We start from the raw sequence: 56,829 nt of genomic DNA on the forward strand, positions 1-56,829 counted from the left end.
GAACGGCGTGACCCTCACCCCGTTCGTCCCGGACGACCGTGATCAAGAGATCGGAAACCGGCAAACCCGCCTCCATAAGCCGCTTGCGCTTCTCCAGTGCAAGATCCTCGCAGTCTCCAGCACGATTATAAGGGTATTCCCAGTAGTCCTCGTAACCCCACACTTCCATGTCGGTACGCTGGTCGATTTCGACATTGACGGCACTGTTGACCGAAACGAGGGTCGCCCAGAGATCGGGAGTAAGATTGAGCGGCGGTGTGGCCTTCACCGGCTGGCATTCAGCCGAATGCCGCTGGCAGAAGTCGTAGTGCCCGATGGGCTGCGACGTGATCTTGCCCGTCTGCATCGAAGGAGATGCCTGCACCGGTGCAGCCAAACCTGCGACGGCCAGAATGAAACATGCGTGCAGCAATTTGATGAGATGGGTCATGTTCGTCTCCTGACGACATGACCTATCGGCGGCGGTTTGAGGTCACATGAAACAAAACGCTCGACTTTTAACGAACCCGATGATTCCGGTCCCCACGGTTCCGGCAGAGCGTGGCCCTGCCGGAAGATCGTGCGTGAAGCGGCGGCAATGGAACGGCCAACAACGGGAAAGTGAGCGGCCTGAACTTGCCACGCGCGGACGGCCTGCCTATTAAAGGCCCGTCACCGCAACAACACTCCACATCATAGAGAACGCTGCATGAGCCTGTTTGCGAAGTCCACCCGCGCGGCCGCTGTCATTCTGGCGCTGGCCTGCCTGCCTTCATATGCCGCAGCGCAGCAGATGATCGTCGTGCCTGCCGGAAACCGGTCGGCCGAACAGCCGGAAATACCCCAGGCCTCGGCGATCAGGACCAGGGCGTTCTCCACGACCTATGAGGAAAAATTCCGCAAGACGGTCGATCTTCTAAACAGCGAGCCGGGTCTTCTCGGCAAGATCAAGAAGGCGGCGGCGGCTTACGGCATCGATCCGATCCACATCGTCGGCGCCATCGTCGGGGAACACACTTTCAACGTCACGGCCGTGGACCGCTTGCAGACATATTACGTCAAGGCCATTTCCTATGCGGAACTCGATATAAAGTTCAGCTATCAGGGCGTTTCCCTGAAGACATTTCTCGAACGGCCGGAATTCGGCTCCTGCGAGGCTCTGCCGACGACTTCCGAGCAATGGAGCTGCCGCGATACTGTCTGGGACGCCAGTTTTCGGGGCAAGACCGTCGATGGCGTGACCTATGAGGCATTTTCGTTCCAGCGGGCCTTCTTTCAGCCCTTCTATGCCGGACAGACCTTTGGCCTTGGACAGATCAGCCCGTTGACGGCCCTGCAGGTCACCGATCTGGTGAACAGGACCAGCGGCCTGCCGAAACTCTCCGCAGACAGGCCAAAGGAAATTTACCGCGACGTCATGGATCCCGACCGAAGCATCACCTACATCGCCGCCATTCTAAGAGACTCCATCGACGCCTACAGGGAAAAAGGCTTCGACATTTCCGGCAATCCCGGCATCACCGCCACCCTCTACAATGTCGGCCAACCGCGCCGGCGTGCCGAACGTCTGCGGGCGGCCGTAGATGCCGGCGCAAAAAAGCTTCTGCCGGTCGAAAACTACTATGGATGGCTGATCAACGAGCGCCTTGACGCTCTGAGAAACATTCTCGACGGCAAGGCCGTCGATCAGCGGACGACCTCGGATATTGGTGGGAAAACGCGATAACAGGCCCGGCAATAATGTCTCCCCACTCGATTGGAATAGGCGACGCCGTGTGGCCTGTGATATCAGTCCTACGGGTTTCGCAACGGGGAAGTTGAATGGCGAGAGGGTTCGTGACAGCCGAAGAGGTGGCGAAAAAGGCCGGTGTCTCGCGCTCCGCCGTCTCGCGTACCTTCACCCCCGGCGGCAGCGTATCGAAGACCGTCCGGCGCAAGGTGCTGAAAGCGGCGCAGGAACTCGGCTACCGCGTCAACCGTCTGGCGCAGGGTCTCAACAATGACCGCTCCAACCTCATCGGGGTCGTTGGAGCCAATCTCAGCTCTCCATTCATTTCAAAGCAGCTCGATCTCCTCAGCATCGGCCTTCTGCGTCGCGGTCTGCAATGCCTGTTGCTGAATGCGGCCGACGCCCGCAAGGACATCGCACCACTGATCGAGCGTCTCTTCGAGTTTCGTGTCCAGGCTATCGTCGTTTTGTCCGGCGAGCCGCCCGCCTCGATCATAGACGAGTGCATCGCCAACGGCGTGCGCCTCATCCTCATCAACCAGCGTCTCGACCGCACCGATACGAATATGGTGCTGAGCGACGATTCCCACGGCGCCGATCTCGCCGCCCTGCGGCTCGTGGCGGCAAAATGCAGGAAGGTCGCAGTCGTCAGGAGCGGCAGCGAGACACCCGCCCAGCTGCGCCGCGCCGGTGCTTTCACCCAGCGCATGACCATCGAAGGCATCGAGGTCGTTGCCTGGTCGGACGGACCGACAAGTTATGACAGCGGCTATCAGGCCGGCTGCGAATTGCTGGCGGACAAGACCATCGACGGAGCTTTCTGCGTGACCGATCTGCTGGCGCTGGGCTTCATGGATGCGGCGCGGCTGGAGAAGGGCCGCCGGATACCGGAAGATCTGTCGATCGTTGGTTTCGACGATATCCCGCAGGCGAGTTGGAAAAGCTATCAGCTGACAACCGTTGCCCAGTCATTGGATGTGCTGACCGAGAAAGTCCTGACCGCTCTCGACAGTAACGAGCCGGAAACCCGGCTTCAGGTCGTGCCCGTTTCCATGATCGAGCGTCTCACGGCACGCTAGAACACGCCTGCACTCTTCATCTCTATATATCCCCTGCGATCCCGGTGGCGCAAAGATTATGCGTCACACCGCGACGGGTTCATCTGGCAGTGCAAGCCGAAGCTCGAGAGGCCGCGCACCGGCTTCGGCCCGGTCGAGAAACAGGCCGAGGGAACCGAAGAAGATTTCGAGGAAGCTCTTGATGGAACCGTCGTGACCATTGGCGTCGCGCCCGAAGCGGTCCGCCAGCATCCGGTAAAGGGATAGCCGTTGAGGCTCGATATACCGCAACGCCAGATCGGCGCCCTGACGCAGGCAGTACCAGTCGGTGATAAGCTCGAACATCTGCAAATCCGCATCGCATGGGGCAATGCTCATTCCTCCAAGCAGACCGACAACATCCTGCACGGTTTTATCCGCGATAGCCGCCAAAATCTCCGCCGGCCATTCCCTAGGGAAATAACGGCACCGGATCAGCGCCCGCTGGTGATCGAGCAGAAAATCACCGTAATTGCCCGCCGCAAACGCCCTGTCCCCGGTTTCACCGGCAAGCGCGGTTTCCTGAGCATAACCCCGGGAAAGCCGCGCGTTCACCGGCAAACCGGCCATCTCCACCGTCTCCACGGCAATTTCATGCCGCGACGGGTGCACGACCTTGAAGGCAGGCGGAAAGGCGACCAGCGACGGCACGGCGATATTGGTGAGGGAATTCTCCCCCACCCCGCGCCGGGTCACCCCTTCCACATGCAGATGGCCGCTGAAATGGACGGTAAGCCCGGCCTGTAGCAACGCATCCTCCACCGCCTTGCGCGGCATGCGCCGCACGGCAGTGGTTTCCCCGAACAACGCGCTTTCGGCAGCACTCGCGCCATCGAAAGGGTCGAGCGCCGGATAGTGGGAAAAGCCGAGCAATGTCTTGCCGAGCGCCTGTGCCCTCTCGCGCACATCGGCGATCCAGTCGATGATGAAGGGCTTGCAGCGCAAAAGCGCATTCCAGCCTCCGGCGGTGCTATCGATGAATGCCGCCTCCTCGCCCCTCTCAAAGGTGCCGTCGCGCGGTTCGAAAATATTGGCGTCGATCATCATCAGCCAGAGACCCGGCTCCGGCTCGACGAGATAGGAAGCGTCCATCAGCCGGTAAACATTTTCGCCAGCTGGCGAGTGCACGTCGTAAAGGCGGTCTTCCGGTGCATCGGACAGGCCGAACGGCGTTTCCCAATGCAGATAGTCCGGCTGCCGGAAATAGCCGAAAGCGGCCATCGGTTCGAGGCCGCTGGAATAACCCTCGCAATACATCCGGTCGCTGAAAACCACCCGCTCGCCAGCCAGCCGCGCATCGCTCGAAACGGCGAGGCTTTTGCCGTTCTCCGTCAGGAATTCCTTGGTTTGATGCCGGCCCTGCGGCCCGAAAATATCGTGGTTTCCAGGCAGCGCATAAAAGGCGGTGCCATGGGCATCGCGATGACGTTCCAGAATACCCTTCAGCGTTTCCGTGGTCGCCCGTTGGCCATCGTCGGTATAGTCACCAAGCAGCACCACATGGCGAATACCGCGCTGCCGCACTTCTTCGAGCGCAGCATGCAGCGCATCCGCGCTTTCGTTGAAAACCCGGGTGGATTCGCGTGTATCCGACCAGCTGCGCATGGTGAAACGCTGGCCATCGATCTCGATGCCGGGAAAGCCGAAATCGGCCGCCGTGTCATGGAAATGCGCGTCGGCAATGACGGCAACGGAGGGGAGAGTGCGTGTCAGCATGATTGCTCTGTCTTTCCGACCGCCTTCGCCGATGCTCTCACGAAATTCGCAAGGCAGGCATAAACGGGTTCATCCATTTCATGTCTCCATGCGGCCCGCCGCTGATCAGACAGCTTGCCGCTTGGCCAAGGGTATATTCGACGCCCGGCTGACGCCGCTCGCAACGCCGGAAGCGGCGGCCAGCACCGGCCCGCCGTCCCTCAGACTGCCAATCTCTAGGAAAGGGCAGACCTCGCCGCCAGCTTCGCTGACGAGTAGCAAACCTGCAAGACAATCCCATGAATTCATGTGCAATTCGAGATAGGCATCGGAGCGGCCATCGGCCACATAGGCAAGCGCCAGCGCACCGGAGCCGGCGCGGCGCACATTGGTGCCCATATCGAGCAGGTTCTTGACGACATCAAGATAGATGGCATTTTCCACCCGGGTCGACCATCCCATTTCGATCGAGGCCGCATCGAAACGCTCCGTCTTAGCGACCCGGATCGGTTGCCCGTTGCGCGTCGCCCCCTCGCCGCGACGGGCGAAATAAAGTTCATCCAGAGCTGGATTATAGATCGCACCGATCTCAGTTCGCCCATTTTCGACATAGGCAATGGAGATACAGAAATGCGGAATACCACGGGCAAAATTCGCGGTGCCATCCACGGGATCGACGACCCAGACGCGGTCGCCGATCACCCCGCCGCCCTCTTCACCGAAAAAACTGTCCTCGGGAAAAGCGGCCGCGATCGCGCCGCGAATATGCGCTTCGGAGGCCGCATCCGTCACCGTCAGAAAGTCCTGTGGCCCTTTCATCGAGAAGCTGCGTGTCGCCTCGCCCTGAAAGCCTTTCAGCACCAATTCGCCTGCGGAAAAAACAACATTGCGGCACAGTTCGGCACGGGCCGCCAATGTATCCGGATAGGGCATCTGATCCATGCGCAACAACCTCTTTCAAATCTTGAACACGCGCTCATACTGCACACGCGTTCAATTTTTTCAAGCGCGATTTGTAACTGATCGCATGCTGGACGTCATAGCGATCAATTTGTTTCCAGATAGCCAGTTTTCCGCAAGATCATGCGGAGCGTGATGGAACGGTTTCGCAATGGACGAGTTCCTGTCCTGTAACCCTAGCAGGAGGAAAAACAGTGGATCACACCAATCATGTACGCCTCGTCGAAACGGAACTGACCCCATCCGTGCTGGAAGGTGCGACCGTTTATGGCGCAGATGACCACAAGGTCGGCAAGGTCGATCATGTTCATGGCGTCGGGGCTGGCAGCACTGCGATCATCGACGTCGGCGGTTTTCTCGGCATCGGCGCAAAACCTGTCGCCGTCCCGCTCAGCGATCTCGATTTCATGCGGGACGAGGACGGCGATGTCCACGCGGTTACCTCATGGACGAAGGACCAGCTCAAGGACATGCCTGAGCACCGTCACTAAAAATAACGACAAACCTCTCCCCATTCGGCCTTGGCTTGCTCGAGGATTTATGGAGGAGAGGTTTTCGTATTTTATCGGCGAAGGTTGCGGGACAACCCCCTGTCAGACGGCCAGGAACCCGCCGTCGATAGGCAAAACCGCCCCGGAAATCATACCGCTATCATCCGACAGAAGCAGTGCGATGCTCTGCGCCACATCTTCGGCCTCAGCGAACCGCCTGAGCGGATGGCGGACCATCATCGGTTCGCTTTTTGCAGGATCGTTCCATGCTTCCGCAGCCAGTTCGGTGAGCGTGATGGTCGGCGCGACAGCGTTGACGCGAATGCCGTGCGGCCCGAGTTCTTTGGCGAGGACACGGGTTGCCCCTTCCAGTCCGGCCTTCGAGGCGGCATAGCAGAGATGATCCTGAAAGCCGCGATGACCGGCAATCGAGGTGATGTTGACGATTGCACCACCGCCGCCCTTTGCGATACGGGCGCGAGCGAATTCCTGGCATGTGACGAGAGCAGCGCGCAGGTTGATGCCCAACACGGCCTCATAACCTTCGTCGCTCATATCAAGCACGCTTTCGAGCACATTGACGCCCGCGCTGTTGATCAGAAAGTCGCACGGACCCGCCTGCGCCATCGCCGCCCGCGTTGCAGCAACATCGGCGAGATCGACGCGGATCGAGCGGCCGCCGATTTCGCTTTTCAGACTGTCGAGATCGGACTGCGTTCGGCTGATTGCCACGACTTCAGCGCCGCGTGCAGCCATCAGGATGGCGCAAGCGCGACCAATACCCTTTCCTGCGCCGGTGATGATGACGGATTTTCCGGAAAACTGCATGGAATCCTCTTTATTTTGCGGCCATGGCGGCCGGACGATGTAAGTCTGTGGCGCTTCAGGAATGGTTTGCGGAACGAATGGCGCGCGCCGCATTTTGCAGCGTCAGAAACGCTTCGTAACGAGACTGGTGCATCTGCTGGAACGCGGCGTCCGGTGCCGAGCATTTGGCGATACGCGACATGGCGGGCATGGCGGAAATCAGGTCGGGATAGGTCCCGGCGGCAACCGCGCCAAGCATCGCCGATCCGAGCAGCACAGGCTCCTCACATTCGCTCAGCTCGACGGGAAGACCGGTCGCATCCGCCAGCAACTGTCTTGCAAGCGGATGGGCGCCCGCGCCGCCGCTGACACTGATCGTTTCCACCGGAGCGCCATGGCGCGCCTGCGTCTCGATGATCTGGCGAAGCCCGTAACCAAGGCCGAGAAGCCCCGCCACATAAAGTGCGACAAGGGAATCCACACCCGTCTCGGTGCCGTAACCGGCGATGACGGCCCGCGCATGGGGATCGGCGAAGGGCGCGCGATTGCCGAGGAATTCCGGCACAACATGAAAATTCTCGGCAATCCGCACTGCTGCGGAAGGGGATGCGACCGATGCCAGCGCGCGGTCGGCCAGCCATGCGGGCAATGATTTGCCTTCTCTTTCGGAAAGCGCTTTCGCCTCGGCAAAGGCCGGGTGCAATTGCACCAGATAATCGATGGCCGCACCGGCGGCGGATTGACCACCTTCATTGAGCCATACGCCGGGAACCATGGCGGAATAATAGGGACCCCAGACACCCGGCACGAAAGCGGGCTCAGAGGTGGTCGTCATGGTGCAGGACGAAGTGCCGAAGACATAACCAAGGCATCGCGAGGCGTCGCCGCCCGCAGCCACCGTCCCGACACCACCGGCGTGGGCATCGATCAGACCGGCGGCAACGGCGGTTCCTGCAACCAGCCCCATGGCTTTTGCGGCTTCGTCCGTCAATCCTTCGCCTAACGCCGTGCCGGGATGGACGACGCTTTCACCGATACGGCGAAAACCTTGCTCCGCCAGATCGCCAAGCCCAATGGCGCTGAAATACTCCGCGTCCCACCGTTCTTCATGGGCGAGATAGGTCCATTTGCAGGTTACCGTGCATGCAGAGCGATCGAGCGCGCCCGTGGCCTTCCAGGTGAGGAAGTCGGTCAGGTCGAAGAAATGCTCTGCACGCGTATAGATGTCCGGCCTGTTTTCGCTAAGCCACAGGAGTTTGGGCGTCTGCATTTCCGGAGAAATACGGCCGCCGACATATTTCAGGACGGCATGTTCGCCCGCATTTATCCGTTCCGCCTGTTCGACGGCCCGGTGATCCATCCAGACGATGATGTCGCGCTCTGGATGATCCGGCGCGCCGACCGGCAAGGTCTCATCGCCAAGTCCGCGCACCACGAGCGAGCAGGTGGCATCGAAGCCGATGCCAACCACGGCTGCCGGATCGATGCCGGCGTGCGAGACACTTTCCCGCACGCTGTCGCAAACGGCTTTCCAGACCTCATCGCTCGATTGTTCGGCAATGCCGCCATCCTCGCGGTGCATCGTGATCGGGCGCTTGGCGGTGGCCAGAAGCCTGCCCGCCACATCGAAGACACCGGCGCGTGCGGAGCCGGTCCCGACATCGACGCCAATCAGGTAGGAAGCCATTTTCGATATACTCCTTGCGACAGGCGATTATACGCGGTCGAAGTTGGTGGGCAGTACCAGCATGTCGCGGATGGTGACGGTGCGCTTGCGGGTCAGCATATAGACCACCGCATCGGCAACTTCACTCGCATCGATAAGGCTACCCGATTCCTTCGCCTTGCGGAGATTTTCCTCCGGCCAGTCTGCCAGAAGTGCGGAAACAACCGGACCGGGAGAGACCTGTCCGACGCGCACACCATGCGGGATCATCTGGCGGCGCATGCCCTGCACGAAGCTGGTGATCGCCCACTTCGAACCCGAATAGACCGGCTCCCAATAGGTCGGGAAATGTCCGGCGATCGAGCAGGTGACAATGATGTCACCGGTCTTGCGCTCCGACATGTGCGGCACGACGGCCTGTACGTTCTTCATCACCGCATTGACGTTGAGGTTCAACATGCGGTCGATGGCTTCGGGCGTCGTCTCGGTGAGGTCGCCGCCGATATAGGTGCCGGCATTGCAGTAGAGAATGTCGATGTGGTCGACCTTCTCCAGGATTTCCGGGATCATGGCATTGCAGCTATCCGCATCCAGAAGATTCGTGACCTGCGGGATGGCGCGCTTGCCGAGTTTGCCGGCGAGTTCATTCAAGGCTTTCTCGTTCCAGTCGACCATCACCACGGTCGCGCCGTTTTCCAGCAGCGCTTCGGTGGTGGCGAGACCGATACCGGATGCGGCACCGGTGATGACCGCGATCTTGCCTTGCAGCGATTCAGACATTTAACTCTCCTGCGTTTTTAAAGATGTTTCGAGCCGGCTCAGCGCCATTCGCGCCCGATATAGATGGCAAGCAGGATGATGGCGCCCTTGATGACGTCCTGCAGATACGGGTTGATACCCACGAGATTGAGACCGTTATTGAGGATGCCGAGCAGCACCGCGCCGATAAGCGTGCCGAGGATCAGGCCCCTGCCCCCCGCAATCGCCGTGCCGCCGAGAACGACGGCCGCGATGGCGTCCAGCTCGAAGCCGACGCCCGCATTGGGCTGGCCGCTCATCAGCCGGCCGGTCAGGATGAGGGCGGCAAGGGCTGCCGTCACGCCCGAGATGCCATAGACGGCAAGCTTGACGCGCCGGGTCTTGACGCCGGAAAGGCGCGCAGCCAGCTCGTTGCCGCCGAGCGCGTAGACGTGGCGGCCGAAAGCCGTACGCTGCAAAAGCACCCAGGCCACGGCATAAATCACCACCATGATGATAACAGGCACCGGAACGACGCCGATGCGGCCGACGCCGAACCAGGAAATCCAGCTGGGAATGCCGCTGACCGGATAGCCGCCGGAATAGATGAGGCCGAGGCCGCGCGCCATGCCCATGGTTGCAAGCGTGACGATGATGGCCGGCATCTTGCCCCAGGCGACAAGCGCGCCGTTGAAGATACCAATGCCCAGTCCGATGAACAGCCCCGCCGGCAAGGCGAGCGCGGCAGGCAGGCCGGTATTCACCATCAGGCCGGCCGATAATGTGCCAACCAGCGCCATGACCGCGCCGACCGACAGATCGATGCCGCCGGTCAGGATGACGAATGTCATGCCGACAGCCAGAATGCCGACGACGGAAACCTGTCGCAGCACGTTCATGATGTTGTTCACGCTGAAGAAATTGTCGCTCGCAAGCCCCATCAGGATCGACACGACAATCAGGCCCGCCAAAGGCAGGGCCAGCGGCGAGCGCAGCACGCTGCCCAGACCAAAACCGCTCGTTTTCGCGGCAACGCCGGTATTTGCATCAAGCGACATGTTCAACCCTCCCTGTGGTGGCATTTGTCATTATTGTTTCCGAATTGATATCCGCGCCCTCGACGGTGGCAACGATGCCGCCGGAACGGAATACGCAGACGCGATCCGACATGCCGATCACTTCCGGCAGTTCCGAGGAGATCATGATGATCGAATAGCCCTTGGCGGCGAATTCGCGCATCAGCGCGTAGATTTCCGCTTTCGCCCCGACATCGATGCCGCGTGTCGGCTCATCGAAGATCAGCACGCGCATGTCGTGGTTCAACCAGCGGGCGATGACGATCTTCTGCTGGTTGCCGCCGGACAACGTATCCACCCTGGCATAGGGTCCCTGCGCCTTGACCTGCACCTGCGCCATGGCTTTTGTGGTGTGCTCCAGCTCTTTTTTCAGGTCGATGAACCAGTGAGCCTTGGGGTACTTGCGATAATTGTTGAGGGAAATGTTCTGCAGGATGGAGAAGCTTGTAATCAGCCCCTCCTCCTTGCGGCTTTCCGGCAGCAGGCCGATGCCCCGCGCCAAAGCCTCGTCCGGTCCGGAAAACCGCGTTTCCACACCATCCACCCTGAGCTTGCGACGAGAGGCGGAATGCGCACCCAGCATGGCGAGCGCCGTCTCCGTGCGTCCCGAACCGACAAGACCGGCAAAGCCCAGTATTTCGCCTTCCCGCAGGAAAAAGCGCGAGATCGGACCGCCTTTTTTCAGTTGAAGCTCTTCAACCTCAATCACCTTTCGCGCGGAGACATCGATGTCAGGTTTGGGCGGAAAGCTGGCCTCGATGCGCCGGCCAACCATCATCTCCACCAGACGGTCATTATCGACCTCCGAGGTCAGGCAGGAACCGATGAGTTCGCCATCGCGCAGCACGGTGATGCGGTCGCAGATCTCGAATATTTCCTCGAGGTGATGGGAAATGAAGATGATCGCAACGCCCTGACGCCGCAGCTCGCGCATGACCTTGAAAAGATGCTCGGTCTCGGACGGGGTAAGCGTCGCCGTCGGCTCATCGAGAACGAGAATACGAGCATCGAGCGAAAGCGCCTTGGCGATTTCCACGAATTGCTGCTGGGCGACGGAAAGGCGGTGCACGGGCACATCAAGCGGAACGTCCACGGCCAGACGGCTCATGATTTCAGCGGCACGTTTACGCATCGCGCGCTTGTTCAGCAGGCGCAGCGGCCCGCGAATTTCGCGGGCAAGAAACATGTTTTCCACGGCATCGAGATAGGGGATCAGGCTGAATTCCTGAAACACGATGCCGATACCGGCGGCGATCGCCTCGTCATAATTGGCGAAACGGCGATCCGTTCCGTCGATGCGGATCGTGCCTTCCGACGGTTGCAAAATGCCGCACAGGATCTTCATCAATGTAGACTTGCCCGCGCCGTTCTCTCCCAGAAGCGCATGCACCTCGCCGGGGCGCGCTTGCAGGTTAACGCCACGCAGGACCTCGATCTTGCCGAAGCTTTTTCTTATTCCATTCAGTTCCAGCATTTCACCCTCCTCGATAGTCGGGACATATCCCGCCCCCGCACGAGGCGGGGACGGGACCTGGGGAGGAATTCTTACCAGCTGAAATCGCCGGCGTTCTTGCTATCAACGACCATGACGTCGATCGGCACTTCCTTCGGAACGACGCGGGCGCCCCACTTCTGCGCAAGCGCCATGGCAAGGCCGACGCGCACCTGATCGCGCGGGAACTGCGCGGTCGTCTCGATGAAGGGCGTACCGTCGGCAATCGCCTTCACCGCTTCCGGAGCGCCGTCAACCGAAGTCAGCTTGATGTCCTTGCCCGAGCCCTGGATTGCGGCCAGCGCGCCCATGGCACCGCCGTCATTCACCGAGAAGATACCGGCGAGGTTCGGTCGGGACTGGATCATGTTTTCGACAACGCCGAGAGCAACGGAGCGATCCTGGCGGCCATTCTGCGTGTCGACAAGCTTGATGTCGGCAAATTCGGCAAGCGCTGCCTTGCAGCCTTCGACGCGCTGGAGGATCGGCACGACAGGAATACCGTCGAGGATCGCGACCTCACCCTTGCCGCCAATGGCTTCACCGAGATACTTGCACGACTTGTAACCTGCGTCACGGTTCTTGGAACCGACGAAGGTATCGACCGGGCCGTTGGCGTTGGCGTCAACGGCAACAACAGTCACACCGGCCGCCTTGGCGGCATGCACGGCTGCCTCGATGCCGGCGCTGTCGGTCGGGTTCAGAAGCAGGATGTCGATCTTCTGCTGCAGCATGTCTTCAACGTCGGAAATCTGCTTTGCCACATCGTGGCCAGCATCGGTCACGATCACATCGGCGCCGATACTTGCTGCGGCTTCCTTCAGCGCTTCCTGCATCGACACGAAATAGGGGTTGTTAAGCTCCTGGAACGTCATGCCGATCTTCAGCTTTTCCTGCGCCAGCGCCGGAGCGGCCATCATGGCGATTGCGGCTGTCGCCATCAGCAATTTCGATTTCGTTTTCATTGTAACTTCCTCCCGTTTGGAAATCTGGGCAATAAGAGCCCGTTTCCGGACAGTCCTCTGCCCGAATTGGTGAAAAATCCGCGATGTATCTTTGGTTTAATCGGCCATGACCGCTGCCTTCTGGGCCGCGAATACGGTCCGGAACCTCGATGGCGACATTCCCTTCAGTTTCAGGAAATGCCTGTTGAAATTCGAAAGATTTGAAAAGCCCACGTCGTAGCAGACTTCCGCCACCTTCACGTCCTGATCCACCAGAAGCATCTGGCAGGCCAGATCGATGCGCAGTTGATTGCGATAGCGCACCAAAGTCGTTCCCGTATGGCGCTTGAAGGCGCGGGAAAAGGCGCTGGGGCTCTGGCCCACCATGTCGGCCAAATCGATTTCCTCGACCTGTTCGGTCAGGTGCTGGCGCAGATGCGACAGGGCGCGGTTGATGCCACTGTCGCCGATCCCCGTCAGATCAAGCTCGTAACTCAGGCTGGCCAGAACCTCGGGCGCCGGAGCGTTGATGAGCAAGTCGAGAATTTCCCAGAAAAGCGCAAGCCGCCTCAGCCCCTGCGCCTCGATCAACCGCAGCATCAGCGGGCGAACGCGGTCGCTCGTCTCATCGTCAAACAGAATGCCGCGGCGGCTGCGGTCCAGCAGGGCGCGCACCACCTCCATCTCGGACATGGACGTGCAGGCATCCTCGATGAAGGCTTCCGGAAACTGGATGACGAGAGAACGCGTAGGTACGATCTCGTCCGGCTCGATCTCGCTGATCCAGTTCTGGGGGAGATTGGGGCCAGTCATGATAAGCTGACCGGGGCCGAAACGACCGACGAAATCGCCGATGTAAAACGTGCCTGACGTCGCCACGACCAGATGAATTTCATATTCGGGATGGTAATGCCAACGCACCGTGCGGAACGGATAGCCATGCCGCCAGGCTGCGAAAGATTCGCCCTTGCGGATATGTACCAGTTCCAGATCGGGCTGCATCGATGTCTCCTCCCATCGGTCACGTCCGCCGCATTCACGGAGCAAAGCCATTCCTCTATGGCTCGTCCTAGGCGTTGACAGGAGCATACGGCTTACCGCGCATTTACTTCCACCTCATGCCGGGGAAATTGCCGATACTTTTTTGACTGTTTTTTGTCGGAAACTGAAGAGTGCCACGCATAGGCGGACAACAAAGCCTGCGGTTACGCCGATTATTTTGCGCAGATGAGCGTCATACGCCCGGAAAACATGCATCTCAAAAAGTGAATTGATGATTTTTGAGAGCGCAACCTGTCGATCACCGGCAGGTTGCGCTTATACTTTTCCGAAGGGTATCTGCCGCTCCTGCATCGGCAGGCGATCGGCCGGAAGGGCTTATTGCGGCATCAGAATCTGCAGTTTCACGTCCGTTTCCCTTGCCTCTACCGCACGGTCAAAACCGGCGATGCTGTCTTCGAAGGGAATGCTTGCGGAAATCAGCGGTTTCAGATCGACCTTGCCGGACGCGATGAGAGCGACCGCACGATCATAAACATTGGCGTAGCGGAAAACCGTCTCCACCCGCAGCTCTTTTGCCTGGAGGCCGACGATATCGACCGGCACCGGATCGACAGGCATGCCGACGAGGACGATCACGCCGCCGGGCCGCGCCAGTTTCGCCATGCCAAGCACGGCGGGTGCAGCACCCGAGCACTCGAAAACGACATCGCAACCCCAGCCGTCCGTCGCATCAGCCACGGCTTGCGACAGATCACGTTCGCGGATGTTGACGGTTTCGATACCGTCATAAGCGGCGATGATATCAAGCTTCGGCTGGGCAAGATCGGCAACGATCACCTTTGCGCAACCGCCCGCCAGTGCGGCCAGCGCAACCATCATGCCGATCGGGCCAGCGCCCGTCACCACTGCGACATCGCCGGGCTGGATACGCGCCCGGAGCGCCGCCTGCATGCCGATGGCAAAGGGTTCGACCATGGCGCCTTCGGCAAAGGAAACGTTGTCGGGCAACTTGTATGTAAAGGCGGCGGGATGAATGACTTCCGGCGTCAGGCAACCATGGACGGGCGGTGTCGCCCAGAAGCTGACGGCCGGATCGACATTGTATATACCAAGCTTTGAAGCGCGCGATGTCGGGTCGGGAATGCCCGGCTCCATGCAGACGCGGTCGCCCGCCTTCAGATGTGTCACCTCGGCACCGGTTTCGATCACCGTTCCGGAAGCTTCATGGCCCAGCACCATCGGCGCTTTCACGACGAAATGGCCGATTTTGCCATGCGTATAATAATGGACGTCCGAACCGCAAATTCCGACCGTATGGGTGCGGATGCGCACATCCTTCGGTCCGAGTCTGCCGGGAATGTCGAACTCCCTGAGCGCGAGCTTTCCTTTTTCTTCCAGCACCAGTGCTTTCATCTCATCCTCCGAAGTTTGCGAAAGGCCTGACAGCGAATTCAAACAGCGTGATGTGGTGCAACTTCGGCAAAAGTAAACAGAAATCCGCCGGACCGGCCGGTTTTTCTTCAAGAGGGAAAAACTGTATCGAGACGCCCGCGATTTCTCATCATCCACGGTGTGCCAAGGTTTTTACGGAGGCGGAAAGAACCCCTTGATTCGTCTGCCGCATTTTACGGATCATGGCCGGGCAATATACCACCGGGCAACTCGGCCCAAGCCACTCACATCTTTTCGCCGGGCAACCGGCTCGCCTGCTTCACCCAGTCGGAGAACTGCGTTTCGTCGAACGCACCTTCATGGATATCGAGGTAACGAACTTTCGGATGCTTGGACGTGCCGGGCGGCAGAGGCTGCAACGATGCGCCGTTGAGGAAGGTAACTTTGATATATTTCGTAAAACAATGAAGGCTGAGGAACCAGAGGTCGTCCTCCATCCCGTAAAAGGGCGAGTTCCATTTCACGGCCTTGCGCACACCGGGAACAATGCCTTCGATCAATGCGTCGATACGGCTTCCAACCGCACTCTTCCAGCCCGGCATGGCCGCGATATAGGCCCGCACCGGCGCATCGCCGTATCCCTTGGCAATCTGGGGATTGCCACCTGAAAGGAGCTTCGGTGTCGCACCCGGCGGCTCGGCACCGGCAATGTCATCGGCTTCGTCCAACGTCTTGTCGCCCATAACACTTTCCCTCCCGATGTTGCACGGTTTCCTGGCAATCTCGCGGATCCGAACGTAGCAGCTATCGCCGCGAGAATGGCAGCAAAATTCAGCAGAAACAATGCGAGAACCGATCCGCCGATAAAAGCCGACCGGCAAGGATGAAGCCATTTCCGGCGGCCCGATAGCTGTTCAGGTGCCGGAAAGCTGAATGGTCAGTTCTCCATCGGAAAAGCAAAACCAGCTTTTACCCGATCCATCACAACCATAGTCTTGAACCCTTTGATATCGTGGTTCTCATAGAAAAATCGACGTGTGAAGACTTCGTAATCCTCCATGTCCTTCGCCGTGATCACCAGAATGAAATCGGCATCGCCCGTCACGTAATAGCCGATCATCACCTCTTTCGTGGCGCGGATCGCCGCCTTGAATCGATCGACGATATCAGCCCTTTCGCGCTCCAGTGAGACAAGAACGATCATGGTGATTCCACGTCCTGCCGCTTTGGGCGAGACGATGGACACATCCGCCTCGATCACCCCTTGCTCGCGCAGCCGCTTCAACCGTCGTTGGCAGGCTGTCGGTGAAAGATTGACGATCTCTGCCAGCTCTTCCGAGGTGAGGCGATTGTTCTTCTGAACGGCGTCAAGCAGCGCCCGGTCGGCTCTATCGAGCATGGTCATGCAGAAATCCTGCGTTTGATGCGAAAATCAGCACAATACCTGCGCAAATGACGACGTCAATGCAGTAAAGCGCCCGCGCTCCGCAGCTACATTCCCGTATAAACCCATTTGGAGTGACCTTATGAAAGGTATTGTCGCCGCTGCCCTGAAACACCTGCAGCGACCCGATCTGCTGGAGCACCGCGCTTTTCTGACGGGCACCTGGATGGCGCGCGGGAAGACCCTCGGCGTCATCGATCCGGCAACCCACGAACACATCATCGATGTCGCGGATTGTTCGCTTGAAGATGCCGATGCTGCCGTCGATGCGGCAAAGACCGCCTTTCTCGAGTGGCGCGACAGGCTTCCCGCCGAACGTGGTCAAATTCTGCGAGCCTGGGGTAAGCTGATGCGCGATAACGCACAGGACCTCGCTGTCATAATGACGGCCGAACAGGGCAAGCCGCAGGCGGAATCGCGCGGCGAGATTTTCTACGCTGCGAATTTTCTCGAATGGTTTGCCGCTGAGGGTGAGCGCGCCTATGGCGAAACAATTCCGAGCCACCTGCCCGGCAGCCGCCTTTCGGTACACATGCAGCCGCTGGGCGTTACGGTCGCTATCACACCATGGAATTTCCCTTCCGCCATGATTACGCGCAAGGCCGGGGCAGCACTTGCTGCCGGCTGCACCATGATCGTCAAGCCTGCGCCGGAAACCCCACTCTCGGCCCTCGCTTTAGCAAAGCTCGCGCAGGAGGCCGGCATGCCCCCGGGCGTACTCCAGGTGCTGACCGGCGAAGCTGAACCGCTAGCGCGCCGTCTGCTGGAGCACACGGCTGTACGCGCATTTTCATTTACCGGCTCCACTGAGGTCGGGCGCATTTTGCTGACGCAATCGGCTATGACGATCAAGAAAGCCTCGCTGGAACTTGGCGGTCATGCACCGTTCATTCTGTTCGACGATGCCGACCTCTCCAAAGCCGTAAAGGGTTGTATCGGCGCGAAATTCGCAACCTCAGGCCAGGATTGCCTCGCTGCCAACCGGATCTACGTACAGCGAGGGCTCTACAGCCGTTTCGTCGATCAATTCGCCAAGGCGACCACCGAACTCACGGTCGGGCATGGTCTCGAGGCCGGTATCGATATCGGTCCAATGACGCGTCCTTCCGTTGCGGAAAAATGCCGCCAGCAGATTGCACAGGCGCTTTCTTCCGGCGCCCGGCTCGTTTGCGGCGGGCAGGACAGCCCGCTTGGCGGCAATTTCGTCACGCCGACCGTGCTCGCCGATGTCACCGACGACATGCTGATCGCCCGGGAAGAAACCTTCGGGCCGATTGCCGCGATACTGCCGTTCGATGACGAGCAGGAGGTGCTCGCCCGCGCCAATGCCACCGAAATGGGATTGGCCGCCTATGTCTACACCAACGATCTCGGTCGCGCGATGCGTCTGACCGACAGGCTCGAATACGGCATGGTTGCCGTCAATACGCCGAAATTCACCGGAGCCCCGATCCCCTTCGGCGGCTGGAAGCAATCGGGCCTTGGTCGCGAAGGATCGCGCCACGGCCTCTCTGAATATCTCGAAGCAAAATATGTCTGCTTCGGCAATCTCGCTGCCTGAAAGGATCCTTCGCCATGACCGCCAACCTCGATCAGATCGCCGAAATGGACCGCAATTCGGTTCTTCACCCCTTCACGCAACTCAAGGATTTCGCGTCCGGCAAAATGGGCGACCCGACGATCGTCGAAACCGGCAAGGGTATCCGTATCCAGGACGCGCATGGCAGGCAGTTGATCGACGGCTTTGCGGGCCTCTATTGCGTGAACGTCGGTTATGGTCGCACCGAGGTGGCCGAGGCCATTTCGCGCCAGGCTTATCGGCTCGCCTACTATCATTCCTATGCCGCGCACACGACGGATGAGTTGGCGATCCTCTCCGACCGTCTCGTGAAAATGGCGCCTGGCAAGATGAGCAAGGTGTTCTACGGCATGTCGGGTTCCGATGCCAACGAAACGCAGGCCAAGCTCGTCTGGTACTACAACAACCTGCGCGGCAAGCCGAACAAGAAGAAAATCATTTCCCGCGAACGCGGCTATCACGGCTGCAGTGTCGTCGCCGGATCCATGACCGGCATGAGCTTCTATCATGATCACATGGACCTGCCGCGCGCGGGCATTCTGCATACCGGATCGCCGCATCACTACTGGGGCGCCCAGGCAGGCGAAACGGAACTGGAGTTCTCCAGACGCCGCGCGGAAGAGCTTGAAACCATGATTCTGCGCGAAGGTCCGGACACGATCGGCGCCTTCATCGCCGAGCCGGTGCTTGGAACCGGCGGTATCACGCCGCCGCCGCAGGGATATTGGGAGGAAATCCAGAATGTTCTCAAAAAATACGACATCCTGCTGATCGCCGATGAGGTCATCACCGGATTCGGACGAACCGGCTCGATGTTCGGATCCCAGCATTATGGCATCGAACCGGATCTTGTCACCGTCGCCAAGGGCCTGACCTCGGCGTATTTCCCTCTCTCCGGGGCAATCGTCGGAGAAAAGGTCTACAGGGTTCTCGAGGAAGGGGCGGACCGCGTCGGCGCCTTCTCTCACGGCTATACGTATTCCGGCCATCCGATCGGAGCCGCGGCAGCCAACGCCGTCCTCGATATCGTCGAGAGGGAGGACCTGCCGGGCAATGCCCGTACAGTCGGCGCCTATTTCCAGGAACAGCTGAAGGCGAAATTCGCTCAACTTCCCATTGTTGGTGAAGTGCGTGGCGTCGGGTTGATGGGCGCAATCGAGTTTGTGGCGGATCGCGAAAAGAAAGTGCGTTTTGCTCCCGGCCTCACCGTCGGTGCGCGTGTCTCGAAGGCGGCGCGAAATCTCGGACTTATTGCGCGCGCCATGCCCCATGGCGACATTCTGGGCTTTGCGCCGCCGCTCGTAACCACGAAGGAAGAAATCGACGAGATCGTCGCCATCGCCGAGGCAGCCGTCCGCACCGTCATGGATGAACTGGTGCAGGCTGGCGAAAAGATCTGATGCAGGCGAACCTGCCGGGCGGGATTTATATCGTTTGTCGACCGCCTGTTTCAGGGAACAATCACGATGACGGTGATTATTCCTGAAGCAATCGTCGGCTTGCGATGCATAATGCTTCATCTTTTTGGATGAGCATGCATAATGTCATGAAATAATCGTCCCGCAAACGAGACAATTTCATGCATCGTCAAGCCAACGCACTCGCCTCCGACCTTATTCCCGCGACGAAGCCGGTCGAATGGCGACCAAGTCTCGCCAGACAGAAGGGGGAGACCAAACATGCGGCCCTCACGGAGCGCATCATCGCGGATATCGATGCCGGCGTGCTCAAGCCGATGGATCGCATGCCGACCCATCGGGACTTGGCCCGCGAACTCAGCCTGTCCGTTCAGACCGTCAGCCTCTCCTATAAGGAGGCGGAACGGCGTGGCTATCTAAGCGGCGAGATAGGTCGCGGCACCTTCGTCAAGGCGCGCGTGACGGATCGCGCCGGACGTATGATGCTCGACCACAGCCCCCACGAAGTGCTCGACCTTTCCATCGTTCGCGGCGTTTATCTCGATGCGCATGAAAACGCCTCTCGCGACATCCTTCGCGAACTCGCAGACAGCGACAATGCGGAATTCATGCGTCCCTGCCGTCCGATTGCAGGTCTTGACCGTCACAGGCAAACGGCACGCATCTGGCTGCGCACGCTCGGCGTCACGGCCCCAGCCGAGCGTATCCTCGTCACCAATGGCGCGGCCCATGGTATTTTTCTCGCCTTGAGCTGCATTGTTCGTTCCGGCGACGTCATCCTGTGTGAAAACCTCACCGATCACGGCATCATCGGACTTTCAAGCATATTGGGGTTCAGCCTCAAGGGCCTGCCTACCGATGACGAAGGCATTTTGCCGGGTGCACTCGAAGCCGCATGTGCGGCTGGCGGCGTTCGGGCGCTGGTGCTCGTCCCCACACTCAACAATCCAACCGGTCATATCTCGGGCGCGGGGCGCAGGCGCGAAATAGCTGCGATCGCCGAACGTTACGGCATTTTTGTCATCGAAGACGAGGTCTACCGCCCGATGATAGAGGAGGAGCTGCCGTCGATCACTGAGATGTTGCCCGATCTCGGCTTCTTCGTCACGAGTTTTACCAAAACGGTGCTGACCGGCCTGCGTGTCGGCTACCTCGTCGTTCCGCCCGCCTATTCCATTCGTGCCGCTTCCATCCTGCGCGTATCGAGCTGGAGCGCCACCTACCTGATCGGCGAAATCGCTACGCGCTGGGTCGAAAACGGCACCGCGCAACGGCTGCTTCAAATCCAGCGCGACGAAGCGCGTGCGCGCCAAAATATTGCGACGGAAATCCTGCGCGATCATATCGCCTCCAGTCATCCGCTCTCCCTCTGCGCATGGCTGAAGGTTCCGCCGCACTGGACCGAGGAAGGCTTGGTGCGCTCCCTCACCAACCAGAATGTCGCAGTCACCCCCTCCGATCCATTCATCGCCGGACCGGGCCACGGCGGCGGCATTCGTGTCTGCCTTGGCGGACGCATGAACCATGCGAGCCTGGCCAAGGCCCTGATGATCGTGCGCCAGGCTTTTGAACAACTGCCGCCCGTCTACGACATCGGTTCGATCGGCTAGCCCCACGGCAATCATTGAATCATGACAATATAATAATTGACATGATTTTACTTCGCTCCCAACATGACAATCATGAACAGCGAAGTTCCAACCATATTCACCGAAGAGAGATCGCCGCCAGTCGTGCTGGCGGATATCGAACGGGCTGCGGCGCGTATCGCCGGTAGAGTGACGCGCACCCCGCTCGTTCGCTCGCGCGCCCTGTCCGAACGCACTGGCCAGCATGTTTATCTCAAGCTTGAAACACGCCAGCCAACGGGCGCCTTCAAGCTGCGCGGCGCGATGAACGCCATCCTGTCGCTCGATGAGGCGGCGCGCACGCGCGGTCTCGTCACGGCGTCAACCGGCAATCATGGTCGCGCCGTCGCCTTTGCGGCGCGCGAACTCGGTGTGCCGGCAACCATCTGCATGTCATCGCTCGTTCCCGCCAACAAGATCGAAGCGATCCGCGCGCTCGGGGCCGAAGTTCACATCGTCGGCACCTCGCAGGACGATGCGCAGGAGGAGGTTGAGCGTCTGGTCGAGAGGCTTGGCCTCACACAGATCCCGCCTTTCGATGATCCGCACGTCGTCGCTGGTCAGGGAACGATCGGGTTGGAAATTGTCGAGGATCTGGCCGATCTCGCAACCGTTCTCGTTCCACTTTCCGGCGGTGGTCTCGCCGGTGGCATCGCCTGCGCCGTCAAGGCATTAAAGCCACAGGCGCAGATCGTCGGCATCTCCATGGAGCGGGGGGCGGCCATGCATGCGGCGATAGCCGCCGGCAGGCCCGTCCCGGTCCGCGAAGAGGAAACGCTGGCCGATTCGCTTGGCGGCGGCATCGGTCTTGCAAACCGTGTCACCTTCGCGCTTTGCCGCGATCTTCTCGATGACATCATCCTCCTTACCGAAGACGAGATCGCAGCCGGTATCCGCCATGCTGCGCGCGAAGAACACATAACGGTCGAAGGTGCTGGCGCGGTCGGCATCGCCGCCATCCTTTCAGGCAAGGTCGAACTTTCCGGGCCAACCGCCATCATCGTGTCAGGTGGAAACATCGACCCGCAGCTTCATCAAAAACTCGTCGGGGGAGCAACAGCATGAGCCGCATCAGCATACTGATGGAAAAGGACCTTCGTGCGATCGTGAGGCTCGACCGTTCCGCAGTCGATTGCGTCGAACAGGCATTTGCGGCGCTCGCCACGAAACCCGTCGCCATGCCACCGATCCTGCGCCTCGACATTCCGGAATTTCGTGGCGAAGTAGACGTAAAAACGGCCTATGTGCCCGGTTTCGACGGTTTCGCCATCAAGATAAGCCCCGGTTTTTTCGACAATCCCAAGCTCGGCCTGCCGAGCCTCAACGGGCTGATGATCCTCTTCAGCGCGAGAACGGGTTTGGTCGAAGCCCTTCTTCTTGACAATGGCTATCTTACCGACGTGCGCACGGCAGCGGCCGGCGCGGTAGCCGCACGACATCTGTCGCGTGAGAATGCCTCCGTCGCAACGATCTTCGGCGCAGGCATGCAGGCGCAGCTCCAGCTTGCGGCATTGATGCTGGTGCGCCCGATCGGATCGGCGCGCATCTGGGCACGCGATCACGCCAAGGCGCAGAAGCTTGCCAGCGATTTTGCCCGCGAATACGGCATCGAAGTTGCTGCCATTGCCGATCCACGCCAAGCCGCGCGGGGTGCCGATATCATTGTCACCACGACGCCGGCCGAAAAGCCGATCGTTCTGGCGGACTGGCTTGAACCGGGCCAGCATCTGACCGCGATGGGATCGGACGCCGAACACAAGAATGAAATCGATCCTGCCGTATTCGCGCGGGCTGACTACGTCGCCGATCGCCTCACGCAAACACGCATTCTCGGTGAATTGCACCATGCGATCAAGGCTGGCGTGGTCAAGCCGGACCGGGAATTCGCCGAACTCGGAGCCGTCGTCACCGGCAAGGCGACCGGCCGCGTCAATGCAGATGCAATAACCTTTGCCGACCTTACGGGCACCGGCGTGCAGGACACCGCAATCGCAAATCTGGCCTTCACCCGCGCGAAAGACCAAGGAAGCGGTCAGATCGTTGAAAATGAGATAAAAATGGGAGATGCAGCTTGAGCGCGACGCTGAACTTTACATCCGAGGAATATGCCGAGCGCCTCGCCAAAACCCGCCGCGCCATGGAGGCAGCCGGTATCGATCTTCTGATCGTCACCGATCCGTCCAACATGCACTGGCTTACCGGTTACGACGGCTGGTCCTTTTACGTGCACCAGTGCGTCGTGGTGCCGCCGAGCGGCGAGCCTATCTGGTACGGCCGCAAGCAGGACGCCAATGGCGCCAAGCGAACCGCCTATCTTGGCCACGACAACATCATCGGCTATCCCGATCACTACGTTCAGTCGACCGAGCGCCACCCGATGGATCTGCTTTCGCAGATCATCGATGAGCACAAATGGTCGCGCCTCGCGGTCGGTGTCGAGATGGATAACTACTATTTCTCGGCTGCCGCCTTCGCATCTCTCCAGAAGCATTTGCCGAATGCCCGCTTCAAGGACGCAGCAGGGCTGGTCAACTGGCAGCGCGCCGTCAAGAGCCCGACCGAACTCGATTACATGCGCAAGGCCGGCAAAATCGTTGAATTGATGCACAAGCGCATCGTGGATGTCGTCGAACCCGGCATGCGCAAGTGCGATCTTGTCGCCGAAATCTACGATGCCGGCATTCGCGGCACATCCGAATTCGGCGGCGATTATCCCGCGATCGTCCCGCTTTTGCCATCGGGCGCAGACGCTTCCGCCCCTCACCTGACCTGGGATGACAAGCCGATGCGGACCGGCGAAGGCACGTTCTTCGAAATTGCCGGCGCCTATAAGCGCTATCACTGCCCGCTATCGCGCACCGTATTTCTTGGCAAGCCGACACAGGCTTTCCTCGATGCAGAAAAGGCGACACTCGAAGGTATGGAGGCCGGCCTGTCCGCGGCCAGACCCGGCAACACCTGCGAGGACATCGCCAACGCCTTCTTCGCGGTCTTGAAAAAATACGGGATCATAAAGGACAATCGCACCGGTTATCCGATCGGCCTCTCCTATCCGCCGGACTGGGGCGAGCGCACCATGAGCCTGCGCCCGGGCGACCGCACCGAACTGTTGCCCGGCATGACCTTCCATTTCATGACCGGTCTCTGGCTCGAAGATATGGGGCTCGAAATCACCGAAAGCATCGCGATCACCGAGACAGGCGTCGAGTGCCTGTCAAACGTGCCGCGCCAGCTGTTCGTGAAGGGATGAGGCCATGCTGACCAGCGCCCCGCGCCCTTCACCTATTACGCCTTCCGTGGATTTTAACGCGAAGGGCGTCCAACACGGCCATCTGCGCCTGCCCTACAGCCGGGACGACAGCGCCTGGGGCTCGGTCATGATTCCGATCTGCGTCATCGCCAATGGAGAGGGCCCGACCGCACTTCTCATCGGCGCCAACCATGGCGACGAGTATGAGGGGCCCGCAGCCCTGTTCGAACTGGCGCAGACACTGGATCCGTCACAGGTCAGCGGGCGCATCATCATCGTTCCGGCGCTGAATTATCCGGCATTTCGGGCAGGCACGCGCACCTCGCCAATCGACCGGGGAAACCTGAACCGCAGCTTTCCCGGTCGCCCGGACGGCACGGTGACGGAAAAGATCGCCGATTACGCCACCCGCCATTTGATACCTTTGGCCGATATCGTGCTCGACTTCCATTCGGGCGGTAAGACGCTCGACTTCCTGCCCTATGCCGCGGCGCACGGGTTGCCCGACAAGGATCAGGAAGCGCTGTGTTTCGAAGCGGTGGCAGCTTTCGCCGCTCCCTATTCGATGAAAATGCTGGAGATCGACGCGGTCGGCATGCTGGACACGACGGTCGAGGAGATGGGCAAGGTCTTCGTCACCACCGAGCTTGGCGGAGCGGGAACGGCAAGTGCCCGCACCATCGATATCGCCCGGAAGGGAAGCCTCAATGTCCTGCGCCATGCCGGGATCCTGACGGGCAGCCCGGATATTCAACCGACCCGCTGGCTGGACATGCCGTCGAACGACTGCTTCACTTTCGCGCAAGATGACGGGCTGATCGCCTTTGCCCGCGATCTTGGCGACGCGGTCAGGACGGGCGAGATCATTGCCAGCGTTTACCCTGTCGGGAGGACAGGTGTTGCGCCGATCGACTATCGCGCCGCCATGGACGGACTGCTTGCGGCCCGTCACGTGCCCGGTCTCATCAAGGCCGGAGACTGCCTTGCCGTCATAGCGACGGTTACGGAGAAAATTTAACCCCGAGAACATCGCGAGATCCGAAAACGGACCGCGAAAAACACCAACCAGAGGAACATGACATGTGCATCATCAAAATCGCCGGGCTTTGCGCCCTCACTCTTGGCATCGGCATCACGTCTGCCGGCGCTCTTACTGTCGAAGAGGCCAAGGAGCAGGGGTTCATCCGCGCTGCGACAGCCAACGAAGTCCCCTACTCCTATATGCAGCCGGACGGCACCTCCGCCGGCATCGGCCCGGACGTGGCCAACGCCGTGCTCAAATCCATGGGCATCGAGGAGGTCAACTGGACGGTGACACCTTTCGGCACTCTTATTCCCGGCCTTAAGGCCCGTCGTTTCGACTTTGCTGCCGCCGAGCAGAACATTTCGCCCGAACGCTGCAAACAGGTCGCATTCACCGAGCCGAACTCGTCTTATGGCGAAGGCCTTCTGGTGAAGAAGGGCAATCCGAAGGGTCTGACGACCTACGCCGATATTGCGAAAGACCCATCATTGAAAGTGGCCGTGGTTTCGGGCGCCAACAATGTCGACTTCCTGCGCGCGGTCGGCGTCAAGGACGAGCAGATCGTCTTCATCCCCGCCAACGCCGATGCGATCCCAACCGTGCAGAGCCGGGCCGATGCGTATGCGGCAACTGAATTGACGGTCTCCGAACTCGCCAAGGGCCAGGCGCAGGTCGAGCAGGTCGCACCTTTCACGGATCCGATCGTCAAAGGCGCACCGGTCCGAAACTATGGCGGCTTTGCCTTCCGCCCGGAAGACAAGGCGCTGCGCGACGCCTTCAACGCGGCCCTCATCGAGTTCCGCAAGACGGACGAGTACAACACGATCCTCGGCAAGTATGGCCTGTCCGCGCAGAGCATCGCTGCCGCTGCCGAAAAGCCCGTCGCGGACCTGTGTGCCGGCAAATGACGACAAAGGCGCTCGGTATTGACCGGGCGCCACCCGTTGAAACTGGGACACATCCACATGGACTGGACAGCCTACCTGCCGATGCTCTGGCAAGGTGCTTACGTCACGATGACGATCACGTTGGCGGCGATTGCCGTCGGCGCAGTGCTTGCTTTTGTGTTCGGTATTCTTCGCGTCGAAGGCGGGCCGGTCCTGTCGACAGTCGCGCTGTGTTACACGGAGTTGTTTAGAGGCACATCGCTGTTCGTACAGCTCTTCTGGTTCTATTATGCGCTTCCGTTGGTCGGCTTGAGTTTCGATCCGATCACGACGGGCATTCTGGTGCTGGCCGCACATGCCGGCGGCTATGGGGCGGAAATTGTGCGGGGTGCACTTTCCTCCGTCTCCGTGCAGCAGCTCGAGGCCGCCCGTGCGTTGAATTTCAATCGCTTCCAGACGCTGTTCCGGATCTCCCTGCCGCAGGCAACGGTCGAAATGATGCCCGCCTTCGGCAATCTCGCGATCGAGACGCTGAAACTGTCCTCGCTCGTGTCACTGATCTCGATTGCGGATCTTACCTTCGCGGCTCAGTCGATCCGCAACATTACGCTGGATAGCGCAAGCATCTATTCGATCACGCTCGTCTGCTACTTCGCCATGTCGCTCGTGTTGATGGTCTTCATCCGCGTCATTGAACACTTCGTACGACGCGGCAATGTCTTCCCGCGCGAACGCCATTCGTGAGGGACTTAGCGTTATGATGTATGGCTACGAATGGGATACGACGACCTGGATCACCTATACGGCCTCGATCCTGCCCATCATCCTGATCGGTCTGACCGTCACGTTGAAGGCGGCAGCAGCCGGCTTTGCCATCGCGCTCGTGCTCGGCCTCGTCTTCGCCCTGTTACGCCGCAGCCGTGTCAAGGCGATTTCCTGGCCGACCGCTTTTGTGGTTGAGTTTCTGCGCGACACGCCGCTTCTGGTGCAGCTGTTCTTTCTTTACTACGTGCTGCCGGACTTCGGCATCGTGCTTCCCGCCTTCCTCACCGGAGCGCTGGCGCTCGGCCTGCAATATGCAGCCTATACGTCGGAGGTCTATCGCGGCGGCATCGAAGCGGTGCCCCATGGCCAATGGGAGGCGGCGACCGCGCTCAATCTGACACGCATGCAAACCTATAGCGATGTCATCATCCCGCAAGCCGTTCCACGGATTGTGCCGGCAATGGGCAATTATCTCGTCGCCATGATCAAGGAGACGCCGGTTCTCTCCGTCGTGACCGTCCTTGAGATGATGGGACTTGCCAACATGATCGGCGAACGCACCTTCGAATATCTCGTGCCGCTGACGCTTGTCGGCCTCATTTTCCTTATCCTGACGCTGATCTGCTCCGCGGGCCTCCACCGTTTGCAGAAGGCCCTACCGAAAGCAGGGATACCACTGCGATGATCGAAAACAACAATTCGCCTCTCATTGAATTTTCCGATGTCACTAAACGCTTCGGTATCCTGACCGTGCTCGACAAATTCAATTTCAGCGTTGCGAAGGGGGAAAAGGTAACCCTTATCGGGCCGTCCGGCTCCGGCAAGTCCACGGTCCTGCGCATCCTGATGACGCTCGAGCCTTTCCAGGAAGGAAAGCTGACATTAGCGGGGACCTCCTATCAGGAACCCGGCGGAAAAGGTCCATTTCAGGCCTCGGAGAAACATCTGCGCCAGATCCGCAATCATGTGGGCATGGTGTTCCAGAGCTTCAATCTCTTCCCGCATATGACGGTTCTGCGCAACGTCGTCGAAGCGCCGGTGCGGGTGCTGGGAATGGCACGCGAGGAAGCCGAAGAGCGCGCGACAGAACTCCTTCAGATGGTCGGTCTCGCAGATAAGAAAAATCACTATCCGGTGCAGCTTTCCGGAGGGCAGCAGCAGCGAGTAGCAATTGCACGAGCGCTTGCCATGCGGCCGCGTGTGCTGCTTTTCGATGAACCGACCTCCGCGCTTGACCCCCAACTGGTAGGCGAAGTGCTTTCTGTCATTCGTGACCTGGCGCATGAGCATGATCTGACCATGTTGATGGTGACCCACGAGATGCGTTTTGCCCGGGAAGTCTCAGACCGAGTGTGCTTTTTCGACAAGGGGCGCATCTGCGAACAGGGTTTACCAGAGGAGATATTCGGTGCCCCACAACAGGAGCGGACGCGTGAATTCCTTTCTTCTATTTTGGGTTAGACAGTGATGGCGTGCTGAACTCTGGCGGCGAAAAGGCAGGCACAGAACGCGCGCCGTTGCAGTTGCACGGCCGTTGCCTGCCATCGCCGGAAAACTCAAATTCAGCTCGCTACCGTCGCTGTGATAGCTTCAGACCTGTTCTTAGGGTTTCCGATCAAAGGTAATTCTGCGAGCGCTTGCCGCAGTGCGATCGCGTCCCACGGCGTATGTTCCGTGATACCCAGGCCGACCACATCGACCTCAGTTGCAACATCGGCCAGCAGACCGACAATCTGCTGCAGCGTCATGCGGCCAGCAGGAATATCGTCGTCGGTTGGAGCAGTCGCGCCGGGTTTCGAAAAAGTCAGCGACCGAAACAGGTTGGCATCTAGGACGTCCAGATCGAAATGCACCGCAACGCGTTTTGCCCCTGTTTCCCGTAGCCAGGCAATGACAGGCTCGCTGCCGCCGGCAAGCTTTTCAGGCCCGATACGCTGAATGTCCAGGCGCTCAGCAAGCTCGTCTTCGAAATTTTGCAATTCGGAAAACTTGTCTGGAAGCCTCCGCCAACCTGCGATCAACGCATTGCCGGGCTTGATCGGCGTTTTCACCGCCGACAGAAATTCTTCGTCGCCCTGCCCCATCAGGCTACCGAGCACATGCGCGTGCGAGTTGGGAAAGACCTTGTCGGAGAACAGGTCGCTATGTGCGTCGATCCAGAGCACGGCGAGGTCTCCGCCATATCGCTCGTTCAAATACGCGAAGGGTGCCAAATCCACACCGCAATCTCCACCAAGCACGACAATACGGTCCGGCTGATGTTGATCGATCCGGCGGCGAGCGTCCTTGAACTGCTTCACGACCACGTCACGCGCCAGAATACCGTCATGGATCTCCAGAGGTTTCCCGTCCGGCTCCGCCACCGCGACTTCCTCGACCGGCCCATCGGCATCAGGCGCGAGCCACGCCAAAAGTCTTGCACCCAACATGTATGAGGGGTCACCCCCGCCCTGCCATTGCGGAAAGAGCAGGCGAAGCGTTTTTTCGCGTTTCATGGTGTTATCCTTTGCGTTTCGATCCGCATCATTTGGCGATTGTCGGCATCGCATTCCATGGTCTATTGGGGAAAATTAGGATACATAGAATGCAACAAAACGACGCGAATACGGAGACCGGATGGCAGGTACGAACATCAACGACATTGCGGTGTTTATGGCTGTGGCTGACGCAGGCAGCTTTTCCGCAGGCGCAAGGGTGTCTGGCCTTACCCGTTCCGCTGCGGGAAAGGCGGTATCGCGACTTGAGGACAGGCTCGGTGTCCGCCTGTTGAACCGGACGACCAGGGCGTTGAGCCTTACGGATGAGGGCCGCTCTTTTCACGCACATGGTCAGCGCATAATCGATGCTGTGGATCAGGCGGAGGCGAGCGTTTCGAGCCCGGCTGGTGTACCTCGCGGCATACTTCGGCTATCGGCGCCGCACGCCTTTGGTCAGCGTGTCATCATGCCTTTCATAGAAAGATTTCTCGCTCAGTGGCCGGAGACGCAAATCGAAGCGAGCTTTACCGACCGGTTGGTCGACGTCGTGGGAGAAGGTTTTGATCTCGTCATCCGCTTCGGCAGCGCCTCGGTCGATAGCCGACTGGTGTCGCGCGTTTTGGCGCGCGACCGATATTTGCTCGTCGCATCAGCGCATTACGTGGATCGATACGGAAAGCCGAGCAATCTCGATGAACTGGCAAAACATCCGTGCCTTGCTTTCAGCAGTCGCGGGCACAGGCAACAGTGGCGCTTCACGGACGCGGAAGGGCGTTGGTTTTCCGCGCCGGTTCGAAGCCGCCTGAGGCTGGATAGCGGGGAGGCCTTGCACAACGCGATCGGTCGCAACCTCGGGATAGGCCTGATGCCGAGCTTCCTTGTGGCGGAAGACATCCACTCAGGCCGTTTCGTTCACATCCTGCCGGAAGTACCGACGGAGACGGTGGAGATTAGTGTCCTATATCCAGACCGCCGGCTTCTCGACCCAAGAGTCCGGCAATTCATCGACCTTCTGGCGTCCGGCCTGCGTCTCTGATGACACTGGATAAGTTCCCGCGTAATGGTGCAGTTTACTTGAGGCGGCCCCAGGTCTTGAAGAGATACGAACCACCATACTCGAGATGAGCTACAGGCGAGACTCGATGTTTAACACCAGCTTTTTCAGCAATGCTGCGAGATTATCGCGCTCCTCGCGATCGAGACCCTGCAGAAAATCCAGTTCGCTTGCCATGTCCTTGCGAAAGGCCCTCTCGGCCAGTTCGATGCCGGCGGGCATGAGGCAAACAATGACGCTTCGCCCGTCACGCTCAGATTTTCTGCGTTCGATGAGGCCCGCTTTCTCCAAGCGGTCAAGTCGATGCGTCAGGCCGCCCGATGAGAGCATCAACGTCGTGTACATTTCCGTCGGCGTCAACTGGTAGGGCGGACCCGACCGGCGCAATGTCGCGATGACGTCGAACTCGCCGCGATCAAGACCGAACCCGGCAAATGTTTCCTCAATGGACGGCGCCACCAGATTGCAGAGCCGTTTTGCCCGCCCGAGGATAGTCATCGGTTCCGTGTCGAGATCAGGTAATTCCCGCGCCCATTGGGTGCGAAGCCGATCGACATGATCTTCCCTGCCGTCGTCGATAGACCCGCGCGTTTTCGCATCCGGCATCGCCTGCATCATCTCACCTGACCCCGTCATCTCCAATCCGCGAACCATATACGGCTTGGGTCGCTCCGGAAAGATATCTTTGCAAGAAGACAAATGTCTTGACGAGAAGATAATTCCGGAATATATCTTCTCACCAAGATAGTTTCATCGTCAGGAGGAGATCACGATGTTTTCTGTTCGTCGCCATCATGAACCCGAGCCCGGCGCGAGCCGAACAGTGCGTTACGAGGGCTGCGAATACGGGAGTGCCGTATCGATCTTTCTGGTCAACGCCGATCCGGGTCGCGGTCCCGATCTGCACGTTCACCCCTATGCCGAGACGTGGATCGTGCGCGAAGGCGAGGCTGAGTTCACGATCGGCGACCACAAGGCGCGCGGCTCGTCCGGCGACATCGTCGTCGGGCCTGCGAATATCCCCCATCGCTTCGAAAATGTCGGCAGGGAACGACTGGAAATCATTTGCATCCACCCGAGCACGACCTTCGAGCAGACTTTCCTGTAATCCGTTCAAACTTGAGGAGAAAGACAATGGCCAAAACGATTTTCGTGAACCTTCCGGTGAAAGACCTGACAGCTTCCACCGCCTTCTATCAGGCGATCGGTTGTGAGAAGAATGAGCAGTTCTCCAACGAAGATGCGAGCTCGATGGTGTGGTCGGATACGATCACATTCCAGCTTCTGCGGCACGACTACTACAAGACCTTCACCGACAAGCCGGTCGCCGACGCCCACGCGACCAACGGCATGATGATCGCGCTTTCCCGCGAAAGCCGTGAAGAGGTCGATGCCATGGTTGAGGCCGCCGCAAAAGCGGGCGGGCAAGCGGATGTTCGCGAGCCACAGGATATGGGTTTCATGTATCTCCGCACTTTCGCCGACCTCGATGGCCATGTTTTTGAGCCAGCCTATATGGATTTGAGTGTTGACGGCTAACATGACAAAGGGCGATTGACCGCAGCGGGAATGACGAGAGAGACGATCGTTTCGCGTTGTCACAACGCATCCGACCGCAACTCTCGTCATACATGCTGTGATTATCCTCGAATGCTCGGCACCGGCGTATTGAGCAACTGCTGCTCCCACAAATACGCGATGCCGCTGCCGGCGGCATGTTGCTTGAGCACGTCCGTCAGCTCTGCGGCGTGCGCGGTTCTGGCCCAGTCACGTTGCCATTCGGAGGCCAGCGCCAGCCAGGTCATCATGTTCGCACCAGCCGCGATCATGCGCTGGATGGCGACTTCATGAGCCTCGACCGAAGTCCCGCCCGAGGCGTCGGTGATGACCGTGACATCCCAGCCTTCGCCCAGCGCCTGGATCACCGGCATCGCGACGCAAACCTCGGTCCATAGGCCGGCAATGATGAGTTGCTTGCGGCCTGTCGCCTTGACAGCATCCACCACCTTCCGGTCCTCCCAGGTATTGATGAACGTCCGGTCGATTACCTCCTGGCCCGGGAATACATCGGTGATCTGAGGAAAAATGAGTCCGCCCCGGTCCGCGATTACACTTGTCAAAATGGTAGGCACACCAAACGCCTTGGCTGCCTTTGCCAGAGCCGTCGAATTGTTCACCACCATATGCGGATCGTGGCTGTTCAGGTTCGTGAGCTGGTACGGCTGGTGGTCGATGAGAACGAGTACGGAATCTTCAGGACGAAGAAGTGAATCAAGGCCGTTACGAAAGGTCATGAATACATCCTATGCTAGCGTCGTTGGTGAATAGGGCTTCGAACGGGACATGCGCGGAGTTCCGCGCTCCCGGACGGCCAAAACTTGTCATCCCCATTTGTGATGCGGTAGTACTCTTTGCCGTTAAGCTGTGTCGCAAAAACGGGAACGCTGACTTGGACATCGTCGAGCTTGAAACCTTTGTGGAAGTTGCCGATGCCGGCGGAATTTCAGCCGCGGCGCTTCGCTTGGGCGTCTCCAAGTCTATGGTCAGCAGACGGCTCATCCGGCTTGAGCAGGAACTTGGCGTCCAGCTCCTTGCAAGGACGACCAGGGGCGCGGCTCTAACCGAAGCCGGGGCGACATTCCGGGACTATGCCGCCAGAGCCTGCGCGGAAATCGACGTCGCCAGGGAAACCATTCTGCCCGCCGGCGAGCTTCGCGGTCGCCTGAGGGTTGCCGCACCGCTGTCCTTTGGTCCAACCCATTTCGCTTCCGTGCTGGCGGAAATGGCACGACGCCACCCTCTCCTCCACATTCACACATGCTACAGTGATCACGTCGTCGATCTCATCGCAGAAGGCTACGATTGTGCGATACGGCTCGGTTTTCTTCCGGATTCCAATTTGATCGCCAAACGCGTCGGACCGATCCGCGGTAAAGTTGTTGCAAGCCCGGACTACATCAGGGCTCATGGAGCGCCCGAAACGTTGCAGGAGCTGTCCGACCATCAGGCGCTGATGCAGGGCACAGAAACCTGGCAACTTATGGATGGCGATAAACCAGTAACAGTCCGCCCCCAGGGGCGCTTCAAGGCCGACAACGGGAGCGCTCTCGTCGCCGCCGCCCTCGCAGGGCTCGGGATCGCGTACCTGCCCGACGGCCTCATCCATGAGCATATTGCTTCCGGTGCGCTCGTTCCCGTCATGACACGACATCCGGTCCCTTCGGCCGGCATCTATGTTGTCCGCCCGCCGGCACAACACCCCGCGCGGAAGATCCGGGTCCTGACCGAGATGCTGATCGAGTGCTTCGATGACGGTACCGCCCCGGGAGCATAGCCCGCCGATTTATCGCCGCGGCTGCCCGGCGGTAAAAGGTTCTCAGAACAAAACGCCACTACGGCGTGATGATGTCTCTGCGGGTTCTACCAACGCCCGCAAACCCTTGTTTCAGAAAACAAAATGATCAAGGCCGCACCGAGGTGCGGCCTCAACGCGATTATTGGCCTGGCGCGGCGAATGGGGGATAATCCGTATAGCCTGCGGCACCACCGCCATAGAGCGTGGCCGGGTCCAACGCCGCGAGGGGCGCGAGCATCTTCAGACGGTCCACCAGATCCGGATTGGCGATAAACGGCCGACCGAAGGCGAACAAATCCGCCGTGCCATCGGCGAGATGCGACGTCGCAAGTTTGAGATCATATCCGTTGTTGGCGATATAGGTGTTGCGGAAGCGACGGCGAAGCGATCCGAAGTCGAACGGTGTGACATCGCGCGGCCCACCGGTGGCGCCCTCGACAACATGAATGTAGACGATGCCAAGAGCGTCGAGCTGATCGACGATGTAATCAAATTGCGTCTGGGCGTCGCTGCTCGAAACGCCGTTGGCAGGCGAGACCGGCGAAATCCGAATGCCGGTGCGCGCGGCACCGATTTCCCCGACAACCGCTGCCGTGATTTCCAGCATCAGGCGGGCGCGGTTTTCAACGGAGCCGCCATAGGCGTCCGTGCGGACGTTGGCGCCGTCCTTGGCGAACTGGTCGAGCAGATAGCCGTTCGCCCCGTGAATCTCGACGCCATCGAAACCGGCCGCAATGGCGTTCGCAGCTGCCTGCCGGAAGTCCTCGACAATCCCCGGAAGCTCGTCGACTTCGAGGGCACGGGGTTGCGAAACATCAACGAAGGCATTGTTGACGAATGTCTTTGTCTCAGCCCGTATTGCTGAAGGTGCAACCGGTGCTGCGCCGTTCTCCTGAAGGTCAACATGGCTGATGCGGCCGACGTGCCAGAGTTGCAGGAAAATCCGGCCGCCTTTCGCATGCACGGCGGCGGTAACCTTGCGCCAGCCCTCGATCTGGGCCTGGGTATAGATGCCGGGCGTGTCCTGGTAGCCCTGTCCCTGCTGCGATATCTGCGTAGCCTCGGAGATGATCAACCCGGCCGAGGCGCGCTGGCCGTAATATTCTGCGGTGATATCTCCCGGTACGAAACCCGGGCCAGCGCGATTGCGCGTCAAAGGCGCCATCACGATACGATTGGAGAGGGTCAATGAGCCAAGAGTATAGGGCTCGAACAGCGATTTGATGGTCATAATTCACCTGTGGTGTGCCGCCGTAGCGGTCTATATCTGCTAGATCGCCTGATGCTCAGGCGACCGTACGGTACCGCTCGGCTGGCTGTGCGTTGCCGAAATTGACAAGCATGGCCTGACGTGCGGCTTCAAGCGCATCCCACTGACCCGCGTCGGGAAGCGGCGGTATGGTCACCGGCTCGCGGCGGTCGAAGCCGACCAGCGCCGCATCGACCAGATCATCCACCTCCATGACGTTGGAGAGCGCATTGACGTCGGCGCCGACATGCTCCCAGATCTCGGTGCGTGTCGTGGCGGGAAGGACAGCCTGGACGTAAACGCCCTTCGGTCCCAGTTCGAGGCTCAACCCCTGCGACAGAAACAGCACAAAAGCTTTGGTCGCACCGTAGACCGTCATGCCGAATTCCGGCGCCAGACCGACCACGGAGCCGATGTTGACGATCGCCCCCTCGCCGGACTTCGCAAGCCGCGGGGCGATGGCGCTGGCAAGCCGCAAAAGTGCGGTCGTGTTGAGCGCAACCAGCCGGGCGACGACATCGGTGCTCTGCTCGATGAATGTTCCGCCGATGGCCGTTCCGGCATTGTTGACCAGTATCCCAATACGGGCGTCATCGCGCAGCCGCGTCTCTACCGTCGCAAGATCAGCAGGTTGCGTAAGATCTGCCTGGATGATGTCGACTGCCACGCCATGCTTCTGACGAAGACGGCCTGCTAACGCCTCCATTCTTACTGCGTCTCGGGCAACCAGCACGAGGTCGTGTCCACGCCGCGCGAACCGCTCGGCATAAGAAGCTCCGATACCGGTGGAGGCACCGGTGATGAGGACTGATGGAATTGCGGTCATGGCATTGCTCTTTTCGCTGATGGGGCCTATATTCATGACGATCATCATGATTAAATCTAAATATGATGACCATCATGTAAATGTCAATGATGCCGGTGGAGAATTTTAAAAATGAAAGTCAGTCGAGAACAGATGGCGGAGAACCGCCGCCGAATTCTGGAGGTTGCCAGCCGACTGTTTCGCGACAAGGGGTTCGACGCGGTCAGCGTGGCGGAGGTAATGAAAGCCGCCGGTCTCACTCATGGCGGCTTCTATGGGCATTTCAACTCGAAGGACGATCTGGTCGCACAGACGCTCGCCCATGTCCTTGCTGCGGATGCGGGCGTAGAAGGTGATTTTCGCGCTTATGTCGGTTCCTATCTTTCGCCGCGTCATCGTGACAATGCCGCCGGTGGTTGCCCAACGGCGGGCCTTGCTGCGGCCATCCGCCACCAGACCCCGGCGGCGCGCTCGACCATGACGGAGGGTCTCCGCTCGCAGATCGACCGGATAGAAAAGTCACTACCGGAGTTGGATCAAACGGACAGGCGAAGCGCAGCAATCGGAAGCTGGGCCGCGATGGTGGGGGCTGTTACCCTCGCCCGGGCGATCGACGATCCGGAATTGTCCGACGAGATTCTCGAGCAGACACGCTTATGGATAGATACGAGCGTCGGTTAGATCGCCGCTTCGACGGATGAAGTGGTTACGGGCATCTTGTAAGGCCCGTGCTCCTCCAGCGCATCTTTCCACTGAAGTCCATGTTTCAAAACGTAAATGATACGCCCATGGTCCTCAAATCATCCAACCGCTGTCGGACTGGGCGCTGCCGCCGTTTTTCGTAGCTGCTTGGCGAAAACCTGCGCGACCGGGTGAAAGTCTCTTGGGGCGTCGATACGGCGCCCGATCCGAACGTGGCCCGGGCTCCAGCACTCGAAGACGACGAGCCCATGCAATTCACTGGACCTAAAGTCTTGCCGTTCGTCTTCGTGCGCGATAATGCATTGGTGTGATAAGCACGCAAGGAGGATATCATGGCAACTGGTACAGTTAAATTTTTCGCTCAGGATAAAGGTTTCGGTTTCATTACCCCCGACAATGGCGGTCCGGACGTATTCGTCCACATCTCCGCCGTAGGTTTCGGTGGCGCCCTTCAGGATGGCCAAAAGGTCAACTACGATATCGGGCAAGATCGCAAGACTGGAAAGTCAAAGGCTGAAAACGTCAGCGTCATCTAACCGAGTGAATTTGGCCTCGTCGATTCGACGGGGCCTGCACCTTCGACCACCCGGAACAGACCGTGTAGCGCACTGGTCCTGGTAAGCTCGGCTCTAGAACGGCCGCACCGGCGATATGAATAGAGTCCAAGCTCTTCGATCTGCGCGACGCCTGCATCACTGTCGCGGCAACCGTCATGGTTACAGCTAAATTGCCGACCGCCATCAACCGCCTGCCCCCAGGCAAGGTTGGAAAGAAGGCCGGCGCGGCAACAAAAATGCGTTCCTGTCGCATCAGCCCCCGTACTGGTCGTCCGTGACCTGCTCCATCCAGTCCACCACCTTGCCGTCCTTGACTTCCTGAAGCGCGATATGGGTCATGGCAACATCGGGTGCAGCCCCGTGCCAATGTCTTTCACCGGGTGCGAACCATACGATATCGCCGGGACGGATTTCTTCCACCTGGCCTCCCTCGCGCTGTGCCCAACCGACCCCGGAAACCACGATCAGGGTCTGGCCGAGCGGATGAGTGTGCCAGGCGGTCCGAGCGCCGGGTTCGAAAGTGACCTGAGCGCCCTGCACCCGCTCGGCATCAAACGGGTTGAAAAGCGGGTCGATACGGACCGCACCCGTGAACCATGCTTCGGGGCCTTTGGCTGATGCCCGTGTTCCTGCACGCAGTATTTCCATGGTCAATCTCCTGATTTGGATCGTGTGGCGATTTGAATTGGGAATACCCCTCTTGTCCACTGAGGAATGAAAAATCAGATCAGCCTGAGAGGCTCGAAGGTCTTCTCCGAAGCCCGCAACCATAACCGTTACGAGGGCCATGCTGCTCTTTTGAGGGCATTTTTCAACACTGGCAGCGTTCTTTCCACCCCTCTTCAAGGGTCGCAACAAAAATCGTCCGCAGGATTGACTCATTTGTGAAACCGGTTACATTTACTAATGTAAACGGTTTCATAGTCGATATCCGTTGCTTGGAGGAGCAAATTTTCATGTTTAGACATTTGATGGCTGCCGCCGCGATGGTGCTGGCGGCCGGCACGTCCGTGCACGCGCAGGAACAGAGCTTCAAGATCGGTCTTTCCAATTCGTTCGTCGGCAGCGAGTGGCGCACGCAGATGATCGAGGAAGCCCAGGCTGCCGCGAAAGCGTGGGGCGAAAAGGGCGTCAAGGTCGAAGTCGTCGTTCAGAGCGGCAATGTCGATGTGCAGGGGCAGATCGGTCATATCCGCAATTTCATGAACCAGGGCGTTGATGCGATCCTTATCAATCCCGGCAGCCCGACGGCTTTCGATCCGATCTTCGCGCAGGCGAAAGCACGCAACATTCTCGTTATCGCCACCGATGCCGAAGTTTCTTCGAAGGATGCGATTTATGTCGGCATCGACCAGAAGGCCTGGGCGGCGCAGTCCGCGCAATGGCTTGCGGATACGCTGAAGGGCAAGGGAAGCGTCGTCGCCATTAACGGCATCGCCGGCAATCCCGCCAATGAAGCGCGCGTCGCCGGTTACCGCGAAGTGTTCAAGAAATATCCTGACATCAAGGTGCTGAACGAAGCCAATGCGAGCTGGGATCAGGCGCAGGGCCAGCAGGCCATGCAGAACCTTCTCGCCACCTATCCGGATATCAGCGGCGTCTGGGTGCAGGACGGCATGGCCGATGGCGCATGGCGCGCAATCGAAGCCGCCGGCAAGACCAAGGGCATTGCCGCAACAGGTGAAATCCGCAAGGACTTCATGACGCGCTGGGAAGCCGAAAAATTCAACTCCGGCGCTTCGGTCAATCCTCCTGGTGTGATGGCCAGCGCGCTCAACGTTGCTGTGCTGAAGCTGCAGGGCAAGGAATTCAAGGACGGCATTTTCGGCGGCACCTATGGCAATGCTGTCTATATTCCGATCCCCTTCGTCAGCACCGACAACCTCGCGGACAACATCAAGGCCGCCGATGGCAAGCCGGGCTACTGGTCCGTCACGGCAACCGTGACGCCGGAGCAGGCTGGCGAGTTCTTCAAATAAGACCGGCTTCGGGCTGGCGGTCATTTGCCAGCCCGAATTTCGCAATTTCTTGTGCGGACGACGCGTTCTTTTCCGTCTCCGCCAGTGACGAAACACAATGACAAGCACAATTCGGGGACATGCGATGGCGAACGCTCTGGAAGCGGCCGGCATAACGAAGAATTTTGGCGCCGTGCGGGCGCTTTCCGCCGGCAGGCTGACCGTCGGCCGTGGTGAAATCCACGCGCTGCTCGGCGCGAATGGTTGCGGCAAGAGCACGCTCTGCAAGATCGTTGCGGGCGCGGTTGCGCCGACCAGCGGAACGATCCGGTTCAACGGCGAGGACGTGCGCTTCAGAAGTCCCCGTGACGCCGAAAACGCCGGCATCGCGCTGTTTTACCAGGAACTCAGCCTCATCCCGCAGCTTTCCGTTGCCGACAATATTTTTCTCGGGCGCGAGCCGAAACGCGGCGTTTTCGTCGATAGCAAGGCCTTGAAAACCGAGGCGCGCAAGCTGATTGCGCTTTTCGACGGAGTTGCCGGTAAAGGGCTGGAGCCGGATGCGATCGTTGGCAATCTGCCGCCCGATCAGCGCCAGCTCGTCGAAATCCTCAAGGTCTTCGCTCAGAATGCCAGCCTCATGATCATGGATGAGGCAACGGCAGCCCTCGATGGCCGCCAGTCCCAGCGTTTTTTCGAGATCCTCAGGGCCAAGAAGGCCGACGGCATCTCCACCATCATGATTTCCCACCGGCTCGATGAGGTTTTCGCGGTCTGCGACCGCATCACCGTCATGCGTAACGGCGCGACCATCTCCGAACTCGACACAACCGCCACCACCCGCGAAACCGTCGTGCACGACATGGTCGGTGATGTCCGCGCCGCGCCCGCCCGCCAGCAGGGACGCGCAGGCGCAGCGCCCAGCCTGAAGGTAACGGATGTTGCGGGCGAGGGCGTTCGCGGTGTCACTCTGGAAGCCTATCCGGGCGAAATCATCGGCTTGGCCGGCCTGCAGGGTCAAGGCCAGTCTGCCTTGCTGAAGGGCCTGTTCGGCGCCAGCCCCTTTGCCGCAGGGCAAATCCAGTTCGAGGGCCGAGACATCGTTATCGGCAAGCCTTCGCAAGCGGTTCACAGCGGTTTTGCCTATGTGTCGGGCGATCGCGGTCGCGATGCCTCCCTTCAGGGCCGGTCGATCTTTGAAAATCTCGTCGCGGCTCTCATGGTGCGCGAAAAGATGCGGCTGGTCCGGCCCGCGACGCTGAAGCCGCGTGTGCAGAAGGTTGCGGACGATATGAAGACGAAGTTCGCGGGCCTGGACATGCCGATCGGCACACTTTCGGGCGGCAACCAGCAGAAGATCTTCATTTCCCGCTGGCTTGCCACCTCGCCGAAACTGCTGCTGCTCGACGACCCGACCAAGGGCATCGATCTTGGCGCCAAGGCCGATCTCTTCGCGCTGATGCGGCAGCAGGCCGATGCCGGAGCGACCATTCTTTTCTATTCCTCGGAAGATGCGGAAATCCTCGAATATGCCGACCGCATTCTCGTGTTCAACGGCGGGCGCATTTCTGCGGAGCTGACCGGAGCCGACATGACATCCGTAAACATGACCCGCGCCGCCTATGGAGACGCCGCATGAATTCCCTCGGTTTCCTGCGCAAGCAACCCTGGATCATAACCCTTGTCGTTCTCGCAATTCTTATTGCCGTGAACACGGGGTTGCAGCCATCCTTCATTCAGCCGGCGGTTCTGCAGTCGAACCTGACGACGTTTCTTCCTTTGATCCTCGTCGCCATCGGCCAGACCTACGTCATTTTGGCGGGAGATATCGATCTGTCGGTCGGCAGCATCGTGGCGCTGGCGAATGTCGTCACCGTCAGCGTCATTGCGGCGCTTGACGGCACGGCAGGTGCTGTCGTCGCCGGCATGGGAGCAGGGGTCGCAGTCGGGCTGATCTGCGGACTGGTCAATGGCCTCTTCATATCCGGCCTGCGTTTCCAGCCGATCGTCACGACCTTCGCAACGGGGATCATATTCGCCGGGCTTGCGATCTGGGTTCTGCCACAGGCAGGCCTTCCCGTGCCGGAAGCCTATTGGCAGACCTATTCCGGTAGCTTCATCGGCTTGCCATTCGTATTTTGGGTGCTGCTCGCCGGCATTGCCTTTACCCTGATCGTATCGCGCATTCCCTTTCAAACCCATCTGCTGGCCGTGGGCGGCAATCGCACCGGAGCCTTCCAGACGGGTTTGCGCCTCTCCGGTATCCGCATCGGCGCCTACATGATCTCCGGTCTGTTTTCGGCGCTCGCAGCGCTGTGTCTGACGGGCGAAACCGCCTCCGGCGACCCCCTGCTCGGCGCAAGCCTGGCGCTCTCCTCCATCTCGGCGGTGGTTCTCGGCGGCACAGCGCTTTCCGGTGGGTTTGGCAGCTCGACAGGGTCGATTGCCGGGGCGCTGGTTCTTGGCATGATCGGCAATGTGATTTTCTTTGCGGGCTTGCCCTTCGAGTACCAGACATTGGTGCAGGGTTTGATCGTGCTGACGGCGCTTGCCGGCGGCGTTCTGGTGACGAGGCGTTGACATGACCAATCCCGGCTTGCAAATCAAATCCCTCATCACCGATCCCCTGACCATTGCGATTGGCGCGTCAGTCTTCCTGCTGCTGGTCGGCGAATTATTGTCGCCCGGCTTCGCGCAAGGCTCGCAAATCGTGCGGCTGCTGACGATCGCCGCCATTCTCGGCATCGTTGCGGCGGGCCAAAACCTCGTGATCCTCGGCGGACGCGAAGGTATCGATCTGTCCGTCGGCGCGATGATCTCGCTTGGTGCTGTCCTTGCCGGCAATATGATGAACGGCCAGAATGCGGGCATCCCGCTCGCCATACTGGTCGCAGGCGGCATCCCGTTCCTGATCGGTCTGATCAACGGCCTCGGCATCACCTTCGTGCGCATTCCGCCGCTGGTCATGACACTCGGCATGACGGCGGTCATCCAGGGCGGGCTGGTGGTCTATTCGCAGGGCGTTCCATCAGGTGCGGCTGCGCCCCTCTTGGCGGGCTTCATTAACCGTCCGCTCGTTTTCGGCATTCCCGGCGTCCTGTTCGTCTGGCTCGGCATTGCTGCGATCATGCTGTTCGTGCTGCGCAGAACGGCGTTCGGTTTCTCCATTTACGCCATCGGCTCCAATGAGCGGGCGGCGACGCTGATTGGTTTACCCGTGTCCCTGATCCGCACGCTGCTTTACGGCCTGTCCGGCCTGTTTGCCGGGCTGACCGGGGTTTGCGTGATCGGTTATACCGGCACGTCGTTCATTTCCGTCGGCGACCAATATGTTCTTCCGTCGATCATCGCGGTCGTCATCGGCGGCACTTCGCTTGCCGGCGGTGCCGGCGGATATGTCGGAACCATGGCCGGGGCAGTTGCACTCACCATTCTGCAAAGCGTACTGATAACGCTCAACCTCGATGTATGGGCCCGGCAGATCATATTCGGTGTCACGTTACTTGCGCTGATGCTGCTTTATGGCCGCCAAAAGCAGTTGCGTGTGTGATAGATGAGCAAAGAACAAGGTTCGAATATCAGGGAAGTTGCAGCTCTCGCGGGCGTTTCCATCGCGACCGTATCGCGGGCGCTGCAACAACCCGACAAGGTTCGCCCGGAAACCAGGAAGAAGGTTTTCGACGCCGTCCGGCAGGCGAACTTTGTTCCCAACGCCCAGGCCGCGAGCTTCCGGCGTCAATCCAACAACACCGTCATTCTTCTCGTTCGCGATATAGGCAACCCCTTTTATCTCGAAATCTACAAGGGCGTGGAGGAAGCGGCGGGGGAAGCGGGCTTCAAGGTCTTGATGGGCGACGCCCGTAATGACGAGAACCGCGTGGCGACCCATATCGACATGGTCCGGCAGAAACATGCCGATGGCCTTATCCTGATGACCGGCCAGTTTCCTTCAGAGCTTCTCGATCAGGCCGACACGCTGCCGCCGATCGTCATCGCCTCGGAAACCGTGCCAGGCCTCGCTTTGCCCACGGTCAAGATCGACAACCGCGCCGCATCCAAAAACGCCGTGCGTCATCTGATCGAGGCGGGGCACACGAAGATCGCGCATCTTGCCGGCCCCTTCCCGGAAAGTCTGGCGAAAGAGCGTTTCGAGGGCTACCGGGATGCGCTTTCGGAAGCCGGTATCGGCTATTCCGATGAGTTGGTGGTGACGGGCGATTACAGCATCGAAGCCGGCCGCCGTGCGATCGCCGGACTTCTCGAAAGCGGCATCTCCTTCACCGCGATCTTCGCATCGAGCGACCAGATGGCGATTGGTGCCATCAGCGAATTGCGTGGACGCGGGATTTCGGTTCCGGCCGACGTCTCCGTCATCGGCTTCGACGATATCATTTTCGCCAATGCCTTCGAACCGCCGCTGACGACAGTGCGCCAGCCCCGGCAGGAGATGGGCCGGAAAGCCATGGCGCTGATGGTTGACCGGTTGAACGGCAAACGCACGGCCGAAACCATCGTGCTGGACACGGAACTGGTGGTGCGCGGCTCCGTCGCGCCCTGCCGCTCGCCGCACCGGTAAACTGAAATGTGAATGCCCCGAATTGGGAATGCCAATTGGGAATGTAAGGAGCGTACGGATATGAAGACGATCAAAGGACCCGCGATTTTCCTCGCGCAATTTGTTGGGGACAAAGCACCCTTCGACACGCTCGACAATCTCGGCCAATGGGCGGCTTCCCTCGGTTACAAGGGCATTCAATTGCCGACCGATCCCAAGCTCTTTGATCTGGAAAAGGCCGCCGCTTCCAAGACCTATTGTGACGACATCAAGGGCCATCTGGCCGAGATGGGTATCGAGATTACCGAGCTTTCGACCCATATTCAGGGCCAACTCGTCGCCGTTCACCCCGCCTATGACGAGATGTTCGATGGTTTCGCGCCCGCTGAGCTACGTGGCAAACCGCAGGCGCGTCAGGAATGGGCGGTTAATCAGCTGAAGTGCGCGGCGAAAGCCTCCCAGCATCTGGGTCTGAAAAGCCATGCGAGTTTTTCCGGCGCGCTTGCCTGGCCGTTCGTCTACCCCTGGCCGCAACGTCCGTCCGGTCTTGTCGAACTGGCCTTCGCGGAACTGGGTAAGCGCTGGACGCCCATTCTCGATACATTCGAGGAGAATGGCGTCGATCTCTGCTACGAACTGCATCCCGGCGAAGATTTGCATGACGGCGTTACCTTCGAGCGTTTTCTCGAGGTAACCGGCAACCATCCGCGCGCCAACATCCTCTACGATCCCTCGCATTTCGTGCTTCAGGCGATGGATTATCTTGACTTCATCGACATCTATCACGAGCGCATCCGCGCCTTTCACGTCAAGGATGCCGAGTTTAATCCGACTGGCCGTTCCGGCGTCTATGGCGGCTATCAGAGCTGGGTCGACCGGCCGGGGCGGTTCCGGTCGCTCGGTGACGGGCATGTCGATTTCGGCGCGGTGTTTTCCAAACTCACGCAATACGACTTCGATGGCTGGGCCGTGCTGGAATGGGAATGCGCGCTGAAACACCCGGAAGACGGGGCGCGCGAAGGTGTCGGCTTCATTGAAAATCACATCATCCGCGTGACCGAGCGGGCTTTCGACGATTTCGCCAAAAGCGGCGTCGATGATGCCGCCAATCGTCGCCTTCTCGGTCTTTGAAAGGGATAGCCATGTCCTCCGCAACAGCGAAATTTAATAGCCGTCGTATTCGTCTCGGCATGGTGGGCGGCGGTCAGGGCGCCTTTATCGGCGGGGTGCATCGCATTGCGGCGCGGCTGGACGACCGTTACGAACTGGTGGCGGGCGCGCTTTCTTCCGACCCGGCACGCGCCAGCGCCTCGGCAACCCTGCTCGGCATTGCGCCTGAGCGCTCCTATGCTTCGTTTCAGGAAATGGCGGCGGCCGAAGCCGGACGTGAAGACGGTATCGAGGCGGTGGCCATCGTCACCCCCAACCACCTGCATTTCGCCCCGTCCAAGGCGTTTCTCGAAGCCGGCATTCATGTCATCTGCGACAAGCCCGTCACCGCGACGATCGAAGAGGCCAAAGATCTGGCCAAGATCGTCAGGGCGTCCGACCGGCTGTTCATCCTGACGCATAATTACACCGGCTACGCCATGTTGCGGCAGATGCGGGAGATGGTTGCTGATGGAGCCATCGGCAAGCTGCGCCATGTCCAGGCGGAATATGCGCAGGACTGGCTGACCGAAGCGGTGGAAAAGACCGGCGCGAAGGGCGCGGAATGGCGCACCGATCCGAGCCGATCCGGCGCGGGCGGGGCAATCGGCGACATCGGCACCCATGCCTTCAATGCCGCCGCCTTCGTTACGGGTGAGATCCCCAATAGCCTCTATGCCGATCTGACGTCGTTCGTTCCGGGCAGGCAGCTGGATGACAGCGCCAATATTCTGCTGCGTTACGAAAGCGGCGCGAAAGGCATGCTCTGGGCAAGCCAGATCGCTGTCGGCAATGAAAACGCCCTGTCGTTGAGGGTCTATGGCGATAAGGGTGGGCTTGAGTGGCACCACCGGGTGCCGGACGAGCTGTGGTTCACACCTTATGGGGAGCCGAAGCGGCTGATTACGCGCAATGGCGCGGGTGCGGGGGCTGCGGCCAACCGCGTCAGCCGCGTGCCATCCGGGCACCCGGAAGGATATCTCGAAGGTTTTGCGACGATCTACCGTGAAGCCGCAGATGCAATCATCGCCAAAAGGGAGGGAAAAACAGCCGCCGGGGATGTGATTTATCCCGGCATAGAGGACGGCCTTGCGGGTCTCGCATTCATCGATGCGGCCGTTCGGTCCAGCCTGACCTCGTCCTGGGTAGGGATCGATATCTAGATCGCTGGATATCGGAGACTGACGACGCAGGGCATCGGAGGTTGTGCCCAGCATTACCCGGCTAATTGCTCGGGAGAGCACGGGCAGGCGTGTCGTCACATTGATCAAACGGAAAGGGAGTTACGCGTTTGAAAACGTTCAAGTCAAAATTCGCAAAGATGGCATTCGTCGTTGGATTGGCGGCCGGTATCGCAAATCCGGTTTTCGCCGATGACAGCAAGGCGCTGCCGATTGCCGCGCAAATGTACACACTTCGCAACGCCGGAACGCTTGAGGAGCAGCTTGCCATTCTCAACCGCGCGGGCGTCTCGGCCGTTGAAACGGTAGATATGCAGAAGGTCAGCGCCAGCGAGTTGAACGCGCTTCTGGAAAAGCACAAGATCAAGGTCATTTCCTCGCATGTGCCGATCGACAAGCTGCGCGGTAATCTCGATGAGGTTATCACCGAGCAGAAGGCTGTGGGCAATCCGGTCGTGACCGTGCCTTTCCTCAAGCCGGAACAGCGCCCGACTGACGCCGCAGGCTGGACCGCCTTCGGTAAAGAGCTTGGTGGATATGCCGACAAGCTTTCGACGGCAGGTATCGCCATGGCCTACCACAACCATGATTTTGAAATGGTCAAGTTCGACGGCAAGACGGCGCTCGAGCTGCTGCTCGATGCGGCGGGTCCGAAACTGCAAGCCGAACTCGATGTCGCCTGGGTCGCGCGTAGCGGCAATGATCCTGCCCAATTCCTTGGCACGTTGAAAGGTCGGGTTTTCGCAATCCACGCCAAGGACAATGCGCCGACGGGCACAGCGGAAAACGAGCGTGGTTTTGCAACGCTCGGCACCGGCGTTCTCGACTGGAAGGCAATTCTGCCGGCGGCCAAACATGCCGGCGCACAGTGGTTCATCCTTGAACACGACCTTCCGCTCGATGCCGAAGCGGTTGTGACCAAAGGCAACGCGTTCCTCAAAGAACGCCTCCCGACAATTCAGTAAAACCGAAATCGCTCCCCGACGGTCGGTCCGCCGGGGAGCACAAGGTTCGAAAGATATAGACCCAGTTCCCGCCGCGTCACGACGGGGAGTGTTTCGTCTTGTCGACTTTTTACCCAAGTACCAATCGGAGGAGTTATCATGGCAAACAATCACTACGATGCGATTGTCGTCGGCTCAGGCATAAGTGGAGGCTGGGCCGCAAAGGAACTCACGGAAAAAGGCCTGAAGGTGCTGCTGCTGGAGCGCGGCAGAAACATCGAGCATATCACCGACTATCAGAATGCGGATAAGGAAGCCTGGGATTATCCCCACCGCAACCGTGCCACGCAGGAGATGAAGGCGAAATATCCGGTTCTCAGCCGCGACTATCTGCTGGAAGAGGCCACGCTTGGCATGTGGGCCGACGAACAGGAAACGCCCTATGTCGAGGAAAAGCGTTTCGACTGGTTCCGTGGTTATCACGTCGGCGGCCGTTCGCTTTTGTGGGGACGCCAGACCTATCGTTGGTCGCAGACCGATTTCGAGGCCAATGCCAAAGAAGGCATCGCCGTCGACTGGCCTATCCGCTATCAGGATATTTCTCCGTGGTATGACTATGTCGAGCGCTTTGCCGGCATTTCCGGCAGCCGCGAGGGGCTGGATATCCTCCCCGATGGTGAATTTCTTCCGCCCATTCCTCTCAATTGCGTGGAAGAGGATGTGGCCCGCCGGCTGAAATCCGCCTTCAAGGGCACGCGCCACCTCATCAATTCGCGCTGCGCCAACATCACGCAGGAACTTCCCGATCAGGACCGTACACGCTGCCAGTTCCGCAACAAGTGTCGGTTGGGCTGTCCATTCGGCGGCTATTTCAGCACGCAGGCATCGACCCTGCCTGCGGCGGTCGCAACCGGCAATCTCACGCTCCGGCCTTTCTCCATCGTGAAGGAAGTCCTTTACGACAAGGACAAGAAGAAGGCGCGCGGCGTCGAGATCATCGATGCCGAGACCAACCTCACCTATGAATACACCGCCGATGTGATCTTCCTCAACGCCTCGACGCTGAACTCGACCTGGGTATTGATGAATTCGGCCACCGATGTCTGGGAAGGCGGGCTTGGAAGCAGCTCTGGCGAACTCGGCCACAATGTGATGGACCACCATTTCCGCATGGGCGCCACCGGCGAGGTGGAAGGTTTCGAGGAGTTCTATTTCAAGGGCCGCCGCCCGGCGGGCTTCTATATCCCGCGCTTCCGCAACACCGGCGACGACAAGCGGAAATATCTGCGCGGTTTCGGTTACCAGGGATCGGCCAGCCGCACACGCTGGGAGCGGGAAATCGCCGAACTCAACATCGGAGCCGACTACAAGGATGCACTGACCGAGCCGGGCGGCTGGACCATCGGCATGACCGCTTTCGGTGAAATGCTGCCCTATCACGAGAACCGCGTGAAGCTGGACCACGACAAGAAGGACAAATGGGGCCTGCCGGTCCTGTCGATGAATGTCGAGATGAAGCAGAACGAACTCGATATGCGCGAAGACATGGTCAATGACGCCGTCGAGATGTTCGAAGCGGTCGGCATCAAGAACGTCAAGCCCAACAAGGGCAGCTACGCACCCGGCATGGGCATTCACGAAATGGGCACGGCCCGCATGGGGCGCGATCCGAAAACCTCCGTGCTCAACGGCAACAATCAGGTCTGGGATGCGCCCAATGTCTTCGTGACCGACGGCGCCTGCATGACCTCGGCTGCCTGCGTCAACCCGTCGCTCACGTATATGGCGCTGACGGCGCGTGCCGCCGAATTCGCCGTTTCCGAACTCAAGAAGGGGAACCTGTGATGAACAGACGCGATCTGCTGAAACTGATAGCCATTGCAACCGGCCTTCCCCTGATCGGCGCGGACGTGGTCACGGCTGCGGAAAATGCCGCCAAGCCCGTCGGCGACGCCCACGTCTTCAGCCCGGAAGATATCCGGCTTCTGGACGAGGTGGCGGAGACGATCATTCCCCGGACATCCACGCCGGGTGCGAAGGATGCCGCCGTCGGCGCATTCATGGCCGTATATGTTGCCGATTGTTATACCGACGAGCAGCGGAAACTCTTCTTGTCCGCAATGGCGGAGATCGAAAACCGCAGCCAGGCGGAGCACAAGAAGGCCTTTCTGGAGCTGACGCCGCAGGAACGGCAGACGCTGATTTCCGCACTGGATAAAAAAGCCCGGGCGGAACAGACGCCGACCGTCCCGCAGGCCTTCACGCTCGTCAAGCAATTGACATTGCTCGGCTTCTTTACCTCAAAGATCGGTGCGACCGAAGTTCTCGTTTACGACGAGATCCCCGGCGGCTTCGAAACCTGCGTTCCTTACAAGAAGGGTACGCCTGCCTGGGGCACGACCTGAATTCAGATCGAGCCGACCCGCCGGCTTCTGCGGGCGGGTTGCGTTCATGCGGCAAGACAAAGGATGACAAAATGCGCAAGAGAATAATCATCACGGCGGCAATGCTGGCAACCAGCGCCATTCCCGCTCTGGCGGAGGGTGATCTGGTCAAGGGGGAAGCGGTCTTCAAGCGCTGTTCCGCCTGTCACGCCATTGGCGAGGGTGCGAAAAACAAGGTCGGCCCGCAGCTCAACGGGATCATCGGCCGTGCGGCGGGCGGCGCTGCCGACTACAACTATTCAACCGCGATGAAAAAGGCCGGCGAGGACGGACAGGTGTGGACGGTCGAAGAATTGCGGGATTTTCTGAGCGCGCCCAAGAAGAAGATACCCGGAAATAAAATGGCCTCGGCTGGCGTCAGCAAACCCGAAGAGCTGGACAATCTCATCGCCTATATCGAAAGTGCGGCTTCGAAACCGGCCGAATGAAATAGCCGCCAAAACGGTAAATCCACAGAACCGAAATTGGGCAAATATCACTCTATCCGGGGGGCGATATTCCATGCTTGAACACATCGGATTTCAGTGCGTCGACAACGATCTTGAACGCCGGAGAGTTCTGCCGGCGGCTCGGGTAATACAGATAGTAGCCCGGAAACATCGGGCACCAATCATCCAGAAGCTGGATGAGCCGGCCCGAAGCGATTTCATCCACGACAAGGCTTTCCGGTACATAGGCTATGCCGTATCCGCCAACCGCCGCATCGATCATCGCGTAGGAGGTGTTGAAAATTAGCTGCCCGTCGACGCGGACGCGGACCTCCCTGCCATCTTTTTCGAACTCCCATGCATAAAGGCCGCCAGCCCGCGCTTGCCGATGGTTGATGCAGTCATGACCGATCAGCTCCTGGGGCGTCTCTGGAGCTATTCGCCTCGCGAGATATTCAGGAGAGGCGACCGCGACCAAACGCCAGTCGGGACCGATCCGGACCGCGATCATGTCCTTGTCGACACTCTCACCCAGACGCACGCCTGCATCGAACTTCTCTTCCACGATGTTTCGAAACCCATTGTCGGTGTTCAATTCGACTTTGATATCAGGATACTGGCGCAGGACAGGGCGTAGTTTCGGCCACACAACACTTTCCTGGGCGTAATCCGACAGAGTTATCCTGACGGTGCCCGATGGCTTGTCCCTGATCTCCATGAGTTCATCGATCTCGGCTTCAAGCTCCTCGATCCGGGGTGCAAGCGAACGGATCAATCTCTCTCCAGCTTCCGTTGGCGAAACGCTACGCGTGGTGCGCGTGAGAAGCCTCAATCCCAACCGCGTCTCAAGCTTTTTAATGGTGTGGCTGATCGTTGATTGTGAGGTGCCGAGCTTTGCCGCCGCCTTGGTGAAGCTGCGCTCCTCTGCGACGGCCAGAAACCACAGCATATCGTTCAGGTCTTCCCTTTTCATGACGTCTCCTGAGACTGTCGATTAATATCATAGATCGATAAGTACAAGAGGATTGCAATAGCTAATCGCGAAACGCCGATCAGCGTATGTTGCGGTCATGACATACCAAGCGCAAACACGATCCGAAGACATTGCCCTTGTTCATGCTGACGTTGTTCATGAAACGGCAACTCAGGCCGGGGAGCCGGTGGTGGCCTGGGGAGCGGTTTTCTCCCTGGCGCTGTGCGTCGCGGTCCTCATTGCCTCAGAATTCATGCCGGTCGCCCTGCTCTCTCCGATCGCCACGGATCTTGGCGTCACAGAGGGACATGCCGGCCAGGCGATTTCGATCTCGGGGATATTTGCCGTGTTGACCAGCCTCTTCGTTGCTGGGTTCACGCGTCGGATCGACCGTCGGGTCGTCGTGACATCTTTTTCGCTGTTCCTGATTGTGTCGGGAACGGTCGTCACTTTCGCGCCGAATTATCCCGTATTGATGATCGGTCGGGCCGTGCTGGGCATCGCAATCGGCGGATTCTGGTCGATGTCCACGGCAGTGGTGATGCGGCTTGTCCCCGAGGTTTCTGTTCCCAAGGCGCTAGCGATGCTGAACGCGGGTAACGCCATTGCAGCGACGATCTCCGCGCCGCTCGGCAGCTTTCTCGGAAGCTATATCGGCTGGCGCGGCGCCTTTTTTGCGGTAGTTCCGCTCGCACTTCTAGCTCTTATCTGGCAGTGGATCAGCCTTCCCTCGCTCCCTCCGAAACGCAGCGAAGACTCTACGAACGTTTTCAAGCTGCTCGCTCGCCCGCAGGTCGCCATCGGCATGGCGTCCATCACGCTGCTATTCATGGGTCAGTTCGCGCTCTTCACCTATCTTCGGCCATTTCTGGAGACTGTCACCGCGGTCTCGATTTCGACGCTCTCGCTCCTGCTTCTATCGATGGGCCTGGCGGGGATCGCCGGAACGTATCTCGTCAGCCGTCTGCTTCAGAAACGCCTGTTCAGCATTCTGGGCGTAATTCCCCTGATCATGGCCCTGATCTCCGTTGGCCTGATCGTGTTCGGTTCGTCCATCGCCGCCACGTCTATGTTGCTGTTCATGTGGGGGCTTTTCAGTACGGCCGCTCCGGTTGGCTGGGGCATCTGGCTGGCCAGAACGATGCCCGACGACGCGGAAGCGGGTGGCGGGCTTCAGGTAGCAACAATCCAGCTCGCCATCACGCTGGGCGCGTCGCTCGGTGGCATCCTGTTCGACAGCGGGGGCTGGTGGACTGCCTTCCTGTTCGCCGCAGTCCTCCTGACAGGTTCGTCCCTCCTCGCCATTGCCGCATGGCGTTCGGCACGCCTCTGAAAACTCAGCGTTCCCTCCGGATCATTTCAATCGAAGCACCACTCAAGGAGACATGTAGATGACCAACAACCCAGACATAGACAACGCAAATCCCTATAACACCGGCATCGACCGCCGCCGCCTACTCAAGATGACCGGCGCCGGTGTAGCCGCACTCGGAGCGATGTCCATTTTCGACACCTCGAATGCAAAGGCTCAGGACATGTCCAACGGCGCGGCCAATTTTTACACCAGTGACAGGGTAACCCTGCAGAAGGTCATCTTCAAAACCCAGTACCAGACGAATGTCGCCGGCAACATCTTCCTCCCAAAGAACATAGATCAGACGGCAAAGAACCGGGCAATCATCGTCGGACACCCGATGGGAGCGGTGAAGGAACAGAGCGCAAACCTCTATGCCACCAAGATGGCGGAGCAGGGTTTTGTCGCGATGTCGATCGACCTGCCCTTCTGGGGAGAAAGCGAGGGGCAGTCCCGCAATCTGGTGTCGCCGGAAATCTATGCCGAAGCATTCAGCGCGGGCGTCGATTTCCTCGGTTCACATTCTTTCGTGGATCGACAGAATATCGGCGCGATCGGCGTATGCGGCAGTGGTAGCTTCGTCATCAGCGCCGCCAAGATCGATCCGCGTATCAAAGCGGTTGCAACGGTTAGCATGTATGACATGGGTTCGGCATTTCGCAACGCCCTCAACAAGTCCCAGAGCGTCGAGCAGCGCAAGCAGTTCATAGCCTCGGCTGCCGAGCAGCGCTGGGCTGAGACGGACGGGGCGGAAATTCAGTATGTCGGCGGTACGACGCTCGAATTGACCGCCGACACTGATCCGGTACAGCGCGAATTCTTCGATTTCTACCGCACGCCCCGCGGCGAGTTTACACCAACTGGCGCGATACCACGGACAACGACAAAGCCGACCATGAGCAGCGTCGTGAAGTTCGCGAACTTTTACCCCTTCAACGACATCGAGACGATCTCCCCGCGCCCGATGCTGTTCATCTCCGGCGACCAGGCCCACTCGAAGGAGTTCAGCGAAGACGCCTACAATCGGGCTTCGGAACCCAAGGAACTGGTCTGGGTCAAGGGAGCGGGCCATGTCGATCTCTACGATCGGGTGGATCTTATCCCGTTCGACAAGCTGAAAAACTTTTTCGATCAGCACCTCGCGTAACAAAAATACCCGTGAGCTTGCCGGCGCTTCTAATGGCGCCGGTATCGCCAGCCATATGTCTCGTGCCGCGGGCGGCTCACTACGCCACGTCCGGCCCTGGATCGACCGGCAAAAATCATGGTCTTGGCAAAAATGGGTGACGTATGAAAAGTTTCGTAGAGACAACATTCGTGGCGGCTTTAATATCACTTCAGACTGGAGTATCCGCATTGGCGCAGGACCGCGTTCTGATTTCCTCCGACTGGGGTAACGTTACTGCCGAACTGGCTGACAACGCGGCCACTCGTGCCCTTGTCGCATTGTTGCCGTTGACGATTGAGATGGACGATCATCTGCGTCAGGAAAAGACCGGCGACCTGCCCTCCGCCTTACCGTCCGCTCCGCGCCAGCGCGAGTTCTCCATTGGTACGCTCGGCCTCTGGAGTTCGGGCGATTTCGTCATCTACTACCGTGATGGACGCGTGCCGCAGCCTGGCATCGTGATCTTGGGTCATATCCCCAGTGATGCCTCGATCTTTGATCGACCCGGCAAGGTCACCATCAGAATCGAAAAACTGCGCTAATAATCGATAGCGGCAGGAGAAACGTGGCAATCCTGCCCGCCTTGAACCAGCGGCCGGCCCAGAGGCAAATTACCCTTTTGTCTCGCGCCTTTACGTAATATCCCTGTCTTACGCGTGCGGGCCCGGTTTTCCGCAAAGATGTAAAGACCCATTGGAGATACTCCGTGAAACGGCACCTCGGCTTTATGACACTGCTCTCTCTTTCGCTGACCTTTCCTGCGTTCGTTTGCGCCGAAGACAATGTCGCACAGCCACACCCGATGACGATTACCGACATTGCCGGACGGCGTGTAGAGGTCAACGTCCCTGTTCAGCACATGCTGCTTGGAGAAGGCCGTCAGCTCTATCTGATCGCCTCACTTGATCAAGAGAACCCGTTTCAGCGTATCGTCGCCTGGCGCAACGATCTGATCGACGCCGATCCCGCGACCTACAAACAATATCTCGACAAATTCCCGGCGCTCGCGAAACTGCCCACCTTCAAAGGTCATGAAGGCAGCCTTATCGATATCGAATCCGCCGTCGTCCAGAAACCGGATGTCGTCCTTCTCAATCTCGAGGCCAAACAGGCAAATGAGGAGGCACAATACGTCGAGAAGTTAGCATCACTGGATATTCCAGTGCTCTATGTCGATTTCCGCCATTCTCCCTTGAAAAACACCGATCCGACAATCCGGATTCTCGGCAAGATCATGGGGCGCGAAGAGAGGGCGGAGGAAGTCATTGCATTCAGAAAGAAGGCAATGAAGCGGGTGGAGAGCGTTCTGGAGCAGGCCAAGCCAGACCGCCCCAAAGTGTTTATCGAGCGCATCGGCGGATATTCCGACGATTGCTGCCTGACCTTTGGCGCCGAAAACTTCGGAAAATACGTTGAGCTGGCCGGTGGCAAAAACATCGGAAGCGAATTCCTGCCGTCAACCTTTGGGCAACTCAATCCTGAACAGGTGGTCGTGTCCAATCCCGATCAGGTGATCGTTACAAGCGCCGACTGGCAGGCTTACGTGCCGGGAGGGCGCTGGATTCCCTTAGGGCCGGGGGCAGATCTCAATCAGGCACGTAAAAAACTGGAATGGTATCCGACGCGCGATGCCTACACAGGCACAACTGCGCAGATGACGAACAGCTTTCATGGCATCTGGCACCAGTTTTATAACAGTCCCTACGAATTCATCGCCATCCAGTGGATTGCCAAATGGCTTCATCCGGACCTGTTTGCCGACCTTGATCCGGATCAGACATTCGCTGAGTACCACAGGAAGTTTCTGCCGATCGAATACAAACCTGGCTATGCCGTCAGCTTCGACGCCTCCACAAAATAACGGCGCTTCGCGTGATGCGGTTATTGGTCATCAGGCAGTAGCTCCGGTCTTCGCGTTTGCGACGGTGTCAGGACCGGTTCCACCTGCGATCAACAACAAGGTGTAACCGGTCCCAGCTTTAGGTTCTCAAAAATCGGTCGTCATGGAGATCTTGAACGTGCGCGGCGCGCCCTGCGCGATCGTGCTGTAACTTGCCACGCCCGACCAGTAATCCTTGTCGAAGACGTTTTCGACGGAGGCGCGGACTGTTACCGGCCTGTTCTCGATTTCCGTCTTGTAGCGTGCGCCCAGATCCAGCCGCGTCCAGGACGGGATTTTCAGGCTGTTAGCCGTATTGATATACTGTTCTCCGGTATGGATCACATTGGCCGAAACAGTGAACCCCTCAAGAAACGGCGTATCCCATTCCATGCCAATGTTCGCCTGGACGGAGGGAACCCCAACAGGCTTGTTTCCGAGCGTCTGCGAATTTGATGTTTTCGTCAGCGCACCGTCGATCAGCATCAGCCCGCCGAGCAGGCGAACATCGTCCGTGACCTCCCCGAAGGCATTAAACTCAAGTCCCCGATTGCGCTGCTCGCCTCCCGCCGAGAACAGGAGGCCTCCGCTCGTCGGCTCCAGTTGACCAAAGGGCTTTTCGATCTGGAACGCACTGATCGTCATCCCAACCTGACCAAAGTCGAACTTCGTGCCGATCTCGTATTGGGTGGTGCGGTACGGAGCGAGCGTTTCACCGGAATTGACCGCAGTAATTGGCGCCGTGTCGCCAATGCTGAGCCCCTCGGCGTAGTTTGCATAGAAGGAAACGGCATCCCAGGGCCGGACGACGATACCCACCAACGGCGTGACTGCATCCTCATCCGACGAGGAGGAAACCGTACCCGTGGCCGTATTGAAGTTCTTCGAATCGATCTGCTGAAGGCGGCCGCCGACGGTCAGTTGCAATCGTTCATCCAGCATCGACAGGGTGTCGGACAGCGCAATACCCGAGAGCGTGCTTTCCGATACTCTTGGCACAGAGCTCGGATTGGCCACGAACTGCTCAACCCGGCTTAACGGATCATACATGTTGCTGAGATCGGTCGTTCCAGACACGATGGCACGGTCGAGGCCCTGTTTTAGATAACTCGCCTGCAGGGTCATGACATGCGCAATCGGACCGGTATCGAACTTCCCCCTCAGACCGGTTTCCGCCGTTAGCCTGTCGACATCGAAGACGCCATTTTGCGGCATGGTGCTGATGTCGCCGGCGGAGTTGAGGATGGTGGGCAGGCCGAACAGACGATGGACATGGGAGGTGCCGCCCCCCACCGCGCTGAACCAGGTGACATCATCGGTCAGATCATATTCGAATCGTCCAAGAACCGACCGCTCCGTGCTTTTCGACCACTCCCACGACTGCTGTACGTTCAACGAACCGTCAGGCGCACTCGGGATCGCCGCAAGGCGGCTTCCTGGGTAGAACGGACGCGATAACGCATCATATTTTTCATATTGCCCGATAACATCGAGCGTGGCTCTAAGGTTCTCTCCTTCGTAGTCCAGGGCCAGC

At 59.2% G+C, this 56,829-nt stretch carries 56 protein-coding genes (2 of these 56 running past the window's edge); 35 read left to right on the forward strand and 21 right to left on the reverse strand.

Annotated elements, in window-relative coordinates; translation table 11 throughout:
* A protein-coding gene (locus RS75_RS10205; RefSeq protein ID WP_045019977.1) for a transglutaminase-like cysteine peptidase crosses the window boundary here: on the reverse strand, positions 1-430 show its 5' portion. The gene continues 236 nt to the left of window position 1, outside the view; only the first 430 of its 666 coding nucleotides appear in the window; it begins with the start codon at positions 428-430; its stop codon lies off the left edge, out of view.
* 258 nt (positions 431-688) lie between these two features.
* Here RS75_RS10205 and RS75_RS10210 point away from each other — a divergent pair, with 258 nt between their 5' ends.
* Both RS75_RS10210 and RS75_RS10215 read left to right on the forward strand, forming a co-directional pair.
* Entirely contained in the window at positions 689-1,705 is a 1,017-nt protein-coding gene (locus RS75_RS10210; protein ID WP_045019979.1) for a DUF1402 family protein, read from the forward strand.
* A gap of 95 nt (positions 1,706-1,800) precedes the next feature.
* Positions 1,801-2,787 carry a LacI family DNA-binding transcriptional regulator gene (locus RS75_RS10215; RefSeq protein WP_045019981.1) on the forward strand — a complete coding sequence of 329 codons (987 nt, stop codon included), beginning with the start codon at positions 1,801-1,803 and terminating at the stop codon, positions 2,785-2,787.
* 63 nt (positions 2,788-2,850) lie between these two features.
* Here RS75_RS10215 and RS75_RS10220 read toward each other — a convergent pair whose 3' ends face one another.
* Both RS75_RS10220 and RS75_RS10225 read right to left on the reverse strand, forming a co-directional pair.
* On the reverse strand, positions 2,851-4,521 hold the full coding sequence (locus tag RS75_RS10220; RefSeq protein ID WP_045019983.1) for a metallophosphoesterase family protein: 1,671 nt from the start codon (positions 4,519-4,521) through the stop codon (positions 2,851-2,853).
* Between the two features lie 105 nt (positions 4,522-4,626).
* Entirely contained in the window at positions 4,627-5,442 is an 816-nt protein-coding gene (locus tag RS75_RS10225) for an inositol monophosphatase family protein (protein WP_045019985.1), read from the reverse strand.
* Positions 5,443-5,654: 212 nt separating this feature from the next.
* On the opposite strand from RS75_RS10225, the gene RS75_RS10230 reads away from it, so the two are divergent.
* Positions 5,655-5,951, forward strand: a complete 297-nt coding sequence (locus tag RS75_RS10230; protein ID WP_003522015.1) for a PRC-barrel domain-containing protein — start codon at positions 5,655-5,657, stop codon at positions 5,949-5,951.
* Between the two features lie 102 nt (positions 5,952-6,053).
* Here RS75_RS10230 and RS75_RS10235 read toward each other — a convergent pair whose 3' ends face one another.
* The 10 genes from RS75_RS10235 to RS75_RS10280 all read right to left on the reverse strand — a co-directional run bounded on the left by RS75_RS10235 (position 6,054) and on the right by RS75_RS10280 (position 16,473).
* Positions 6,054-6,779: an SDR family oxidoreductase gene (locus tag RS75_RS10235; RefSeq protein WP_045020210.1), complete on the reverse strand. Its 726-nt coding sequence runs from the start codon at positions 6,777-6,779 to the stop codon at positions 6,054-6,056.
* 55 nt (positions 6,780-6,834) lie between these two features.
* Positions 6,835-8,445 (reverse strand): FGGY-family carbohydrate kinase, encoded by a 1,611-nt coding sequence (locus RS75_RS10240; protein WP_045019990.1) that lies wholly within the window; start codon positions 8,443-8,445, stop codon positions 6,835-6,837.
* Between the two features lie 27 nt (positions 8,446-8,472).
* Positions 8,473-9,204, reverse strand: a complete 732-nt coding sequence (locus RS75_RS10245; protein WP_045019992.1) for an SDR family oxidoreductase — start codon at positions 9,202-9,204, stop codon at positions 8,473-8,475.
* A 38-nt stretch (positions 9,205-9,242) separates the two neighbouring features.
* Positions 9,243-10,220 carry an ABC transporter permease gene (locus RS75_RS10250; protein ID WP_045019995.1) on the reverse strand — a complete coding sequence of 326 codons (978 nt, stop codon included), beginning with the start codon at positions 10,218-10,220 and terminating at the stop codon, positions 9,243-9,245.
* Positions 10,210-11,712 (reverse strand): sugar ABC transporter ATP-binding protein, encoded by a 1,503-nt coding sequence (locus tag RS75_RS10255; protein WP_045019997.1) that lies wholly within the window; start codon positions 11,710-11,712, stop codon positions 10,210-10,212. The genes RS75_RS10250 and RS75_RS10255 overlap by 11 nt, the downstream gene beginning before the upstream one ends.
* A 71-nt stretch (positions 11,713-11,783) precedes the next feature.
* The gene (locus RS75_RS10260) at positions 11,784-12,695 is read right to left on the reverse strand and encodes an ABC transporter substrate-binding protein (RefSeq protein WP_045019998.1); all 912 of its coding nucleotides are present in this window, start codon (positions 12,693-12,695) and stop codon (positions 11,784-11,786) included.
* A 96-nt stretch (positions 12,696-12,791) separates the two neighbouring features.
* A complete protein-coding gene (locus RS75_RS10265; protein ID WP_045020000.1) occupies positions 12,792-13,676 on the reverse strand; it encodes an AraC family transcriptional regulator in 885 nt (294 codons plus the stop codon).
* 375 nt (positions 13,677-14,051) lie between these two features.
* Positions 14,052-15,089: an NAD(P)-dependent alcohol dehydrogenase gene (locus RS75_RS10270; RefSeq protein WP_045020002.1), complete on the reverse strand. Its 1,038-nt coding sequence runs from the start codon at positions 15,087-15,089 to the stop codon at positions 14,052-14,054.
* 263 nt (positions 15,090-15,352) lie between these two features.
* Positions 15,353-15,811, reverse strand: a complete 459-nt coding sequence (locus RS75_RS10275; RefSeq protein ID WP_045020005.1) for a DUF1801 domain-containing protein — start codon at positions 15,809-15,811, stop codon at positions 15,353-15,355.
* Positions 15,812-16,005: 194 nt separating this feature from the next.
* A complete protein-coding gene (locus tag RS75_RS10280; protein WP_045020007.1) occupies positions 16,006-16,473 on the reverse strand; it encodes an Lrp/AsnC family transcriptional regulator in 468 nt (155 codons plus the stop codon).
* A gap of 121 nt (positions 16,474-16,594) precedes the next feature.
* Between RS75_RS10280 and RS75_RS10285 the strand changes: the two genes are divergently transcribed.
* The 11 genes from RS75_RS10285 to ehuA all read left to right on the forward strand — a co-directional run bounded on the left by RS75_RS10285 (position 16,595) and on the right by ehuA (position 28,524).
* Positions 16,595-18,073: an NAD-dependent succinate-semialdehyde dehydrogenase gene (locus tag RS75_RS10285; protein WP_045020009.1), complete on the forward strand. Its 1,479-nt coding sequence runs from the start codon at positions 16,595-16,597 to the stop codon at positions 18,071-18,073.
* Between the two features lie 14 nt (positions 18,074-18,087).
* A complete protein-coding gene (locus RS75_RS10290) occupies positions 18,088-19,491 on the forward strand; it encodes an aspartate aminotransferase family protein (protein WP_045020012.1) in 1,404 nt (467 codons plus the stop codon).
* 179 nt (positions 19,492-19,670) lie between these two features.
* A complete protein-coding gene (gene ehuR / locus RS75_RS10295; protein ID WP_045020014.1) occupies positions 19,671-21,119 on the forward strand; it encodes a MocR-like ectoine utilization transcription factor EhuR in 1,449 nt (482 codons plus the stop codon).
* 63 nt (positions 21,120-21,182) lie between these two features.
* On the forward strand, positions 21,183-22,202 hold the full coding sequence (eutB, locus tag RS75_RS10300; RefSeq protein ID WP_045020015.1) for a hydroxyectoine utilization dehydratase EutB: 1,020 nt from the start codon (positions 21,183-21,185) through the stop codon (positions 22,200-22,202).
* Positions 22,199-23,212 carry an ectoine utilization protein EutC gene (gene eutC, locus RS75_RS10305; RefSeq protein WP_045020017.1) on the forward strand — a complete coding sequence of 338 codons (1,014 nt, stop codon included), beginning with the start codon at positions 22,199-22,201 and terminating at the stop codon, positions 23,210-23,212. The genes eutB and eutC overlap by 4 nt, the downstream gene beginning before the upstream one ends.
* A complete protein-coding gene (gene doeA / locus RS75_RS10310) occupies positions 23,209-24,387 on the forward strand; it encodes an ectoine hydrolase DoeA (RefSeq protein WP_045020020.1) in 1,179 nt (392 codons plus the stop codon). Before eutC ends, doeA begins: the two co-directional genes overlap by 4 nt.
* 4 nt (positions 24,388-24,391) lie before the next feature.
* Positions 24,392-25,405 carry a N(2)-acetyl-L-2,4-diaminobutanoate deacetylase DoeB gene (gene doeB / locus RS75_RS10315; RefSeq protein ID WP_045020022.1) on the forward strand — a complete coding sequence of 338 codons (1,014 nt, stop codon included), beginning with the start codon at positions 24,392-24,394 and terminating at the stop codon, positions 25,403-25,405.
* A gap of 62 nt (positions 25,406-25,467) precedes the next feature.
* On the forward strand, positions 25,468-26,319 hold the full coding sequence (gene ehuB / locus RS75_RS10320) for an ectoine/hydroxyectoine ABC transporter substrate-binding protein EhuB (protein ID WP_045020024.1): 852 nt from the start codon (positions 25,468-25,470) through the stop codon (positions 26,317-26,319).
* 57 nt (positions 26,320-26,376) lie between these two features.
* Positions 26,377-27,042 (forward strand): ectoine/hydroxyectoine ABC transporter permease subunit EhuC, encoded by a 666-nt coding sequence (gene ehuC / locus RS75_RS10325; protein ID WP_045020026.1) that lies wholly within the window; start codon positions 26,377-26,379, stop codon positions 27,040-27,042.
* Positions 27,043-27,055: 13 nt separating this feature from the next.
* A complete protein-coding gene (ehuD, locus tag RS75_RS10330; protein WP_045020028.1) occupies positions 27,056-27,748 on the forward strand; it encodes an ectoine/hydroxyectoine ABC transporter permease subunit EhuD in 693 nt (230 codons plus the stop codon).
* Positions 27,745-28,524 carry an ectoine/hydroxyectoine ABC transporter ATP-binding protein EhuA gene (ehuA, locus tag RS75_RS10335; RefSeq protein WP_045020030.1) on the forward strand — a complete coding sequence of 260 codons (780 nt, stop codon included), beginning with the start codon at positions 27,745-27,747 and terminating at the stop codon, positions 28,522-28,524. Before ehuD ends, ehuA begins: the two co-directional genes overlap by 4 nt.
* 101 nt (positions 28,525-28,625) lie before the next feature.
* On the opposite strand, the gene RS75_RS10340 is transcribed toward ehuA, so the two are convergent.
* Complete coding sequence (locus RS75_RS10340) at positions 28,626-29,558, reverse strand: arginase family protein (RefSeq protein WP_045020032.1); 933 nt, start codon at positions 29,556-29,558, stop codon at positions 28,626-28,628.
* A 121-nt stretch (positions 29,559-29,679) separates the two neighbouring features.
* Between RS75_RS10340 and RS75_RS10345 the strand changes: the two genes are divergently transcribed.
* Positions 29,680-30,576 (forward strand): LysR family transcriptional regulator, encoded by an 897-nt coding sequence (locus RS75_RS10345; RefSeq protein ID WP_045020035.1) that lies wholly within the window; start codon positions 29,680-29,682, stop codon positions 30,574-30,576.
* A 90-nt stretch (positions 30,577-30,666) separates the two neighbouring features.
* Here the strand turns inward: RS75_RS10345 and RS75_RS10350 are convergent, their stop codons facing one another.
* Positions 30,667-31,212, reverse strand: a complete 546-nt coding sequence (locus tag RS75_RS10350) for a MarR family winged helix-turn-helix transcriptional regulator (RefSeq protein ID WP_045020037.1) — start codon at positions 31,210-31,212, stop codon at positions 30,667-30,669.
* Between the two features lie 154 nt (positions 31,213-31,366).
* On the opposite strand from RS75_RS10350, the gene RS75_RS10355 reads away from it, so the two are divergent.
* The gene (locus tag RS75_RS10355; RefSeq protein WP_045020038.1) at positions 31,367-31,702 is read left to right on the forward strand and encodes a cupin domain-containing protein; all 336 of its coding nucleotides are present in this window, start codon (positions 31,367-31,369) and stop codon (positions 31,700-31,702) included.
* Positions 31,703-31,728: 26 nt separating this feature from the next.
* On the forward strand, positions 31,729-32,133 hold the full coding sequence (locus RS75_RS10360; protein ID WP_045020040.1) for a VOC family protein: 405 nt from the start codon (positions 31,729-31,731) through the stop codon (positions 32,131-32,133).
* 101 nt (positions 32,134-32,234) lie between these two features.
* On the opposite strand, the gene RS75_RS10365 is transcribed toward RS75_RS10360, so the two are convergent.
* Positions 32,235-32,888 (reverse strand): hydrolase, encoded by a 654-nt coding sequence (locus RS75_RS10365; RefSeq protein WP_045020042.1) that lies wholly within the window; start codon positions 32,886-32,888, stop codon positions 32,235-32,237.
* Positions 32,889-33,043: 155 nt separating this feature from the next.
* Between RS75_RS10365 and RS75_RS10370 the strand changes: the two genes are divergently transcribed.
* On the forward strand, positions 33,044-33,928 hold the full coding sequence (locus tag RS75_RS10370) for a LysR family transcriptional regulator (RefSeq protein WP_045020044.1): 885 nt from the start codon (positions 33,044-33,046) through the stop codon (positions 33,926-33,928).
* A gap of 160 nt (positions 33,929-34,088) precedes the next feature.
* Here the strand turns inward: RS75_RS10370 and RS75_RS10375 are convergent, their stop codons facing one another.
* The gene (locus RS75_RS10375; protein ID WP_045020046.1) at positions 34,089-35,180 is read right to left on the reverse strand and encodes an alkene reductase; all 1,092 of its coding nucleotides are present in this window, start codon (positions 35,178-35,180) and stop codon (positions 34,089-34,091) included.
* A gap of 55 nt (positions 35,181-35,235) precedes the next feature.
* Positions 35,236-36,024 carry an SDR family NAD(P)-dependent oxidoreductase gene (locus tag RS75_RS10380; protein ID WP_045020212.1) on the reverse strand — a complete coding sequence of 263 codons (789 nt, stop codon included), beginning with the start codon at positions 36,022-36,024 and terminating at the stop codon, positions 35,236-35,238.
* 111 nt (positions 36,025-36,135) lie between these two features.
* Between RS75_RS10380 and RS75_RS10385 the strand changes: the two genes are divergently transcribed.
* Complete coding sequence (locus RS75_RS10385) at positions 36,136-36,684, forward strand: TetR/AcrR family transcriptional regulator (protein ID WP_045020048.1); 549 nt, start codon at positions 36,136-36,138, stop codon at positions 36,682-36,684.
* A gap of 353 nt (positions 36,685-37,037) precedes the next feature.
* Positions 37,038-37,241 carry a cold-shock protein gene (locus RS75_RS10390; protein WP_045020049.1) on the forward strand — a complete coding sequence of 68 codons (204 nt, stop codon included), beginning with the start codon at positions 37,038-37,040 and terminating at the stop codon, positions 37,239-37,241.
* A gap of 273 nt (positions 37,242-37,514) precedes the next feature.
* Here RS75_RS10390 and RS75_RS10395 read toward each other — a convergent pair whose 3' ends face one another.
* Entirely contained in the window at positions 37,515-37,910 is a 396-nt protein-coding gene (locus RS75_RS10395) for a (R)-mandelonitrile lyase (RefSeq protein WP_045020052.1), read from the reverse strand.
* Positions 37,911-38,218: 308 nt separating this feature from the next.
* On the opposite strand from RS75_RS10395, the gene RS75_RS10400 reads away from it, so the two are divergent.
* From RS75_RS10400 to RS75_RS10450, 11 genes are all read left to right on the forward strand, one after another.
* Positions 38,219-39,241 carry a substrate-binding domain-containing protein gene (locus RS75_RS10400; protein WP_045020054.1) on the forward strand — a complete coding sequence of 341 codons (1,023 nt, stop codon included), beginning with the start codon at positions 38,219-38,221 and terminating at the stop codon, positions 39,239-39,241.
* A 124-nt stretch (positions 39,242-39,365) separates the two neighbouring features.
* Positions 39,366-40,859: a sugar ABC transporter ATP-binding protein gene (locus RS75_RS10405; RefSeq protein WP_045020055.1), complete on the forward strand. Its 1,494-nt coding sequence runs from the start codon at positions 39,366-39,368 to the stop codon at positions 40,857-40,859.
* Complete coding sequence (locus RS75_RS10410; RefSeq protein ID WP_045020056.1) at positions 40,856-41,800, forward strand: ABC transporter permease; 945 nt, start codon at positions 40,856-40,858, stop codon at positions 41,798-41,800. The genes RS75_RS10405 and RS75_RS10410 overlap by 4 nt, the downstream gene beginning before the upstream one ends.
* Position 41,801: 1 nt before the next feature.
* Entirely contained in the window at positions 41,802-42,770 is a 969-nt protein-coding gene (locus RS75_RS10415) for an ABC transporter permease (RefSeq protein ID WP_045020058.1), read from the forward strand.
* Between the two features lie 3 nt (positions 42,771-42,773).
* On the forward strand, positions 42,774-43,796 hold the full coding sequence (locus RS75_RS10420; RefSeq protein ID WP_045020060.1) for a LacI family DNA-binding transcriptional regulator: 1,023 nt from the start codon (positions 42,774-42,776) through the stop codon (positions 43,794-43,796).
* Between the two features lie 60 nt (positions 43,797-43,856).
* Positions 43,857-44,906: a sugar phosphate isomerase/epimerase family protein gene (locus tag RS75_RS10425; protein ID WP_045020062.1), complete on the forward strand. Its 1,050-nt coding sequence runs from the start codon at positions 43,857-43,859 to the stop codon at positions 44,904-44,906.
* 11 nt (positions 44,907-44,917) lie between these two features.
* A complete protein-coding gene (locus tag RS75_RS10430) occupies positions 44,918-46,087 on the forward strand; it encodes a Gfo/Idh/MocA family protein (RefSeq protein ID WP_045020064.1) in 1,170 nt (389 codons plus the stop codon).
* A 128-nt stretch (positions 46,088-46,215) separates the two neighbouring features.
* Positions 46,216-47,070: a sugar phosphate isomerase/epimerase family protein gene (locus tag RS75_RS10435; RefSeq protein ID WP_045020066.1), complete on the forward strand. Its 855-nt coding sequence runs from the start codon at positions 46,216-46,218 to the stop codon at positions 47,068-47,070.
* 138 nt (positions 47,071-47,208) lie between these two features.
* Positions 47,209-48,894 (forward strand): GMC oxidoreductase, encoded by a 1,686-nt coding sequence (locus tag RS75_RS10440; RefSeq protein ID WP_045020067.1) that lies wholly within the window; start codon positions 47,209-47,211, stop codon positions 48,892-48,894.
* Positions 48,894-49,454, forward strand: coding sequence for a gluconate 2-dehydrogenase subunit 3 family protein (locus RS75_RS10445; protein ID WP_045020069.1), 561 nt, complete (start codon positions 48,894-48,896; stop codon positions 49,452-49,454). Before RS75_RS10440 ends, RS75_RS10445 begins: the two co-directional genes overlap by 1 nt.
* A 71-nt stretch (positions 49,455-49,525) precedes the next feature.
* On the forward strand, positions 49,526-49,921 hold the full coding sequence (locus RS75_RS10450; RefSeq protein ID WP_045020071.1) for a c-type cytochrome: 396 nt from the start codon (positions 49,526-49,528) through the stop codon (positions 49,919-49,921).
* Between the two features lie 52 nt (positions 49,922-49,973).
* Here the strand turns inward: RS75_RS10450 and RS75_RS10455 are convergent, their stop codons facing one another.
* Positions 49,974-50,894 carry a LysR family transcriptional regulator gene (locus RS75_RS10455; protein ID WP_045020073.1) on the reverse strand — a complete coding sequence of 307 codons (921 nt, stop codon included), beginning with the start codon at positions 50,892-50,894 and terminating at the stop codon, positions 49,974-49,976.
* Positions 50,895-51,084: 190 nt separating this feature from the next.
* On the opposite strand from RS75_RS10455, the gene RS75_RS10460 reads away from it, so the two are divergent.
* From RS75_RS10460 to RS75_RS10475, 4 genes are all read left to right on the forward strand, one after another.
* The gene (locus RS75_RS10460; RefSeq protein WP_234704241.1) at positions 51,085-52,227 is read left to right on the forward strand and encodes an MFS transporter; all 1,143 of its coding nucleotides are present in this window, start codon (positions 51,085-51,087) and stop codon (positions 52,225-52,227) included.
* A 58-nt stretch (positions 52,228-52,285) separates the two neighbouring features.
* Positions 52,286-53,395, forward strand: coding sequence for an alpha/beta hydrolase (locus tag RS75_RS10465; protein WP_045020075.1), 1,110 nt, complete (start codon positions 52,286-52,288; stop codon positions 53,393-53,395).
* Between the two features lie 209 nt (positions 53,396-53,604).
* Positions 53,605-53,958, forward strand: a complete 354-nt coding sequence (locus RS75_RS10470; protein WP_234704242.1) for a cyclophilin-like fold protein — start codon at positions 53,605-53,607, stop codon at positions 53,956-53,958.
* A gap of 185 nt (positions 53,959-54,143) precedes the next feature.
* Positions 54,144-55,277, forward strand: a complete 1,134-nt coding sequence (locus tag RS75_RS10475; protein WP_045020079.1) for an ABC transporter substrate-binding protein — start codon at positions 54,144-54,146, stop codon at positions 55,275-55,277.
* A 126-nt stretch (positions 55,278-55,403) separates the two neighbouring features.
* On the opposite strand, the gene RS75_RS10480 is transcribed toward RS75_RS10475, so the two are convergent.
* A protein-coding gene (locus RS75_RS10480; RefSeq protein WP_045020081.1) for a TonB-dependent receptor crosses the window boundary here: on the reverse strand, positions 55,404-56,829 show its 3' portion. It continues 722 nt past the right edge of the window; the window shows 1,426 of its 2,148 coding nt (coding positions 723-2,148); its start codon lies beyond the right edge, outside the window — the gene reads right to left on this strand; its stop codon occupies positions 55,404-55,406.

Origin of the sequence: Rhizobium nepotum 39/7, from assembly GCF_000949865.1 — a bacterium.
Taxonomy (GTDB): Bacteria; Pseudomonadota; Alphaproteobacteria; order Rhizobiales; family Rhizobiaceae; genus Agrobacterium; species Agrobacterium nepotum.

Excerpts from the sequence above, each read along its gene's own strand:
- RS75_RS10210 (WP_045019979.1), top strand. The coding sequence starts at position 689 with ATGAGCCTGTTTGCGAAGTCCACCCGCGCGGCCGCTGTCATTCTGGCG.
- RS75_RS10215 (WP_045019981.1), top strand. The coding sequence starts at position 1,801 with ATGGCGAGAGGGTTCGTGACAGCCGAAGAGGTGGCGAAAAAGGCCGGT.
- RS75_RS10220 (WP_045019983.1), bottom strand. The coding sequence starts at position 4,521 with ATGCTGACACGCACTCTCCCCTCCGTTGCCGTCATTGCCGACGCGCAT.
- RS75_RS10225 (WP_045019985.1), bottom strand. The coding sequence starts at position 5,442 with ATGGATCAGATGCCCTATCCGGATACATTGGCGGCCCGTGCCGAACTG.
- RS75_RS10235 (WP_045020210.1), bottom strand. The coding sequence starts at position 6,779 with ATGCAGTTTTCCGGAAAATCCGTCATCATCACCGGCGCAGGAAAGGGT.
- RS75_RS10240 (WP_045019990.1), bottom strand. The coding sequence starts at position 8,445 with ATGGCTTCCTACCTGATTGGCGTCGATGTCGGGACCGGCTCCGCACGC.
- RS75_RS10245 (WP_045019992.1), bottom strand. The coding sequence starts at position 9,204 with ATGTCTGAATCGCTGCAAGGCAAGATCGCGGTCATCACCGGTGCCGCA.
- RS75_RS10250 (WP_045019995.1), bottom strand. The coding sequence starts at position 10,220 with ATGTCGCTTGATGCAAATACCGGCGTTGCCGCGAAAACGAGCGGTTTT.
- RS75_RS10255 (WP_045019997.1), bottom strand. The coding sequence starts at position 11,712 with ATGCTGGAACTGAATGGAATAAGAAAAAGCTTCGGCAAGATCGAGGTC.
- RS75_RS10260 (WP_045019998.1), bottom strand. The coding sequence starts at position 12,695 with ATGAAAACGAAATCGAAATTGCTGATGGCGACAGCCGCAATCGCCATG.
- RS75_RS10265 (WP_045020000.1), bottom strand. The coding sequence starts at position 13,676 with ATGCAGCCCGATCTGGAACTGGTACATATCCGCAAGGGCGAATCTTTC.
- RS75_RS10270 (WP_045020002.1), bottom strand. The coding sequence starts at position 15,089 with ATGAAAGCACTGGTGCTGGAAGAAAAAGGAAAGCTCGCGCTCAGGGAG.
- RS75_RS10275 (WP_045020005.1), bottom strand. The coding sequence starts at position 15,811 with ATGGGCGACAAGACGTTGGACGAAGCCGATGACATTGCCGGTGCCGAG.
- RS75_RS10280 (WP_045020007.1), bottom strand. The coding sequence starts at position 16,473 with ATGACCATGCTCGATAGAGCCGACCGGGCGCTGCTTGACGCCGTTCAG.
- RS75_RS10285 (WP_045020009.1), top strand. The coding sequence starts at position 16,595 with ATGAAAGGTATTGTCGCCGCTGCCCTGAAACACCTGCAGCGACCCGAT.
- RS75_RS10290 (WP_045020012.1), top strand. The coding sequence starts at position 18,088 with ATGACCGCCAACCTCGATCAGATCGCCGAAATGGACCGCAATTCGGTT.
- ehuR (WP_045020014.1), top strand. The coding sequence starts at position 19,671 with ATGCATCGTCAAGCCAACGCACTCGCCTCCGACCTTATTCCCGCGACG.
- eutB (WP_045020015.1), top strand. The coding sequence starts at position 21,183 with ATGACAATCATGAACAGCGAAGTTCCAACCATATTCACCGAAGAGAGA.
- eutC (WP_045020017.1), top strand. The coding sequence starts at position 22,199 with ATGAGCCGCATCAGCATACTGATGGAAAAGGACCTTCGTGCGATCGTG.
- doeB (WP_045020022.1), top strand. The coding sequence starts at position 24,392 with ATGCTGACCAGCGCCCCGCGCCCTTCACCTATTACGCCTTCCGTGGAT.
- ehuB (WP_045020024.1), top strand. The coding sequence starts at position 25,468 with ATGTGCATCATCAAAATCGCCGGGCTTTGCGCCCTCACTCTTGGCATC.
- ehuC (WP_045020026.1), top strand. The coding sequence starts at position 26,377 with ATGGACTGGACAGCCTACCTGCCGATGCTCTGGCAAGGTGCTTACGTC.
- ehuD (WP_045020028.1), top strand. The coding sequence starts at position 27,056 with ATGATGTATGGCTACGAATGGGATACGACGACCTGGATCACCTATACG.
- ehuA (WP_045020030.1), top strand. The coding sequence starts at position 27,745 with ATGATCGAAAACAACAATTCGCCTCTCATTGAATTTTCCGATGTCACT.
- RS75_RS10340 (WP_045020032.1), bottom strand. The coding sequence starts at position 29,558 with ATGAAACGCGAAAAAACGCTTCGCCTGCTCTTTCCGCAATGGCAGGGC.
- RS75_RS10345 (WP_045020035.1), top strand. The coding sequence starts at position 29,680 with ATGGCAGGTACGAACATCAACGACATTGCGGTGTTTATGGCTGTGGCT.
- RS75_RS10350 (WP_045020037.1), bottom strand. The coding sequence starts at position 31,212 with ATGATGCAGGCGATGCCGGATGCGAAAACGCGCGGGTCTATCGACGAC.
- RS75_RS10355 (WP_045020038.1), top strand. The coding sequence starts at position 31,367 with ATGTTTTCTGTTCGTCGCCATCATGAACCCGAGCCCGGCGCGAGCCGA.
- RS75_RS10360 (WP_045020040.1), top strand. The coding sequence starts at position 31,729 with ATGGCCAAAACGATTTTCGTGAACCTTCCGGTGAAAGACCTGACAGCT.
- RS75_RS10365 (WP_045020042.1), bottom strand. The coding sequence starts at position 32,888 with ATGACCTTTCGTAACGGCCTTGATTCACTTCTTCGTCCTGAAGATTCC.
- RS75_RS10375 (WP_045020046.1), bottom strand. The coding sequence starts at position 35,180 with ATGACCATCAAATCGCTGTTCGAGCCCTATACTCTTGGCTCATTGACC.
- RS75_RS10380 (WP_045020212.1), bottom strand. The coding sequence starts at position 36,024 with ATGACCGCAATTCCATCAGTCCTCATCACCGGTGCCTCCACCGGTATC.
- RS75_RS10385 (WP_045020048.1), top strand. The coding sequence starts at position 36,136 with ATGAAAGTCAGTCGAGAACAGATGGCGGAGAACCGCCGCCGAATTCTG.
- RS75_RS10390 (WP_045020049.1), top strand. The coding sequence starts at position 37,038 with ATGGCAACTGGTACAGTTAAATTTTTCGCTCAGGATAAAGGTTTCGGT.
- RS75_RS10395 (WP_045020052.1), bottom strand. The coding sequence starts at position 37,910 with ATGGAAATACTGCGTGCAGGAACACGGGCATCAGCCAAAGGCCCCGAA.
- RS75_RS10400 (WP_045020054.1), top strand. The coding sequence starts at position 38,219 with ATGTTTAGACATTTGATGGCTGCCGCCGCGATGGTGCTGGCGGCCGGC.
- RS75_RS10405 (WP_045020055.1), top strand. The coding sequence starts at position 39,366 with ATGGCGAACGCTCTGGAAGCGGCCGGCATAACGAAGAATTTTGGCGCC.
- RS75_RS10410 (WP_045020056.1), top strand. The coding sequence starts at position 40,856 with ATGAATTCCCTCGGTTTCCTGCGCAAGCAACCCTGGATCATAACCCTT.
- RS75_RS10415 (WP_045020058.1), top strand. The coding sequence starts at position 41,802 with ATGACCAATCCCGGCTTGCAAATCAAATCCCTCATCACCGATCCCCTG.
- RS75_RS10420 (WP_045020060.1), top strand. The coding sequence starts at position 42,774 with ATGAGCAAAGAACAAGGTTCGAATATCAGGGAAGTTGCAGCTCTCGCG.
- RS75_RS10425 (WP_045020062.1), top strand. The coding sequence starts at position 43,857 with ATGAAGACGATCAAAGGACCCGCGATTTTCCTCGCGCAATTTGTTGGG.
- RS75_RS10430 (WP_045020064.1), top strand. The coding sequence starts at position 44,918 with ATGTCCTCCGCAACAGCGAAATTTAATAGCCGTCGTATTCGTCTCGGC.
- RS75_RS10440 (WP_045020067.1), top strand. The coding sequence starts at position 47,209 with ATGGCAAACAATCACTACGATGCGATTGTCGTCGGCTCAGGCATAAGT.
- RS75_RS10445 (WP_045020069.1), top strand. The coding sequence starts at position 48,894 with ATGAACAGACGCGATCTGCTGAAACTGATAGCCATTGCAACCGGCCTT.
- RS75_RS10450 (WP_045020071.1), top strand. The coding sequence starts at position 49,526 with ATGCGCAAGAGAATAATCATCACGGCGGCAATGCTGGCAACCAGCGCC.
- RS75_RS10455 (WP_045020073.1), bottom strand. The coding sequence starts at position 50,894 with ATGAAAAGGGAAGACCTGAACGATATGCTGTGGTTTCTGGCCGTCGCA.
- RS75_RS10465 (WP_045020075.1), top strand. The coding sequence starts at position 52,286 with ATGACCAACAACCCAGACATAGACAACGCAAATCCCTATAACACCGGC.
- RS75_RS10475 (WP_045020079.1), top strand. The coding sequence starts at position 54,144 with ATGACACTGCTCTCTCTTTCGCTGACCTTTCCTGCGTTCGTTTGCGCC.